The organism is Aerococcus christensenii (genome assembly GCF_001543105.1).
Lineage (GTDB): Bacteria > Bacillota > Bacilli > Lactobacillales > Aerococcaceae > Aerococcus > Aerococcus christensenii.
Window position 1 is genome coordinate 114,839 of sequence record NZ_CP014159.1, and the last position, 57,671, is coordinate 172,509.

A 57,671-nucleotide genomic window follows, 5' to 3' on the forward strand; every position below is an offset into this window, starting at 1 on the left:
AAACTAATACCCCACCCCAAAACGGAGAATACTCTCCTTTTGGAGTGGAGATTTCTTTTGAGAGAAGGAAAGACGTCGCTCTTCGGATAAAGAAACAAAAAAACCGCCTCCCCCTCGACAAGTTCGAGGAAGATGCGGTCAATGTTCCCTCAGCGATTAAGCTTTAGGATGTTTTTTCATGACTTCTTCAAATTGATCAATGTAAGATTGAACGAAAGCTTGGGTACCTTCATTGTTGAAGTGGCCTTCTTCGTCCAATAACTCTGGAGAATGTCCTAAGAAGACTTCTGGTTGTTGAACAGTTGGCATCACAAAGTAAGAAAGAGCTAAGCGCAAGTTCTTGTTTGAGGAGTAACCTCCCATAGCACCAACAGAATGACTAATCACAGCAACAGGTGTGTTGGTCAAAGCCACATCCCCTTTTGGTTTGGAAGCAACGTCAACCGCATTCTTCAAGCAAGCTGGAATGGTCCGGTTATTTTCTGGTGTAACAAAGAGAATCCCAGCAGCATCTTTAATGGTTTGACGGAAAGTCGTATAAACTTCTGGAAGTGGCTTGTCCGTCATAGCGGCATCATCATAATCTGCATCATACAATGGAAGGTCACGAATTTCAACGATTTCTGGTTCAAATTCATCAGAGAACATGTCTAAGGTATTCTTAGCAATTTTTAAAGCATAAGATCCTTTACGTAAACTCCCTACAATAACAGCTACTTTTTTACTCATAACTCCATCCCTTTTCTATCTAAGATACATTTACTCTATCCTATTTACTTCAAGAAATCAATAATTTTGTTCGAAAGTCAAACCAAGATTCGCGGATGGTGGCGCTTTTAAAGAATTTAAAATTAAAAAAACAGTCATTTTCGAACAATTATTGTTTTTACTCTCTCATTTTTTTATGTTTCTCTCTCAGCTTTTGGAGTAAACTAAAAGAAAACAAATGAAAGGTGAAAACAATGTCCCTTATTCTTATTCGACACGGCCAAAGTGTCTCTAATCAAAAGAATTTATTCACAGGTTGGTACGACGCCCCGCTAACTTCTCTTGGAAAAGAGCAAGCCATTGAGGCCGGAAAAATCTTAAAAGAGCATCACGTTCACTTAGATACCGTGCATACCTCCCTCCTCATACGAACTATCCAAACGACTTATCTCATCCTCGAAACGATAGATAAACTTTATCTACCTATTCACAAGACTTGGCGGTTAAATGGACGTCACTACGGCGCATTGGAAGGTATGAACAAGGATCAGGCTCGAAAAATTTATGGCGAAGACCAAGTTAAGCAATGGCGGAGGTCCTATCGCGCCGTCCCTCCTCTGGCGGACACTCACTCTCTCTGCCAGCGCTACCCTTTCCTTCCTCCAGAGGTGATTCCTAGAGGAGAGAGTCTGGAACAAACCCGCCGTCGAATGGAACCTTATATTGAAGAGGTTATCCAACCAGAACTGCTCCAAGGTCGGGATGTCCTCGTGGTGGCGCACGGGAATGTCTTGCGTGCCTTCACGATGATTTTGGAGAACTTATCAGAAGAAGAACTCTTCAAGGTAGAAATTCAAAACGCTCAACCGATTGTCTATGATTTTCATTCAGACCTCTCTGTTGCTAAGAAAATCATTTGGACAAGAAGTAGCTATTAAAATGCCATTAGCATCTTGCCAGTGAAGAATTTCTCAAGTACAATAAATGAGGTGAAACACTGATCGCAGCGTTTCTCACGCAAAAATGAAAGAGGAGGCACATAATGAAATTAGTATTCATTCGTCACGGAGAAAGTGAACTCAACTTAGCCAATGTTTTTACAGGATGGCTAGATCCTAAGCTAAGCGAAAAAGGGCACAAGGAAGCTGCTCAAGCAGGGAAAGACCTTAAAGAAGCAGGGATTGAATTTGACTACGTTCATACTTCCGTTTTGACACGTGCAAATCAAACCTGTAACATCGTTCTTGAAAATATGGACCGTCTCTATCTTCCAGTTGAAAAAAACTGGCGGCTCAATGAACGTCACTACGGCGCTTTACAAGGCTTAAATAAAGCCGAAACCGCTAAGAAATATGGTGACGAACAAGTTCATATTTGGCGTCGTTCTTATGACGTTCGTCCCCCACAAGCAACGGGTGAACAAGCTTTTGACCAACGCTATGACCATTTAGACACCCGTCATATGTTAGCGGGCGAATGCTTAAAAGATACCCTTGCTCGTACCTTACCTTACTGGGAAGACCATATTGCTCCACAACTTAAAGATGGGAAAAACGTCTTAGTCGTTGCGCATGGGAACTCTCTTCGCTCCCTTGTAAAACATATCGAAAACATCTCTGATGAAGATATCATGGGCGTTGAAATTGCAACCGGCGAACCGATTGTCTACGACATTGACGAAAACTTAAATATCGTTAACAAAACTATCTTACACAAGAAATAAAACAGCCTTTTAAGGAAAACGACACGCTAAGTTTAGCGTGTCGTTTTTTTGTTTGCTAAATTTAATGTTCAAATTGACTGGTGTAGAGGCGATAATAGAAACCTTTTTGGGCCAGTAAGTCCTTATGTCGTCCTTGTTCAACGACTCTTCCATGATCCATCACTAAGATCACCGATGCCTGTTCAATCGTCGATAAGCGATGGGCTACAACAAAGGTCGTTCGCCCTTTCATCAAACGGTCGAAGGAAGCTTGCACCATTTTTTCGGTGAGGGTATCAATTGAAGAGGTTGCTTCATCCAGAATTAACATTTTCGGATTAGCCAAAATAATACGCGCGATACAGATCAATTGCTTTTGTCCGGTCGATAAATTACTGCCTTCTTCTTCCAGCAGCGTATCATAACCTTCAGGTAATTTTTCGATGAGGCGATGAACACTGGCCTTCTTAGCTGCTTCGATGATCTCTTCTCGGCTAGCGGAAGGATTCCCGTAAGCAATATTATCTGCTACACTCCCTCTAAAGATCCAAGAATCTTGGAGAACCATCCCAAAGAGCTGCCTCAAGTCTTCTCGATGCATAGTCTGGGTGTCAATCCCGTCGATAGTAATCTTTCCCTTCTGTGGGTCATAGAAACGCATCAAGAGGTTGATCAGAGTGGTCTTGCCTGCTCCTGTTGGCCCGACAATGGCAACGGTTTGCCCAGAGCTGACCTCTAAGGACAAGTCCTCGATCAAAGGATGGTCCTTTTGATAGGAGAAATAAAGGTGCTGGAGGGTAATGTTCCCTTCCACGTGAGGGAGTGTGTGGCTGCCGTTCGAAGGTTGGCGATCCTTTTGTTCTAGGAATTCAAACACCCGTTGAGCGGAGGCTAAAGCCGTCTGCATCTCATTGATCACCGCAGAAATCTCATTAAAAGGTTGCGTATACTGACTGGCATAAGTCAAGAAAGAAACAAAAAGTCCCACACTTAATTGTCCAGAGAGTACGGTGAAAGCCCCGTATAAGCCGACTAAAGCGTAGACCAAGCTATTGATTAAACGAGAGGTTGGATTAATTAAAGCTCCTGAGAATTGAGAAATAACGCCACTTTTATGAAGGCGCTGGTTAATCTCGTCAAAGGCGTCCTGCGAGGCTCCCTGGTAAGAGAAAGACTTAATCAGATACTGGTTATTCGCCATTTCATCAATATAAGCCCCCAACTCTCCACGAATACGTACCTGTTCTTGGAAATACCGATAGGTTCGATTGGCAATAATAGAAGAGACCAGCAAGGATACTGGGGTTAAAATAATAACTAATAAGCCCACCTTCCAGTTGAGAGACACCATCACCAGAACAATCCCTATAATCGTCGCTATTCCTGAAAATAAGGAGGTCAAGCTTTGCAAGAGGCCTGATGCTAAGAGATCGATATCATTAATAATCCGGCTGACAATATCTCCAGAAGGATGACTATCTAAGTAAGCCAAGGGCAACTTGTGAATCTTAATAAAGGCTTCTTTACGTAATTTGTGGGTGATCTGGTAGGATAATCTTGCCGCTAAACTATTCTGAAAGTAAATCACGACGCCTGCACTCAGTGCAAACAGAAAAATAAAAGCGACTTCCTGCTTGAGACAAGTCCAATCCACTTGTCCTTCTCCTACTAAGCTATTCACCGCATGCCCGATATGAATCGGGATAATGAGCTGACAAATCACCGCTATCAAAGAGAAAAGAAGGAGTAAGGCTAATCCTCCAAAATAAGGGCGACTGTAACGCAAGAGCTTATGCGTGGGTTTATTTGTCATCTTTTGTCGCCTCCTCTGGATATTGGGAATAATAAATGGCCCGATAAGTTTCACACTGATCTAAAAGTTCTTGATGGTTCGCAAATCCTACCATTTCGCCATGATCTAAGACGAGAATTTTGTCGGCATAGCGAATCGAAGAGATCCGCTGAGAAATGACTAACAGCGTCTTAGGAAGTGATTTGAGATTTTCTCGAATTCTTCTCTCTGTCGCAAAATCCAAAGCGCTCAAAGAATCATCTAAAATCAATAAACGGGAAGGGTTCAGTAAGGCCCGGGCTATCGTTAATCGCTGCCTTTGTCCGCCTGAGAAATTCATCCCTCCCTGATCAACGAAACTGTCTAAGCCGGCTTCTTTTTCCCGAACAAAGTCAGCCGCTTGTGCGCATTCGAGTGCTTGCCATAAGTCTTCGTCACTGGCTTTGGGATTGGCCATCAAAAGATTCGAACGAATCGTTCCTGTTAAGAGAACGGCCTTTTGAGGGACAAGGGCAATTTGTTGACGGATCTTATCGAGAGGAAGTGAGGCATAAGGCTGGCCATCTAAAGTTATTTCTCCTTCAGTGACAGGATAAAAGCCCATCAAGAGATTAACCAAAATGGTCTTGCCTGCTCCCGTTCCGCCAATCACCCCAATCCACTGTCCTGACTCCATCGTTAGATCAATAGCTTTTAAAATAGGATGCTTGCCGTAAACAAAGGTCACTTGTTTAAAGTCAACGTGTGCTCCAGAAGTAGGCATGGATTCATCGAATGAAAGACCAGCCACCTCCTCCTTATCTGGGAGGTCTAAGAAAGCATCCAACCTTTTGGCAGAAGCAAAGCCCCGACTCATAATAACCAATAATTTGACCAAAACACTCAAGGCTAAGAAGATGCTATTCATATAAGCGATAAGGGCAATCACTTCTCCTTGCCTAAAGAAGCCATTATCCACTAGAGTTGCTCCAAAATAAATAATCAAGCCAATGCAGATATTAACCACCATCAGACTCATCGGCGTTGCTAGCGCTTGAACTTGCCCGACTTTAATTTGTTGCTTAAAGAGATGATCATTGGCTTTTTTGAAGCGATCAATTTCTCTCTTGTGGTTCACAAACGCGCGAATAACCCTTATTCCGGTGAGATTTTCCCGAACTTGTCCAGATAGGCGGTCGAGTTGGTCTTGAATACGTGCAAACCGGCGATTAGAATTGATAGTAATTCCTGAGAAAACAAAAGCTAAGGCTATCCCACCTAAAATAAAGATAGGTGACAAGGTAGGACTCATCCAGTAAGCCATCCCCATAGCTCCTAAAACAATCACAGGAGAGCGAGAAGCTAACCGTAAGCTCTTGGCGACAGCTTCTTGAACATTATGACTATCATTCGTTACACGAGTCACAATGGCTTGAGGGCCCTGATGATCTATCTGCTCCAAGTCTAATTGGCAAATTTTTTGATACAAGGCATGCCGTATCGTGGTGCCGACAGTCTGCATCGTTAAGGAAGCGTACCATTGACACACTAAAGCACACAGATAGCCCATAATGGGGAAAAGAATCAAGAGCAGGCCATGAGTAAGTACATAATGTGCATCTCCCGCATGAATGCCTTGATTAATAATATCTGCCATCACATAAGGAACCATCAGTTCCAAAACAGCTTCTCCTACTTTTGCAAAAAAAGCGAGGATTTCTTTGCGCCAATTTTTCAAAATAATCGGCCAAACATGCATCTTCCTCACTCCTAACTTTTTAAGATAAATCTATCTTACTCTAATTATTAAAAATTTCAATTTTGAAACGGAATTTTTGGGAAATCTCAGACATGCTTTTGAAAAACTCAGACGTCCTGTCAAAAAATAACGCCGTTCCTGGAAACCTCTTCTCCAACAGAATGGCGTTTAATCCTTAACTCCTATTCATTCACTAATGTTGTGTCATTTTAGCGTAGATTCTTGTTTTGTAAAGAGCCCTCATCACTAATAAAAGTAAAGCGACATCAATTGGAAACTTGATAGCTGTCCGAATGTAGCGTGCCACTATGAACAGAGGGGACTGATACATAATATTTAACCAGATAGGCGTTAAGATAAAGGAAACTAAGACAGTCGTCACCACTTTGGCAAGGATGATTCGTTTCACATTATATCCCTTCTGGAAAAGAAAGACCCCATAAATAATACCTGCTAAAAAAGCGTTCAATGTAAACCCTGGGAAGAAAAAGCCAGACGGTTTTAAAACAAAACCTAAGATATCCGTAAATATGGCGCCTAACCCTGCATAGATGGGGCCAAATACAGCGCCCATAACGGCCGACGTTAAGAACGCAAAGGAAATCTTTAAGGTTGGCGTCAGCACCAAACTAAATTGGTTCATCACCAAATGGAGTGCGATTAACAACCCCATTCCCGTTACTGTTTGACTGATCGATATCCCTTGGGGTAACCATTTCTTCAAATTCAACATAACAAAAAACCCTCCTTATATCTGGAGAGCACCATCTAAATGGTCACATTACACTCGTAACCTACTGAGCGAATGCGAATGAGCATCGCGAGGGTTTCAGTCCCTCTTCGTCCAGCAGCAACATTCCGTCCACTGACACTTAACGCACTCATCCTACTCTCAAAAAGAATTATACACGAATTTCCCTGAGAGTAAAGCGTAACTCTTTATTTTCTTTCTGTTTATGCTAAAATAATCACGCTCACTTTTCAGTTCTTAGGCTTTAGAAGTTTCTTTTTAATCCAATTTCTTTTAGAAAGCAGGCGTTTCTTTTGATAAAAACATTAAAAAACAGAATTTTTCTCTATCTTGTCGCTCTTCTTTTAGGAGCGGGAGCTGGACTGATCGATACGATCTTTGCCCTTGGTTTGGCAGAAGTTAGTGACCTCAGATATCTTGGACACTCGCGTATCTTACTCGGACTTCCTGTGATCGGTCTTCTTATTATTTTCGGCTATCGTACCTTTTCTCCTAAGGCACAGGCGGGCATGCATGCTGTCTTTACAAGTTTCTTTCAAAAAGATTCCTCGATTCCTCTGGCCCTCATTCCCCTTCTTACCCTTTCCACTTGGCTCACCCATCTTTTTGGAGGATCTGCTGGTAGAGAAGGCGTAGCAGTTCAATTAGGAGCAACTCTCGGTGATTGGTTGAGTCGGAAGTTTCCCTTCTTTTCTAAGCAAGACTTACTCATTATGGGGGTAGCTGCTGGTTTTTCGGGGCTTTTCCAATGTCCCTTAGCTGCCACCTTTTTTGCCTTGGAATTATTTGTAGCTGGGCATTTATATCTTCGCGCCCTGTGTCCGACCCTCATCGCTTCGTTTAGCGCTTATTGGCTAAGGACAAGTCTCACTCATCCAAAAACCACCTATTCCTTATTAGTGCCGTCTTTATTTTCTATGTCTATTTCTCACTTCTTAGCCTTGATTCTTTTGGGAATTCTTTGTGCTCTGGTGGGGCTAGGCTTTTCCCGCTGCCTCTCTTTTCTTAAAAAGACATGTGCCAGGATCTGTTCCAATCCTTATTGGCGGATAGGCTTAGGGGGGATTGTGTTGATGGTTCTCCTTATCTTAGCCCATCATGGGCGATATGCAGGCTTAGGGACCAACCTGATTGACCTCTCCCTCCATAATGGGACGATCTTTAGTTACGACTGGCTACTCAAACTTATTCTGACCTGTTTGACCCTTTCTATTGGTTTTCAAGGAGGAGAAGTCACTCCGCTCCTGTCTATCGGAGCAAGTTTTGGAGCTTTCATGGGGCCACTTCTTGGCCTTCCTGTTCCAATGGCCGCAGCGCTTGGTTATGTTGCCGTCTTTTCCTCAGCAAGTAATACCTTACTAGGGCCTATTTTTATGGCAATAGAACTGTTTGATCCTCAACTCTCCCTTTACGCCCTCTTAGTGGTTACGATCGCTTATGCCTTCAACCATAATGAAAGTATCTACACTGATCAAAAAGTTGCCCCTCTTCTTTCCTTCAAAAAATTCTTAAAAAATCCCTTCAAGCTCTGAAGGTTTCCGAGTTTTTAATTTCAGTCCTTCCTGCTTGGAGGGATTTTTTATTTTGAGGGGAAGACCTATTTCGCACCTTCTTCTCTGGCGACTTGTAGGTAGGTCTTTATATTCTCAATCGGCGTGTTGTAAGGCACCCCACACCCTGACCGTAAAATAAAGCCCTTAGGAGAATCTTTCCCTTTAGCGTAACAGGCTTTTACTTTTTCAGCAACTAAATCTGGACTTCCTTGACAAAGAACAGCCACTGGATCGACATTGCCCATAATAACCATCTGATCCCCCAATTCTTGTTTAGCAATTTCCAAATCCACATTTTGATCTACCGATAAGGCTGAAGCCCCCGTCTGTCCAATGAGAGGGAGGACCTTAGTGATATGGCCACAAATGTGCAAAGAAACATCCGAAGTATAGTGGTTAATATGGCGAATAAGTTCTTGTTCATAAGGCAAGGCAAACGTTTGGTAAGGGACTTGACAGCCTGACCGTAGAATAAAACCCGCTGGCGCATCGTAAGCCTCTTGGTAGACCTCTTGAACAGAATGTCTCATATCCTCTTCACTTCCTTGAAGAAAGACAGTAACTGGATCAATGTTACCGATAAGCGTAATCCTATCCTCCCTTCTTAAAACGGGAAGCCTTAGCAAATAAACGTTCAAATCTTTTGAGAACGGAAAGTTCGGTATAATCCACCCCTTTAGCGATCTGGACCATCTCTTTTCTAGCCTGACTTGAAATTAAATTCAAATAAGCGCCAGAATGGGAGGCGTTACCTACATAACGGATTTTTCCTTGAAATTCATGGGGAAATAATCCTGTAAGAAGCAGAGATTCTTCCGAAATATGACTACCAAATTGCCCTGCTACAACCACCTCATCCAGGTCTGCCGCTTCATATCCTGTCTTTTCCAACAGGACTTGAATGCCCGCAAAAATAGTCGCATTAGCTAATTGAACATGCTGGATATCCTTTTGGGTAATGATAATGTCATTGATCAAACGCACATAACGCTTGCCTTCTTTTTCAAAGATATAATGCTTTCTTTGATCGGTTGCCTCCAGACTAGTCGGATCGACTAACCTTCCTCTCTGGTTGATCCATTCTTGATCCACGAATTCACGAATAGCAGCCAAAATCCCTGAGCCACAAATTCCTAAGGGCTCTCCTCCTCCAATGACCGACAGATCTAAACCTTCTTCACCTATGTGGATCTCTTCAATCGCTCCTTGGGAAGCTTTCATTCCTGAATGAATCATCATCCCTTCAAGGGCAGGCCCTGCTGGCGCCGAACAAGCATATAAATGTCCTCGATCGCCTAAAACAATTTCTCCATTCGTTCCTATATCGATAAACAAACTTTTTCCTGGAAACTTATAGATTTGTCTAGCATATATCCCCCCTAAAATATCTGACCCAATGTAAGAGGAAACTGTAGGAAGAGCGGCCAGTTGTGCAAAGGGAGAAAGGCCATTCAATCCAACAACTGAGCAAGGAATACTTTTCCCTTTTTGAAGGGTTAAAACATAAGGAGAACGTCCAATCGTTCGAGGATCTACCCCGAGAAGTAAGTGGGTCATGGTGGGATTTCCTGCCACAGAAACTTCACAGATAAATTCAGAAGGGACCTGAGTCTTCTGGAAGACTTCCTGGATCATTTGACAGATGACCTTAATCACAACTGCTTGTTCCTCTAATAAACCCTGCTTTCCATGCTTCACTACGTAAGCAATCCGGGCGATGACTTCTTGACCAAAAGGAATCTGCGGATTCAACTCCTTAGCAGATTCTAGCAAGCGGCCTGTCTGTAAATCCACCAAGCTTAATACCATAGTTGTTGTTCCGATATCGACAGCGACTCCATATTGATGGGCTCTAGTATCTCCGTTTTCAATTCCTATGAGACGTTTTCCTTGATAAACACCTGTCCACTCTTCAGCATCTGACGAAAAAGCCCGTAAAGCTTCAAAAGGAATCTCTTCTCCCACCGCCTCTTCCAAAGCATACTCATAAGAAAACGGTTCTTGGAGACTCGGACGCTCAAAAGAAAGTAACTTCTTCGTAATGACTGGTGCAAGCGGAAGATCGGGTAATTCCCAGAAATTAAAATTGGATGATTTCTCTCAATCATTCTTCTTTTCTCCCTATCCTTCTTTGGACAACAAGCTTTCTGCAATCTTAACGGCTTCATTGGAATCTTTGACATAGGCATCGGCTCCAATTTCTTCTGCAAAAGAAGCTGAAATTGCGCCTCCTCCAACCATCACTTTAAACTGTTCTCTTAAACCTTGTTCTTTAAGAAGTTCAATCAAAGTTTTCATTTCGGGCATCGTCGTCATTAGGGCGGATAAGCCAATAATATCCGCTTGAACTTCAACGGCCTTATCAATGATCTCTTGAGCGGGAATATCTCGACCTAAGTCGTACACTTCAAATCCTCCCACTTCGAGCATAGTCGCTACTAAATTTTTACCAATATCGTGAGTATCCCCTTCTACCGTCGCTATCACGACTTTCTTCTTACTGCTAGAGGTAATCTTTTTTCCATCATCAAAGGTTTTAACAGATCCATCGCATTATTCATAGCATCGGCAGCAATCAGGACATCCGTCACATAGTATTCTTCTTCTGCAAACAAGTCCCCCTACTTCCTTCATGCCCCGAATTAAAGCCTCGACTGCTTGATCTACTGCATACCCGTTCTCTATATATTCCTGAATGGTTTCAACAATATCCTCATCTTCCATTTCAACCACTTGTTCACTTAAAATCTCAAGCAGTTCCTCTTGACTTTTCACTCGACGGCCTCCTTCAACTTTTCCTTTCTATATATAACAACATCCAGCCTTTCCTAAACATTTTTAACTAAAAATCGAATAAATAAAAGCAATATTGTATTTTAAAAAGACTTAGTCCTTTCTCATCATTTTCTGTTAGAACACCTTGAAGAGAGGTTGACTCCACTTTTAGGTCACTGTATTCCCCATTTCATCAAAAAAGCTGCTAGCTTCTCAGGAGACATCCCTATCACTAACAGCTCTTAATGCTTAATTTTTATTCTTTCTAGCTTGCCGTTCTTTTTTGGCTACTTCAATATCATACACATAATCTGGATCTATCCAATCATCCACCGCTTGTAAAGCCTCTGCAATTTGCCCTTCTACCTGACTCACTTGTTCTGAAGTTAGCTTTCGCCCTTCTGGTAAGGAGATAGGCTGGCCTACTCGAAACTTAACGCGATGACTCTTCTTTCTTGAAAAGAGGTCTTTAATATGAATAGGTCCTTGGTAAGCCACGGGTAGTAAGTCTACTTTCCCCATCTTGGCTAATACCGCTGCTCCTTCTTTAATTTCTGTCGAATAACGTGACCCTGTTGGAAAAATACCGACATTACTTGTACCTTTTTTCAATTCATTAACAGCTTCCTTCAAGGCTTTAGGGCTAGGATGTTCACGATCAATCGCAATCACACCCACTTTTTCAAAAAGCCAAGCCACCACTTTCGAATGAAAAAGTTCTTTCTTAGCTAAGAAACGAACAGGATGGGGCAAGGTATGAATAGCAATAATCACCGGATCTAAAAGCGACCGGTGAGGAGCTACAATCAGGTACTGGGTATTGGGATCATAATCCTCATGATAAGAGACTTCCGGCTTACCATTCACACACCGAATCAAAGCTTTGATGCCGTAAGCGAGTACATAATACAAACGCATGCTTTCTTCATTTCCCTTCTCTAAAAGAAAAGCTGGTCTTTAGCCAGCTCGCTTCTTTTATTTTTTTTGATTAGCTTTCATAGTGCCCAAAATTTGACGAACTCTTTTTTCAGAGGGCTTTTGTCCCATTTGTAACATCATAGAACGAATCATCTCTGCTGAAATAGGTGGGTTATCTGCAAAATAATTCATCATATATTTACGAGCGATAAAGAATCCTAGAATTACTCCTGCTAAGGATGCAAGAATAACGACAATAATCCATGCAAATGTTGTCATATTAACAACTCCTTCTCTTCTGACATCCTTACCATTTTACTAAAAATTCGAACAAATGAAAAGCCTTAATTTGGCAAGACCTTCAAGGCTCCTTCTCCCAAAGTGTGTACGATTAACTGCCTAAAGGCGGCTGGAAGAGGGACAGAGAACACCAAGTCTTCGTGACTGATCGGATGTTTAAAGGCTAAACGATAAGCATGCAAACATTGTCCATCCTGTTGAAAGAAGTGCTGGCGATAAGACTTCGCATAGAGAGGATCATCCACTAAGGGATGGTGAATAGCAGCAAGATGGGCGCGAATTTGATGCGTCCGTCCAGTCTCTAAGTCTAATTCTAAAAGTGTATAGTCTGAAGAATGAGAGAGACGTTTGTAGTGAGTCACGGCAGACTTTCCCTCCAGATCTGCAATGTAACGCATACGATCAACTGGGTGACGCTTGAGCGGATAAGTAATCGTCCCTTGGTCACTCGTCACTTCGCCATAAGCCAAGGCTAAATAAGACCTTTTGGCCTGATGACTCTGAATCTGATCGCTCAAGCCTTCAAAAGCCGCTTCTGTTTTGGCCATTACGAGAAGGCCAGACGTATCCTTATCAATCCGATGCACAATGCCCGGACGAAAACTTTCCCCTTCATGTGCCAAACGTTCGCCCTTAGCTTGAACATGAGCCAACAAGCCGTTGACTAAAGTCCCTGTTTCATGATCTTTAGAGGGATGAACCACCAGTCCGGAAGGTTTATTCACGACTAAAAGGTCCTTATCCTCATAAACAATCTCCAAGGTCATGGCTTCTGCAAGTGGCAAATGAACGTTCTTTTCTTCAGGGGGGAAGAAAGTCACCTTGTCCCCTTCTTCCAAAGGATAGCTGGCTTTTCTCACCTTATCATTCACTGTCACGCGTCCTTCTTTGATCCATTTTCCCCATTGACTCCGACTATATTGATTAGCCTTCTCTACCAAAAAATGATCAAGACGCTTACTGGAAGACGCGCTATAATCCCATTCTTTTTGCATTATTTTCCCTCTCTTTCCAAGAAAAGAGCATCTATAATCAACAGAATAGCGCCGATGGTTAGACAAGCATCTGCAAAATTAAAAACAGGAAAATCTATAAATTCTAAACGAAACATATCTACAACATAGCCCAACCGGATACGGTCCACAAAATTTCCCAAGGCACCTGCGAGGATGCACGCCAAACCGATCACTTGTCCTCTTCTACTGAGCTTTTCTCGGTGGTAATAAGTTATAATCGCCCCTACCACTAGCAAGGTCATCGGAATAAAGAACCACATATGACCAGCTAACATGCCCCAAGCTGCTCCCCGATTTTGAAGATAATAAAGGGAAAGGACGGATCGAATGAATGGAAGGCCTTGATGGAGGGCGAGATGGTGAACCACCCAATATTTAATAACTTGGTCAAAGATGAATAAAACGATACTTAATAAATAAAACAACATGGTGTTTCCTCTCTTTCTGCCAGAACAGATTATAGACTTTATTTGTTAACAAAGGATCCCTTCTTAGCCAACTGATCAGCGATATCATTATAATGATCATTAGAGTGCGCTTTGACTTTGATATAAGTGATGGCTAATTCTTTGCCTTTCTCTCGCATATAGTCTCTATAAGCTTGAGTGAAAGCATTCTTAGCCTGCCATTCACCAGATACCCATTTGCCTATTCCTTGATAATCATAATGAATCTCTAAGGCCTTAGCTTTTACTTCGAGAGCATAGGTGACTGCCCGCATAGCAGCCATCATTTCACCGGAAACATTTCGCATCTCAAGAAGTTCTTGTCTCTCTCCCCCTCCATAAAAGGTTTTCGATTCTCCCTGATAGAGAACAATACCCCCAAATCCATACCGCTTGTCAGAAAGATTATAAGAGCCATCCACATAAGCGACAGCTACTTCTTCCTTTCCACAAGCAGACTCTGAAGCCTGATCTTTTTCTCCATTCACAAAAGCTTGTGCCTGAGCCTTATCTGTAAAAGACTTAAAACTTGCATTAGAATAGCCCTTGATCTGTTCTTGGCAAGAATCCCAAGAAGTATAGACCCCTGGTTGACGCCCTTTTTTTACTGCATAATACTTCAATCCGCTATCTCCTTTCTGGACAAAAAAAGTGAGACCTAGGCCTCACTTCTCTTTCATTAAGCGGGTGACGAGAATCGAACTCGCGACGATAGCTTGGGAAGCTACTGTTTTACCACTAAACTACACCCGCATGCGTGTTCTTAACAACAGAAGTTATTATAACACGCGGGTAAACTTTTTGACAAGCTTTTTTTCTAAATTTCAAAACTGAATCCACTATCCAAGGCAATGAGAACTTTATGGTCAACTGGCTTCTCCAGAATAGCGGATAAGGCCCATTCATAGATCCGCATCTGAACTTCATAGCGTTGCCTTAAGACTTTACCTTGTGCTTCTTTGGAGAGTCTCGACACATGGTCCGTCTTGTAATCGAAGAGCCAGATTTTATCCTCTCGATCGATCAAGAAGCCATCTACAATCCCATGAATCAAAATCTTATCTCTGGTATCCTCTTGGCGTCCTGTGAGCATCTGATAAGGAACTTGATAGGAAAAAGCACGTTCTCGGTAGACTTGCTTAGCCTGCAACAGTTTCTGCCCCATCCTTGTGGTGAAAAAATCAACCACTTTTTGACAATCTTCAGTTCTTACCAATTGGGGACGAATCAATTGGTCTCCCTCTAAACTTTTTACTACAGCTTGAACAGCGTTTAAATCAATAGCAGCCTTCAAGTCTAAAGATTGCATCACGAGGTGGATGGCTGTTCCGTGTTCAGCTGCTGTGGGTTGAGAAACTTTCTCTAAGAAATCAGGTTCTGGAAATTGATCCACTTGATAGCGTAAACCAAACACAGCTTGTTCTCTATCTCCCCCATACTTCCACTGTAAAAAGCGCTCATCTTCGGGTTCTGATAAGAGATGTTTCAATTCAGAAACCGACTGATAACTGGAAGTCTGAACCGCCGATTGGTGAGCATATTGAAAACTGGCTTTCGAAAATTCTAAGGAAAGTGGCTCCCGCTTCGTTGAAAGATCTGAATAAACCACGTTCTTTTGGAAAGACCGTCCAGTCCTCATTAAATCTTCTTCCGCAATCACTTGAAGGGTAAAGGAGGTCTTCACCGCATCATAAACAGACTCACTCCCCACAGCATAAGGCAGGCCCTTCTTGAAATGAGGATGTCGGGCAAGAGTAGGTAGAATCCAATCTTGAACGCTATTTCGATTACTCTGAATTTGTCGAACCTTATCAGGTAATTTCTTATTTCGAGAGATCCCCTTCGTTTGATCTTGCCATTTCGTACACTCTTCTTCCAAGTGATCACTTGCTCCCACCAAAATAAGTTTTTGTTCGGCGCGGGTTAAAGCCACGTACAACTTCCGTTCCTCCTCTGAAGTCAGCGCTTCTTTTTCATAGTGCTCTGCTAGTAAGCGAATAGGCGTCGTGTACTTACAGCCATGCTTGAAGTCTTGAACCTTAACCCCTAAACCTACTTGATCACTTAAAAGAACAGCTTGCGTAAGATCTGCCAGATTAAATCCCTTAGCCATATTAAAGTAAAACACAATCGGGAACTCTAGCCCTTTAGAGCCATGAACGGTTAAAAGTTGCACCGCATTCTCTTCTAAACTCTTGTTTTGTGGCGTTTCCAAATCTTTTTGGTGGGATTGAATTTTTTCGATATACCGCACAAAAGCAAAAAGTCCTTTTACTTGGTGACTTTCAAATTGCGCCGCATGTCGGTACAAGCCATGCAAGTTACTTTCTCTTTGAAGACCATTCGTCATGCCACTTACCATTTCCAGATAACCCGTTTCTTCATAAATTTTCCAAATCAAATTCGAGAGAGAATGATCCTTGGCATAGTCCCGCCATTCTGAAACTTGCTGCATCAATTGGACCACCGACTGGTAAAAGGTTGGTCTCTCTTCATTCGGGGTGTCTGTTAAAAAGGTCTTAACGGCTTCATAATAAGAAGATTCTTTATTGGCTAACCGAATCCTTGCCATCTGAGCTTCATCCAACCCTACAATAGGGGAACGTAAAACGGCAGCCAATGGAATATCTTGGTAAGGGTTATCGATAATTTTGAGAACAGCTAGCATGGTCATAATCTCTGTTCTTTGGAAATAATTCTGACGTTTATCTTGCAAAAGAGGAATCCGATAAGCCGCACAGGCATTCTCCATAGCGAGATAAAATTGCCGATCATTCCCTAAAATAGCAATATCCCCATAAGTCACCGGACGTAAATGCTCTTCTGTTTCCACCTTACGATCATAAATTTGGAAGTGGTCGTGATTCACCAATTGATCAATTCTCTTGGCCACAAGCTCAGCTTCCAATTCCATGCGAGAGGCCTTAGGAGATCCCTCTTCTAGGCCCTCTTGTTTTTCTTGAGAGACTAACAAAACCTCCGTTTGATAGTCTTCATCTTCCTTATACCAAGAAGCCCCCACTTGTAACTGGGCTTCCTCATAGTAAGCCACGCCATCCAAGGACTCATCCATTAACTGAGAGAAAATAAAATTCACAAAAGAAAGCACTTCTGAGCGTGACCGGAAGTTCTGGGCCAGTTGAATCTTACATCCCTCCATCTCTTCCCCCTCTTCCTGAGAAGAACTATAGGTTTGATACTTTGTCATAAACAAATCCGGTTGAGCAAAACGGAAACGATAGATGCTCTGCTTCACATCTCCAACCATAAACCGATTGTTCGACTGATGCGCCACTCCTTGCCTAGAAACAGCTTCTAAAATGGCTTCCTGAAGTCCGTTCACATCTTGATATTCGTCCACCATCACTTCTTTAAAGCGTTCCTGATAGTAGCGAATAGCTTCATTATCTCCCTGATTAGCCGTCAGAATATCATAGGCAGATAATTCAATAGCTTGAAAATCCATCACTTTCCGCTCACGCATTTTCTCTTCCATTGCTTCCATAAAAGCAATCGTCAAGCGAACCAAAGCATTTGCCAGTTGATAACTTTCCTCCAACATCTCTCCTAAAGTTGTCTCTTCAAAAGCATAAAAGGGGAAAATTTTATCCCAAGCCAACCTCTTCTTCATCTGAGTAAATTGCTTCGCCCAGTCTTTTTTGACAGTCATAGCTTCTGATTTTGGAGTCAATTTCACTTTAGGAAAAGTCATCTTCGGAAAATCAGCCAAGGAGCGGTAAACCCCCGAATAGGTGCCTTTTTCCATTTGCTGAAGAAGATTCTTCATTTCTTTTTCGTAACCAAGAAGTCCTTCATAAAGTTCCTGCCAAGCTTCTTCATCCTTTCCGGGCATTTCAGAAGGGAAATTTTCCAGATAAAGGCTGTAAGGGACCATCACTTCTTCTTTGAAAATCTTCGTGACCAGAGGTTTGACTTGCTCTTGATACAGAGGGCTTTCGGTATAGTTTTCGCCTCTTGGATACCAGCTAAGGCTCTTTTCTAACCAGGCTTTAGGATGGGCGTGGGAGCGAGATTTTTGGTAAAAAGTATAAATCAACTGATCCACTTGCTCTACCTGTTGGCTTCTCCCTTGCGAAAAATTCTCATAAAGCTGATCAAAATCAGAATAATACGCCTCCCATTCAGCAGTTCCTTCAGTAAGAATCGCTTCCTTCAGATCTGACCATACTTCTTCATAAAAGAGTGCCCACTCTGTTTCATCCGTGACCAAACGATAAGTCGGATCCAAATGAATAAGATAATAATATCGATTCACCACTTGCCGACAAAAGGCATCTATGGTTTGAATATTGGCTTGGTGAAGTCTTAACACTTCCTCTTGAAGGTGATGGCGCCTACTCTCCTCTGGTTCTCGATTGATCTCTTCCTTGAGTCCTTTTTCAATTCTTTCTTTCATTTCCTTAGCAGCTAATTCTGTAAAAGTCACTACCAGAAGATCCAACAAAGATCTGCCCTCTTTCACCTGAGTCATCAGACGTTCTACCAGAACTCGGGTTTTCCCTGACCCAGCAGAGGCAGATAGGAGCAGGTTATTCCCCTGATAATGAATTGCTTGAAATTGTTCAGGCGTAAATTGATCATTACTCGTTTGTAGTAAGTTCATTCGGTTTCCTTTCTACTGAGGTATCCCCTTCTTCTTCCTCAGAGGTCTGCTTTCTTAATTGATCAAAGAAGGTCGTCTTATCCATTTTGACTTTGTCGACGTAATGCTTACCCGGTTCGGTCAAATCAAATTGAGCGACACTCTTATAGAGAGTGGTTGATGGTAAGTAGGGTTCCTTTTCCATCGGGTTTAGGGGAATATCTCCTGCTAAAATGTGATCCACCGTTCTTTGCAGACAAGCTTCCACATAGGCTAATAGGGTGTCAAACTCCTTCAAAGTCAAAATCGAAGAACGTTTAGTAAATTCCCCTCCCGTCGTCAATTGATAAGGATAAATGTCAGGACCCTTGTGCGGATCTTTGAGTACTTGATTTAAAAGCTCCTGACTGCCTAATAAATAGCCCTTGTAACGATATTCTGCCAGCATGTCTGTATTTTCTCCGACTTTTCTAGCGTATAAGTGATCATAATCCGCCTGACTGGTGATCTCTTTCAAAGGGGACTTAATTTCTTGATAAAAAGCCCCTAAAGGAATTCCCTTATTTTTGGGAAGGGATTGCAATTGAACCAATAAATAAGTAAACAATTGCAAGTCAATTCCTTGGTAAATTCCACCAAAGTCGACCTCTCGTTTACCTGACTTATAGTCAGTGACTTGGATAAGATGTTTTTCCTGCCCCTTTTCTTCATACAACATGGTCTCTAATCGGTCAATCACGCCTCGCAAATAGACAGGAATAGGATAATTGGCCATCCAAGGGTAGGTTTTGGTGAAGGTCTTTTCATTCGCTGCATTTTCTAAGCCCAGCAACTGATCCCGTTGCAACAAGACTTGAATCATTCGGGAGAGTGTTTCATTTAATTGCTTTCTCTGATAGTTATGACTAGGTTTGACTCGTAAGACCGCATAAAGATCTTCTTTGGCAACCGATTCTGTCACTTTATCAAAAACCGTTTGAAAGTCTCCCCCTTTTTTGATCGCTTCAAAATAATTTTGTAAGACGCGGTGATAGTAATCCCCTGTTAATCGCTCATCAATGGTAAAGAGCTGTCTTTCCCGAAGACGCAAGCCATACTTTAAGAAATAAGAAAAAGGATCCTTGTTATACAACTCTAAACTCGATACAGAGACAGAGAGTTTTGGACCATACAAGGCTTGAGCAAGAGAAGGGGGAAAGTTTTTTACTTCTTTTTTGACGCCTAAAGTCTTTAAAATCTTAGCGGTAAGTGCTTCTTCCCGACTTACCGATAAAAAGCTTTCCTTTAGGTTAGCCAATTTTGCTTTCTCTTTGCCATCTATCCGTCCTTGAAGTTTAACAAAGGCTTGCCGTTGAGACCGCCAGTTGCCTAAAATATAAGCGGCTCTTTTCCCTAAAAGATCCCCATGATCCTCCAAGTCTAATTCAAAACGTTGCCTTAAATAAGCAAGATAAGGAGAGATTTGAGCTTCTTTGGTTTGCGTAGGCGTATAAGAATAGGTCAAATAGAGGTGGTCTGTGGCAGAGAGAAAAAGTTTATAGGCGATAAATTTTTCATTGTGATTAAGGGCCTGATTACTCATCGCCAAGCCCTCGTCTTCTGCCATAACTTGGGTCAATAACTCCCGCTCATCTTCATTGAGAAGAGAGGGTTTTTGATAAGTCTTCGGCAAGGTGTTATCCGTTAATCCGATAGCAAAAGTCACCCGCTTGGAAGCAGACCGTTGACTATCTATCCCTCGAATGGTCACACTGTCTAAAGTAGGCGGCACTATATGAAAGTTTGCCTTTTCAAAAGCAACCTGCAAAAGGCTAAAGAACTCTTCCACAACAAATTTTTTTTCAGTGAACAAGTCATGATACTGCTCCAAAGTTTTCACAAAACATTGCCAGGCCTGTTCATGTTGGCGTCCCAACTCTAAAGAGGAATGAGCCGCTTGGTCTTTCGCCCAAGTCATCAAAGTCTGAGGCACCCTATTTTTCTTCAAGAATTGATACAAATACCGCACCGCTTGATCTACTGTTTGATCGGTCGCCCAGTTCTCAAATAAAGGCATCAAAGCCGCAGACAAAAAAGCTTTAACTCGGTTAGCGGTCTCTTGCGTTTCTTGGTCAAAGGTATTAGCGACTACACGTCCACTATCATCCACATGCAGATAATTCCAAATGATTCCTGGTTTCCACCATTTTCTACCTTCAAAGCCATTTTTCAAAACTACATTTTCTGTGCGATCAACCATTTCCCTAAAAGTTTTCAATTCTTCCAAAGAAAAATTTCCCTCTTCTAAAGGCAAAAGAAGCTCCGTCCGTAAAAGGTCGAACACATCTTCATACTTCCAATTGCCTTTATAAATTTGAAACAACGCTTGGAAAAATCTTGCCAAGGGATGGTTGGCCATCGTTTCGCTGTCATCCACAAAATAAGGAATTTCATTGGCTCTTAAGTAAGGCAAGACGTGTTGGCGAACACCCGCCATATCTCGTGTTAAAATTTGGATTTCTCGATAACGAAGCTTGCCTTGACTCACCTCATGATAAATTTGGTTGGCAACTTGTTCACCTTCTCCATACACACTCGAACAGGCCCATAAGGAAACGACCGCTTGTACAGCTGACTTCTCCTTATCTGCCAACTCAGAAGAAGAGGTCGTTAGAGTCGACCAGTCCTGACACAGGGTCTGATCTAGAACTCTAAAGCCTTCTTGGACGTCCTCACTCCAACCTGCTGAACGGTCCACAGCTACTTTAACGTGGGAGGCCTTGGCTTTGGCAATCAAAGTCCGATAAGTTTCTTGCGTCACAACAAACAAATCTTGCCCACTTCGTCCGTCTTGCCCCTTCTTTTGACCTTCCAAAGTTAAAAGAACCTCAACCTGGTCCGTAATCTGCATCAACAGATCGAGCGCGGCCCATTCATTAGCATGGAAACGATAAAAGCCTTCTATGACAATCCGAACGTTGGTCAAATCTTTCTGCATTAATTCTTCTTTTAACAAGCGGTAAAGGGTATCTTCTTTTAAGTAACGTCCAGTCATCCATTCTTCATAAGCTTGATAGATGCGCTGAATTTCTTTCAATTTAGAGAGTTGAGATTGAACAAGCGGTTGATGAGAGAGTTTGGAATGTTCCAATTTCTCAATCATCTTTCCAAGACTTTGACTGGTTACATTGCCCACTTCAAATTCTTTAAACAAATGCGCCAATTCTTTTTGAAAACCGAGCAGCCGACTTTCCTTTCGAAAAATCACTAACTCCTCTTCCAATTGAGTCAGAACTTTTTTTAAAATCATGGTCAGGCCCACTTCATCTACTCCGTCCGCTAACTGAAAGCGCCTCTGCCCTAATAAATACCAAGCCAACCGCTTAAAAGAGAAAACCTGCAGTCGCATCATGCCATTATCCTGCCTCTTTTTGGTTCCTTCTGACTTCAGGAGAGTCATAGCCTCTAAGATCTGACTCTCCATTTCAAATTTCATATGTTCAGGCACAATATAGTAGACTTCATGGCACTCATCACTTCTTAGATAATCGGCAATCTCCCGATAAGTTTTTTCTTTATTAGCTCTTGTATCTCGCAAGGTCGTTATCTGTAACACAATCTCCCCTCCTTCCTTTCTTTAGGCAAAGTGAAAAGGATCCGTATCAACTTGACTTTCTACAATCTCTATATTCTTTTGATGAGAATCAAACCACTCTCTCAAATAAGCTGTCATTTTTGGAATACAGATGTTTTCCATGGCATGCCCCGGGTCTATCACCGATAGACCGTGAGCGAGTATATCGTGGCCGGTATGATAATCGACATCCCCTGTTAGATAAACTTCCGCTCCATCAGCTAAGGCTTTTGGATAATAAGAGGAGCCTCCTCCCCCTAAAACAGCCACCCGTTGAATTTTCTTCTGGGGATCTGGACTAATATAGCGGACCCCATCTTTGCCTGATAAAGCTTTAATCTTCTCTACATAATCCTTCACTCGAAGCGGTTCCTTTAATCGACCGATCCGCCCCATGGCAATGGGACGTTTACCATTAGCTAAAGGAATAACGTCCACCACTGGCTCCTCATAAGGATGGTTGGCCTTGATCCACTCCACAACTTGAGCGTATTCTCTTTCATAAGCGATAAAGGAGAGAGCTACTTCTTCCACTCGACTCACTGTATTGCGCTGTCCAATAGCGGGATGGGCCTCGTCATTCGGAATAAAACTTCCTTCTCCTTGTACAGCAAATTGACAGTGACTGTAATTGCCAATCTGACCAATCGGATAAGGGGCCAAGGCCTCCTCTAATTGGGTCACGTTCTCCCAAGGAACGTAGGTAATGAGACGATAAGCCTGCTCATAAGCATGTGGTCCAAAAGAATGCACATCTTCCAAACCATAAGCCTCCGCTAACCAATCATTCATTCCTCCTTCTGCCGCGTCCAAGTTCGTATGTGCACTATACACCGCAAGGCCGTGTCGAATAATTTGGGCATACATGGCTTGTTGGGGATCTTCTTCCGTCAAAACCTTTGGCGAATGAAAAATCACAGGGTGATGAGAAAAAATCATGTCTGCTCCAACTTCTTTGGCTTCTTCCACTACTTCAGGACGAACATCCAAAGTAACTAAGACCTTATGAACAGGTTGATCTCTCTTACCAAAATGTAAACCTATCGGATCTCCCTCTATGGCATAGCTTTCTGGGGCTAATGCCGTTACAGCTTCTATGACTTCTTGAACAGAGCTATTCTTTTTCATCCGCGTCCTCCTCTAATTCTTGTTGAATAAGAGAGAACTTCTTCTTAAATGTCTCCCTTAATTCCTGCTGATCACTGTGTTCCATTTGCTCAATAATCCCTTTTAAGTTGGCTTGTTTTCTTTGCCACTTGCTGTTAAAAACCTCAGGATCGTCTTTCTTCGTATAAATTCCCATTAAGAGTTGCACATCCGTCAGCTCTTGAGGGGTGTCGGTAGGGAGTGCCACTATAATCTCATACATTTTCCCAGCATCTTCGAGGATTTTCTCATCCGTAATCCGATAGCCATGACCAATCAGCCATTTTCTGACCAAGATTTCATCAATATTAGGTTGTAATATCAGACACGGCCGATTCTGCAAACGTTGTGTACAGTAAGCCTCTTGTAAGATCTTAGCGATTAATTCTCCTCCCATTCCAGCAATCGTCACCGCTTCCACCTGATCTTCAAGGCGCAAAGTCGCTAAGCCATCCCCCAATCGACAATCAATGCTTTCACTTAAACCTGCCCTTTCCACTTCAGAACACATATGCTCAAAAGGACCTTGACTGACTTCACTCGCTATGGCTTGATGAATCCTCCCCTTTTGGCACAAAAAAATAGGTAAATAAGCGTGATCAGACCCTATATCTGCCAGTTTCACACCTTCTGGTACACATTCTGCTATCTTCTTCAAACGTTTTGATAAATTCTTTTGCACAGTAAACTCTCTTTCTTTTTTATTCCACTTCATTTGCTCGTAAATAGCGACACAATTCTTTTTCTAACCCGCTGAACTCAAATGAATCCCTTCTAAAGTTAATTCCGGTCGAACATAGCCCCTCTCATTATAAAAAGACTGCCAATCAAAGATAGGCACTTGATACTGCTTGCCTAAGCTTCTCAAGGATCGATTCAAGCCTTCAATCAAGTGATTATCTACAGAGGGTTCTTCTTCTAAATTTTTCATGACCAAGGCTAATAAGATCTGAGAAGGCGCATAATAACTTGTCAAGGAGGATAAAGTTTTATCCATCCAATAGGTCGGATTGGCTTGCCCTAATCCTTGGGCGAGTTCATTCATTCCAAACATCAGAATAATCTTATCATAGCTTTTCTTTAAACGTCCCTCAGCCGTGGCCCCACATTGCGCCACATTATCAATTTCATAAGGGCCTAAGTGAGTCAAGGGATAATTCGCCAACACCGAATGACCATAGAATAACACCTTCATGCGTCCTCTTCTCCTCCTCTTCAGTATCAAAAAGACATTTTCAAATTATCACCATTTCTGCCTCTCTCAAATTATACAAAAAGATAAAGCCTTGAGAAACCCAGATCTCTTTTTTTCTGAAGCGAAAGATAAGAATTTGCGCTATAATAAATATTAAGATTCCCTCTTAAGAAAGGAAGATAGCTATGGGTTTTCGTTTTAAAAGTGATCAACAAGAAACCATTGAAGATCTCTTTGACCGTATCATTCAACCTGTCCAACCTCGTAAAGAAGCACAAACTGAACCTCAAATTGGAGAACACCCCCTCTATCTGATAAGTGACGACTTTATTCAATCCCACAGTGCCTTCGCAGATTTTCAAGCTTTTAAATTAGCTGCTCCTATTCCTCTCACACTCACGCCTCCGAATGAAGGGGATCTTTTTCTTTTGAACCTCTTCATCAAAGAACACACAGATTTTTCTTCTTGGCAAGAGCTGTTAGACGCTTATCACCATTCTTTACCTACTCATTAAAAAAAGGACTGTCCCTATCTATCCAAGGGACAGTCCTTTTTCATGACTACTTATTTGGGAAAATATTTTTCTTCGATTTGACTAAACCAAGCTGAAAAGCAATAGCCAGCATAGAACATCACACGGGCAATAATCAAGGAAAGAAATGCCTGACACTACGAGACCTTCAGATGTAAAAGCAGGAGCTACCACCGTTGGGAAAATAGCCAAGGAAGACCCAAGGACTGTTCCAAAAATAAAATGATACATTCCTGCATAATAGCAGCGGAAGAGATAATTCGCCAGCTTCGCTAAAACTAACACACATAAAATGGCCCCAATCACTAATGGAATGACGGTTGCCATATTCAAGTGACTAATATCTGAAGACATCTTCTCATAAAGTCCAAAATAGATTAAGAAATTATTTGGGCACATTTCTGGCACAATAACGCCTAAACCAATCAAAGCCCCTGATCCTAACCATACCATAAAATTAGGCTGCACTTGGGTCAGATTTTTCCCTCCAAAAATCATCAAACCGGCTAACAATACTGCCGTAATACCTAAAATACAAAAATCTTTAGAAGACCTCCATGTTCCCCTGCTTGTTTGTATAAAGAAAGAAAAGTTCCAGCCACAAATCCAATAAATAAACAGGTGAAGAAAGCTTCATAAGCACCAAAAGCCTTAGCCACAAAGAAAGAAAAAAGAAGAATTCCTAAGACAAAACCAATTCCCATTGGAATAAAATACCGCACATTTTGCCAAAAACGATCGGTTAAATTTCCCAAAAAGCGAAGCATTTTGTCATAAATTCCAAAAATAACTGCTAACACGCCACCTGATAATCCTGGCAAAATGCCTCCAATCCCCACAAACATTCCTTTAACTAAGCGGAGAAACCAATCTTTAGAAAATTCGGGTCCCATTTCTAAATCATCACATTGTTCTTCGTTCATCTCAAACCACCATGTTCAAACGATTTTCCTATTATACATTATTCCTAACTTTCATCCTACTTGAATTGAAAAGCTTAAAAGATATTTAGAAGTTTTTTGGACATCCGCTTAACGAAATCCTCCGCCACTTCCGCCTCCGAAAGCACCGCTTCCGCCACCAAAACTGGAAAAGCCGCCGCCTCCACCAGACATAGCGGAAATAAAGGTAGGTTGAGTGGCGATATAGTAATCTTGCCACATGATGTAACTCATTACATAGTAATCTTCAAAAGAAATTTCGGACGTTTGATACACAGAAAGCTCTCTGAATTTTGGATACACCTTCGCAAATTCTGCCTCGACTTCTTTGGCAATTCCTAAGAAAGCCGCTCCAATTAATAACTGATCCCAAATCGCTACTTCTGCCGCTCCTCGTTCATTTAAGAGAGAAAAATCTGTCAAATAATTGGCAAATTTCACCCAAAGATCCCTGGCCTGCATACCTTCTTCGGTCAATGGATCTGGAACATTTCGATTGGCTAAATCTAAATCACTTGGACATTCATTCACATACAGATGTTTATTCATCCAACCTGCTTCTTTGCATTGCTTCAGAGAATAGCTCTTTATCTTAGACATCACGCTTCGCCCCTCATCGTCCTCTTCACAGTAAGCCTTAAAAGCCTTATCCGTCAATCGGCCTTCCTGATCTGAAGCTTGGGAGAAAACCTGCCACAAAGGATAGCGAACATCTTCTGGATCCATCTCAAAATTCAAATTTACTTGAAAAATGAATTGCTTTTTAAGGGTTCCTTCCTTGGCTACTAAAGTTAACGCCCCTTGATGGACCAAACTAAGAATCATCGCCGTAAAACAATTAGCCTCTAATTTCTTTACAGACATAGCTTCTAAGAGACAATAGGCAGAAAATATATCCTTTGTCGGAAGTTGACGCTCATATTGCCCTTTATATTTTTTCTGAAGTTGAGAGAATTTCGGATACCATTTTTGGATAGCCTGCTTCACTTTTATCGACTGCCAAATCTTCCTGACGGCAACTACAAGAAGACAGATTCCACCTACTAATATTCCATATTTAAGTCTTTTCGGTAATTTCTTTCGAGGAAGTTTCCGAATATCCGAAGCGGCTTTAGTAGCATCGTAGTCTTCATAGTTATACTGACTTCCCCGAAAAGCTTCTTTGACATAATCATCAAAAGTTTTATCAGACATCCAGGTCGTTTTAAAGGTTCCTTCTGGCAAGCCGAGAAGAATAATACCTGAATTCTCTTTAGTCAAAGCTTTAGAACTCTTAGCGACTACCTGCCCTTCTACAAAATGAACCTCTCCTTGAAAGCCAAATGCCCATACCCGATTATTTTTTGCATCTAAGGGTCCCTTCGTCGAACGTATTCGAATTTGAATGCTTCTAGGCGGAGCAGACATTTGATCCGGAATAAATCGCCAATAAATCATCTGCTTGGTCTTGGTCTGCATCACAAAGTTGCTCACCCGATAAATCAAGCGATAGCGATGTCGCCCATATTGAGAAATCCCCCAGTTGAGTTCCTTATTTTCATTCCGTCCATAGCGATAGGCCTTCTCTTGAAAGTTTCCTTTAACTTTCCAATTTTTGGTTTCTTGAAAGGCCTGCCCGTCCATTTCCACTTGATAAGAAAGTAAAGACTGCTCTTTTTCTAATCGCAGTGGTTTATATAACTCCGTTCCCTTTTGAGCAGTCACCTCCCAATCTTCTGTAATGGTAGCTGTCCCATCTTCTTCTAGAACAGCTGACACATCAATCGAATGAATTTTCTGTTGACGATCAGCCTTTCCCTCTTCAAAAGGATTACAGAATAAAACAAGGATCCCCACCAAACAAAGAAAGATTCTTCTGAACCCTAGGTATTGTTTCAAGCGGGCCTTCTTTACCATTGGGGCATGTCCTTTTTAGATGAAGTTGCCTCAAAGTATTCCTCAGGATGGAAGCCTGTCATCCCTGCAATCAACGAATTCGGGAACACTTTAATAGAACGATTATACTTCGTCACCGTATCATTAAAAATCATCCGCGCTTGTCGAACATTATTCTCATAAGTATTCACACTCTCCATTGTTTTTTGGTAAAGATTATCTGCTTTGAGTTCAGGATAACGTTCCACTAAGAGCTGAACATTAGAAAGTGCTTTTTCAAAAAGCGCATCGTCTTGACTGACTTCTTTTACTTTAGCCTGACGAGTGAGTCCTTGCCGACTTTGAACCACTTCAACCAAAGTCTCTCTTTCGTGAGCTTGATAATTTTTAGTAGCTTGTATTAAGGAAGTGAGCGCATCCCACCGTGATTCTACTTGAGCTGCAATTTGTCCCATGGCATTTTGAACCATCTCTTTACTTTGAACAAATCGATTATAAGTACGAATACCAAAAGCTATCCCTGCAACAATAATGATTAAAATAATTCCTAAAATTTTCATTTTTTCGTCCTTTCTGATAAATCCTTCTGTTCATTCAAAGTTTCCACACTTAAAACTATTATTTGATGAGGACTAGCTTTAAAACGAACATTATATTCTCCATAAGTTAATCCATAAATTCTTTCCTGTTTTCTCTGATAGGCTGGTCGAGGGTCTTTAGCTAGAATTTCTTTCAAGGCTTCTAAATATTCTCCGTCTAATCCATCCCTCATCTCTTCAGGAATCGTCACCTGAACTTCTTCAAAAACATGGGTATCCACAAATCCAGATTTTGCCTCTAAAAATATATCGGCTTCTCCATCATAAGGCTTAATGTCATAAAGAGACGTTCCATCCACCATATCAATACCTGATACCCAGAGAACAGGAGATTGATCACCTTCCCATTCAATCTGATCTAATCTGACCGCAGATAAACCCAAACGGTTCGGACGAAAGGGAGACCGTGACGCAAAAACCCCTATTTTTTCATTACCTCCCAATCTAGGAGGACGGACAACCGGCTTAAAAACTGTTTCTTTCTTAATCTGAGAAAACTCCCAGATTAGCCATATATAATCAAACTTTTCCAACCCTCTGACTGCCTCTTTTCGGCGATAAGTCGGCTCAAAAATAATTTTCCCCTTAGAAAGTCTAGCCGCTTGTCCTTGGCGAGGAATCCCAAACTTTTCTTTAAAGGGAGTATAAATATGAGCGATCGGGTGAATTTCCATACTTTCCTCCTTCTTCACAGACTGCCTACCTCTCATTGAGGAAAGCAACTATGAAATGTTTTCATTTATTATAGCATAGCAAAGCTTTATTGACTAAAAAGCCACCTTCACCTCAAAGGGCGAAAGTGACTTTTTTCATTCTTTATTTTAATTTTATTGCTATTTGATAGCTTCCCATTGCCAATTTTCAACTTCCGGCATATCTGTTCCGTACTCATGAATGTAAGCGTGGTGTTCTTCTAACTTATCAGCCATTTCTTGGATAAAGTCTTGTGCTTCCTCTCCATAAACGACTTCTGCAACGTGTTGAGCCAAGTGGAAGCGATCTAATTCACTAAATACCCGCATATCAAATGGGGTCGTAATCGCCCCTTCTTCTCTATAACCATGTGGATAAAGTTGATGATTATGACGATCAAAGAAGATATCCTTCAAGAGACCTTCATAACCATGGAAGGCAAAGAATACAGGTTTATCGGTGGTAAAGATTTGATCAAATTCATCTTGGCTTAAACCACGAGGGTCTACTTCAGGGACTCTTAAGCGATAGAGATCCACAACATTAACAAAACGAATCTTCAAATCTTTAAAGGCTTTGGCTAAGTAAGAAATCGCGGCAATGGCTTCAAAGTTAGGTTCTGTTCCGGCAGCTGCAATAACAAGATCTGGTTCTTCTCCTGCTTCAACAGTAGAAGCCCAATCAACCACCTTATAGCCCTTGTTAACTAATTCTTCGGCTTCTTCTACAGAATAGAATTGTGGGCGAGGATGTTTAGAAGTTACGATATAGTTTACCAAATTTTCTGATTTCAAACATTTATCCATCACTGCTAAGAGAGAGTTAGTATCTGCAGGAAGATAAGCACGTACAAATTTCCCTGTTTTTTCAGATAAGTGAGTTAACAAACCTGGATCTTGGTGAGTATATCCATTGTGGTCTTGTTGGAAAACAGTGGAGCAAGAAATCAAGTTTAAGGATTGATATTTCTTATGCCAGCCATAGTGTGAAGCTTCCTTCAACCATTTGAAATGTTGGGTAATCATGGAATCTACAGTCCGTAAGAAAGCTTCATAAGAGGCAAAATAGCCATGACGTCCTGTTAAAACATAAGCTTCTAAGAAGCCTTCCATTTGGTGTTCAGATAATTGAGAATCAATCACTCGACCAGCAGGAGACATCCATTCATCATATTCTTCAGAGATAGGTTCCAACCATTGGCGTTTGGTGGCTTCAAAGATTTTGTTTAAGCGATTAGATTTGGATTCATCTGGACCAAATACTCGGAAATTATCTGGATTCTTTTTAATAACGTCACGAGTGTAGCCACCCATTTCAATCATATCTTGGGCTTTTTTCACACCAGGTGTTTCAAATTTAACCGCATAATCTTTCCAATTTGGTAAATCTAAAGGTTTAGGATCAAGACCCCCATTGGTTATTGGATTAGAAGACATTCTTTGATCGCCTTTTGGTGATAACTCAGCAATTTCAGCTTTTAAGCGTCCTTCTTCATCAAAGAGTTCTTCTGGATGGTAAGATTTCATCCAGTTGACTAAGACGTCCACATGTTCCATGTGTCCAGCATTTACTGGAATAGGCACTTGATGAGCACGGAAGCTTCCTTCAATGGCTTCTTCATCCCATTCTTTTGGCCCTGTCCAACCTTTTGGTGTACGGAAGAGAATCATTGGCCAGCTAGGCATAGTGGCTTGATCAGCCGTTTTCTTACGCGCTTCTATTTGAATGGCTTTAATTTTTTCAATAGCAGTATCCAAAACTTCTTTCATCATGAGATGAACTTTTTGTGGATCAGTGCCTTCAACCACCATTGGTTCCCATCCTAAGCCATGGAAGTATTCTTTTAAGGATTCGTTGGATTTCCTTTCTAAGATGGTTGGGTTTGATATCTTTCCACCATTTAAGTAAAGAACTGGTAAAACAGCTCCATCATTGACAGGATTAATAAAGGTATTAGATAACCAGGAAGTTGCTAGAGGACCAGTTTCAGACTCGCCATCCCCAATGACAGGAACGGCAATAACATCTGGGTTGTCCAAAATAGCTCCTGTCGCATGAGATAGAGAGTACCCTAATTCTCCCCCTTCATGAATGGAACCTGGAATTTGAGCGGTTGCGTGGGAACCGGATCCTCCTGGGAAGGAGAAGTATTTAAAGAATTTCTTCATACCTTCCTTATTTTGTGGACAATCTGGATATTTTTCAGTCCAAGATCCTTGTAAGTAAGCGTTGGTTTGCATGACTTGTCCACCATGCCCCGGTCCAGAAATATAGACCATATTTAAATCATATTTATTAATGGCCCGCAATAAGTGAGCATATACAAAATTTTGCCCGGCAATGGTTCCCCAATGGCCAATAGGCGTGATCTTGATGTCTTCTGGAGTGACATCTCTTTCTAAAAGAGGATTATCTCTTAAATACATTTGTCCTACAGACATATAGGTAGCTGCACGCCACCAAGCGTCTACTTTTTCTAAATATTCTTTTGAATCAAAATCCGTCATTTTTGTTTTCCTCCTTGTAAGCGAACACACATGAAATGCTTCTTTTTCACCTCATATGATAGCACGTTCACAATCTTTTGCAATAGAAAACAGCTATAAATCAATGCTTATAGTTCTTCTTGTGATTTTCATATGTTTAATGTAAATTTGTTCACACAAGGAATTAACTCTTTTCGGCTGTCTTTGAACGAACAAAATACAAACGAACAAATGATCATTTTCCGAATTTCTTTTATTTTCTCTTTATTTTTATCAATAATCACAAACTTTTCGACAAAAAAATCTCTTCCAAGTTTACCCCTTAGAAGAGACATTTCTAATTTTTTAACTTAAAATTTGCCATAAACGAAGAAACAAGACAATCAGATACAAGCCAAATCCTAAAATAAACATCCACCGCGAGATTTGATGGAGATAGTGACTAACCTTCTCTTTATGATCTATGGGCCAATTTTGATAAAGACCTACTAGTCCTACTAAACCTAACAAAATAAAATACACCGGTAATAAGGAAAAATAAAAGGTCAATTCAGTAATCATATGAATGCTTATCATAAAAATAGGATGTAAACAGTCAATAGCGGCTATCTTAATCAGGCTTTCTTCCGCAAACAATTTTCGAAAATATACGACTAATAATAATGCAAACATCGGCATCAAATAGATAATAAATTGTGACCAATGAAAAGGCATAAATCGGGTCCCCCTTAATCAATTCTTGTCTATTTTATCATATTCCTTTCCTTTCGTCTTTCTTTCCATAAACTTTTCTTCTTGATTCTTCGCCTTTTTACTGAAGGATTCCATTTTTTTAGATTTTGGAATATATTTAATTCATCTTTTTGTATAAAAGCCTTTTCAAAACATCAATCTTGTGGTTTAATGAATGATGTGCTGAATAAGCACTAATTATTTTTTCCCAACCATGTTCCTACCATTATTCTTATTGGGGAACAAACCGACTTGCTACTACACAACAAGTCGGTTTTTTGTTGAAAAAGAGGCTAATCTTACTTTTTGTTTATTTTTAGCTCTTAAAATACTATAATAGAAATGGAAGTAATTCTCTGTAATAAGAAAGAGAGGTGCCTTATGGGCCATCCAATCGAACAATTACTCTCCAATTCTCAACAACGACAACTCGTTATCTTACGTTATCTACTCAAACATCCTAACCGCCCTTTAAATCTACAAGATATCAAATCTTGTGCTGACTGCTCTACTCCTTCCTTAATTACCTACCTTACAGAACTCAAACATAAATTTTCTGAGCTTTTCAATCTTCAACTCACAACTAATATCGTTATTTTTAAAAATCCAAGTAATCTTTCTATGGATAGGTTCTATTATCTCTTCAAAAAAGAAAGTTTAAACCTTCTCCTATTAGAATATATTTTTCATCATGAAGACTGCCCCAGAAAAACGATTTGCGATCAACTTTTTATTAGTCGATCTACCTTTTATCGGGCGGTTCATTCTATTAACCTTTTCTTTGAAGAGTATTTTCCAACGCTTTCCTTAGAAAGTAGTCCTTGTCAGATTAAGGGGTTTGAAAAGATTATTCGTCAATTTTATTACACCTATTTTTCTTTCGGGCATGCAATCTTTAAATGGCCTTTGAAGAATTTGAGGCATCAACTTCCTACCGTTTACTCCGGTATTTGTCTCAAGTTATTCCCTTTCTCAGTTTATACAACAACCATCCCAATATTCAATTAAATCTCCTCAGTAGACTCGAAGACCCTTCTCTCCAAAAAGAAAAGGACTTTCTAGAAAATATCCTTCAAATTAATTTTGATTTGTCTACTATTGAACAGCTTTTATCGGGAATTATCGCAGAAAAACACTGCTGGAGTTCTCAAGCTATGCGCAACCCAACTCCATCTTTCACCTCAGCATGAACAAGCTTTTCAGCAATTTACAGACACCTTTATGCAGCTACTCTACCGCCACCAACTGGATACTCTGACCGATAAGCAATGGCAATTTCTTTTGCTAGTGATGTATAACGTCTGTGTTGAAAAAGACTTGTACCTTAATCTAGCTGCAAACTGTCCTTTTCTTCCTAAAGATTGGGAACAATTAGCTATGACTAAACGCTGGAACAGTTTTATTCCTGATTTTGTAGAAGAATTCAAAGAAGCTTGTCAAACCCTACAAATGGCTTTAAATGCCGAATGCGATCATCAAATCGTCTGTCAAATGGTTTATTACTTTTGCTTTTTATATCCTCTTATTTTCAAAGAAATGTATACCAAAATCGCTCGCCAAAAATTAGCTATTTTTTCACCAAGAATTTATGAAGCACACAAGCTAACTATGGAATTAAATGTTCTCTTTAATCCTTTTGCAGATATTCAAGTGATAGAAACACTCAATGAATTGACCACTCTCACCCAAAAACAAGCGGACATCTTAATTACCACTTACCCCGTTTTTGAAATTAATGGCATCATCATTCGTCAAATTGATCATCTTCTTACTTCTGAAGATATTATTTGGCTTTACAAAACTTTCCGAAATTTAAAATTTCATTTACCTCTTTCCTAAATCAAGAAAGGGCAAATAAAAGCAAGACAGAATAAATGAAATGCCCCCAAAAAGTTAGATTTTGGGAGCACTCCAAAAGATTATTCTGCCTTGCTTTTTGTTTTATTCATTGTCTACCAGATGACCACACGAGCTTCCGGCGCTAAATACATGCCATCACCTTCTTGGGTACCATAAGTTTCGTGGAAAGCCGCCAAATTCTTGACTTGCTGATTGGCCCGCCAATAATTAGGGGCATGAACATCAATCGCTAATAAAAGGGCTTGATACTGAGGACGTGCCTTCATACACCAAATCTTAGCCCAGTTATTAAAGAAGGCTTCCGGATCATAACTTTCTTCATGAGTCATTGCCTGATAAGCTGTCTGTAAACCACCTGCATCCGCAATATTTTCAGATACCGTTAACGTTCCATTCACTTGACCGTCTTCTCCTAGCGGCAATCCTTCAAATTGATCAATCATCGCTTGGCTCTTTTCTTTAAAGACTTCAAAGTCTTCGGGCTTCCACCAGTTATTAAGGTTCCCCTTTTCATCAAATTGTGCCCCGTTATTATCGAAAGCATGGGAAATTTCATGAGCAATTACGCCCCCAATACCACCGTAATTTTGGCTCCGCGTCTGCTTTAAGCTATAGAAAGGTGCCTGTAAAATTCCAGCTGGGAAACAAATTTTATTGCCAAAAGGATCGTAATAAGCATTCACCGTGTGCCCACTCATCTGCCATAAATTATGATCAACCTCTTGATTCCATTTCTTCAAATTATCCATCAAGCATAGCCGAGAAAAGCTCTGAACGTTGAGATACAGTGATTCACTCTCTTTCACTTTTAATTGTGAATAAACTTCTGGATAATCATCCGGATACCCCACCATCACTTGAATAGCATCTAGTTTGACACAAGCTTTTGCAATGGTTTCTTTAGATAACCAGGTATTTTTGGACAAGCGTTCTTTATATACGCCGATCATCTCTTGTACCATCTGAGCAATATCTTCACGCGCTTTCTCCCCAAAATACTTCTTACCGTAATAGCAACCAAATACTTGAGAGAAAGTATTTAAAGCGACATAGAAGGCATGTTTTTCTCGATCCATGGTTTGAGGATTCCCAGAAAGTGCTAAAGAATAAAGACTTCCTGTTTGCCGCAAATCTTCCGATAACAAAGAACAGGCATTCAAGGCCGTGGAAACGATTAGCCAAGCTTTAAAGGCTTCAAAATGTTCTTCATTGAAGAAAATCGCTAAGTTCTCAAAGTAACCAGGCTCTGTAACAATCACTTGCGGAACTTCTTGGCCGATCAAATCTTCGATCAACTTCTGAAGGTCAAATTGATCGTGATAAGCTTTGACATCTTGCATTTTTCTTGGATTGTAAGCCTTGGTATAATCCGCTAACTCTTCATTACTCTTAACATAAGGGACCATGGCTGCATCAAAGTCCACCGCCTTTTGGACAAGCGTATGAGCCTCTTCTTCTTCGATGTCTAATTTAACAAGGACTTGCTGAGCCATCTCTTTCCAAATAGCTAAGAGTTGAGGGCCTTGTTCATTCTCTGCTTCATAGTAAGTCTTATCTGGCAAAATAAGTCCTGGACGCGAAAGATATAAAGCGTATTTTTCAGTATTCTTCATATCTGCCCCATTTTCAAAGCTAAAGGCAAACGGATTCCCGTTAAGTAACCATTCCTTAGCAAATTCTTGTAAATCTAAGAATTTTTCTAAGGCTTGAATCTGAGCTAAATCTGACTGAACAGGCTGTCCGCCTTCTTGATCTAATCGCTCAAAGTCCATGGCCAAACGATATAACTTGATCATTTCTTCCTCTTCAGGTTTCGTCAAAGAAATGTTTCCTTGAGCCATCTCTGCCATATCTTTCATCGCTAATTTTTCGATACCTTCATTCAGGTCCATAAAACCTCCCGTAGAAGGTTTATCATCTGGAATAACGGCTGTTTTTAACCATTCCCCATTAACCGCTTGGTATAAATCTTGCTTAGCCTCTTGTAAATTAATCGTCATAAACTAGTCCTCCATCCCTTTATTTCTTACAGTCTATCAAAAAAGTAAAAAAAATACTACTTCTCCTTATCTTCTCCACTCATCTTAACCATTCTTCTTTTCAAACTTTCCCCTATTATTAAGATAGAAAATCAAACCGTTCATTCTACCTTTTTGTGGAAAATTCTTAATAAACTATTGAAAAATACAATGCCATCGACTAACATATAACTTAATACTCCACAACATACAAAAGGGGGAATCTCTATGTCTCAAAAAATTATTGGCATTACCTGCAGCAACAGCCCAGATCCTCATGAAACCTGGGATTTTTGTAAAATCTATGTGCCAAGTAGTTATATTGAAGGGATCAACCAAACAGAAGCTTTACCTTTTTTGATTCCTAGCCAAGAAGACCTTACCTTAGCGGAATCTTACGTTCAAAAAGTCGACGCTTTACTTTTTACAGGAGGACAAGATGTTCATCCTATGTTCTATGGACAAGATCCCCTTCCTGAATTACAAGGCTTTTCACAAATAAGGGATCGTTGGGAACAAACTCTCTTACAAGTAGCAATAGCTCAACATAAGCCTATTTTAGCAATCTGCCGAGGATTTCAAGCGATTAATGTGTTCTTAGGAGGAACGCTTTACCAAGACTTATCCTATTTTGAACATTCCAACCGTCCAAAAGTCCAGCACGTCCAAGATAACTATCAAATTATTTACCCTCACCACAGTCTCACCATCCAAAAACCTTCCGTTCTATACGATCTACTTGGCCAAGAGACTAGTCGCGTAAACTCCTGCCACCATCAAGGCATTAAAGACCTAGCTCCTGGCTTAAAAGCTATTGCCTGGTCAAGCGATGGCTTAATCGAAGCCTTCCAATCTTCAAAAGAATATCCGCCGATTCTAGGGGTACAATGGCATCCAGAAATGATGATTCAACATAATGATGAGATGCTTCCTCTTTTCCAATGGCTAGCGGATGTTTAGCTTTAAACTCTATCTATAAAAGAAAAAACGCACGCTCCTTTTACTTCAGGAGCGTGCATTTCTTTTGATTTATTTATTTCTTCTCATCCGGGATAACTTCCAGTAGCCAATTTTTATCTTCTGAAGAGCTGTTAAAATCTTCTGGATTGCCAATACCACCGTCATTCCGTCGGGTGATCTGACCAGATATTGGAGCTAAAATATCAGTCACTGCCTTGGCGGCTTCAAAGGAAACAAAGGGTTCTTCTTCCGTCAAACGATCGTCCACTAAGAAATTAGCAAAACTAATATCACCGAGTTCTTCTTGTCCTTGAGGAGATAATCCGATTCTTATCTTTCCATCCTTACTTTCTTTGATCCATAATTCATCTTGCTCAGCCATTTCGCTAATGCCCTCTTTCTATCCAAAATTTTAAATTTTCTTCACTGGCTCCTGCTGTACTCATCGTTCCATCTGTAATAAAAGGACGCTTCACCAATCTTCCTTCTTGATGGAGGAGGTCTAGGACTTCTTCCTCACTCATTTGGTCTAATTTATCTTTCAAATGTTCTTTGCGATAGATCTGCCCGGAAGTATTGACAATTTTTTTAATTTTATCCACACGCCCCAAAGCTTGTCTTAAAGCCTCAACACTCGGACTGATCGTTCGAATGTCTACAAATTCATAGGGAATGCCTGCTTCTTTTAAAGCTTTTTCTCCCTTACTGGACGTACTACACCGTTTAATGCCATACAAAGTGATCAATGGTTGCACCTCCACTCATCTTTCGAATCATTCGATTCAACCATTGCGATTGAATCTCTTGTTCACTTCGTTTCTGATTATATTGAATCGACAAAATAAATCCCATACAAAGCATGGTCGTCATCAAAGCTGATCCTCCTTGCGATAAGAAAGGAAGTGGAATCCCTGTTAGAGGAAGTAGCCCCGTAGACATACCAATATTTTCCACAATATGGAAAACTAACATCGAAACAATACCTGCTGTTCCAGCGATATAGAAAGAATCATACGATTCATAAGCTACCGCAATCATTTGAAACATCAAAATAAAATAGAAAAAGACAAGAAGAGACGCTCCTAAAAAGCCAAAATTTTCACCAACCGTAGTGAAAATCATATCGGACTCTCTGACAGGAACATACACTTCAAAATTTCCAAAACCCTTTCCAAACATACCACCAGATCCAATAGCTTTAATACTTTGACTCAATTGATAGGAATCGCGCCTAGTATTTTCAAAAGGAGCTAACCAAGAATCAATTCGGGCAAACTGATAATCTTGAAAGCCTAAATGGTACAGAAGATCACGATTATAGACCACCAAAAATAATAAAATGAGAAAGATCAAAGATAAAGTCAAAGCCACCGGCACAATAATCCGCCAATTAATGCCAGAGACAAATACCATGCCCACAAAAATCATCATAAACACTAAAGTAGTCCCAAAGTCATTTTGAATGAGAATTAATCCCGCAGGTACAATCGTCCAGCCTATCATTCGCCCAATAAATTTAAGGTCCCAGCGAATCTGTTCTTTAACCGGAAGATGCTCGTAATCCATCCTTTGAGAGCGTTGGGTATACTCAGAAATTAAACGGCCAATCATCAAAATATAGAAAAATTTCATGAGTTCAGAAGGCTGAAAGGATAAAGGCCCGATGGTAAACCAAGATTTGGCTCCGAACATGACATACTGTTGCCGATCATACAAGAACAGCACCAAAACCAATAAAACAATCCCTATTCCATATAAGACAGGGGCAAAGTGATAAATCGTTTTCCTATCGAGCTGCATCACCACAGACATACCTACAAAACCAACTATATACCAAATAAACTGCATAATAGTTGGGAAGATCCTTCCTCCACCAAATTGTAAATAGGTTGTTGAAAAAATAGTAACCAGACTCATTCCCATCAAACAAATAATCATCGCTAAAATGGTTCGATTAATCATGCGGGGCTGTTCCACTTGCTTCAGTCGTTGTTTTCGTGAACGCTCCATACTTATCCCTTCTTCCTTTTGCATCTTTTCCTATTATACCGAATTTCTAATTAAAATTTAAGGTGTCACCCTCTATTTATAGTAACTCCTCAAATTAAAAATCTATGCTAACCTCAACGCCATGCGTAAAAAATTAACATAGATCATTCTTCAGCTCAACAATATTTCTTAATGTAAGGTTTCCCACTGATCAGTCACCAAATTGAGAGAGGTTAACTGACGGGTCTTGTGATTGTAACGATAAATAGCCACCAAACTCGTTGATTCAGAATTCCCAGGAGATTGACGCCGAACCTCTACTTGATAAGTCGATTCGTCAACCGTAGCTGGTACAAAGATATAATCTTTTGATTTGTAAAGATTATCCGTTGCTTGATGAATTAACGGAGCCATTTCATCAATAATTTTTTTAGAACTATTTTTGGAACTTACTTTAACTTCAGCCGTTTTTTTAACTTCAGAATTCTCTTCGTCTGTCTTATCTTTCGACTTAGACTCAGAGGTTTTCTCTGAAGAAACTTGCGTCGTAGGATTTTCAGATTTTTCCTTCTTATAAGAAACATCTTCTGAGTGACAAGCCCCAAGTCCTAATAAGCTAATAGATAACAAACTTAACAGAAACCATTGCCTATTTTTTTTCATTAGAATTCCTCACATCCTAACTGTGTTAAACTTTTTATCACTCTTTAATTTTAGCATATTCCTTCTGTTAAAATTCGCTTATTACAAAATTTTAAATTTTCATAAGAAATACTGCTTGAAAAATAAAGCAATCACTCTCCCAATTCCCTAATTCTCGTTAGAAATGGATAGGTCTTGACCAATCTCCTGTTTCAAAGAAAGATAAGCTCATTTCCATTAAGTTTTTAATTGCCGAATAAGAAAATAGTTTCATTTCAAAACAGGCTTTCTAATTTATTTTATTTTTGCATAGCGAAAGATATTATCCGAATACAAACCCACACGTGTTAATAAAGTGTGCGTGAGTGCAGCAATTCCCAGAGGTATGCCCACATACACCCCACTTAAAATTCCTAACTTCACTAAGAATGGCCCCTCCATAAAAGAATACGATGTCATAGGACCAGACAAGCCGACGATACCAAATCCTGCTGATTGAGTACTCCCTTGAATATGAAACAAATAAGCAAATATCCCCACTACAGAAGCATTCAAAACAATGGGAAGTGTCATAATCAAATGGTCTAAATAGTTGGCCATAAAGAGTTTAGGCCCTGCAAATAACAAAGAAAAACTAATTCCTTTCGTGTTAACCCGACAAGATGCATAAAACAAAGTAAATAAAGACGCAACAATACCCAAACCTGCAGCCCCTGCTGCTAGATCAGTTAGGGAGATAGCGTAAGCAATAGCCACCGTAGAGAGTGGCGTCATAATGATTAAGGCAAAAGCTACCGCTATAACAATAGCCATTATCAGCGGCTGAACAGTTGTTAATTGCTTCACGCCTTGGCCTAAAAATCCAGTCAAAGCACTCACCTTGGGCAAACATAACCGCCCAATTCCTCCAGGAAGAATCCCTCCCAATAACGGAAGCAAAACAATATTCAAATCTTTATAGCGATTATTGTAGAGTTTGATGGCACAGACACTCACAGCAACCGTCAACATCGTATTGAGCAAATCTCCTGTTCCTTGAAGGATCCAACTTCCTCCTGAAAATTTTAAAATTCCACTTCCTATAAAACTAGATCCCACTAAAACAGCAGTTTCTATAGCACTTAATTGAAATTCAAGCGCTGTAAAATACCCCACCAAAAAAGGAACAGCAAATTGAAAAGCAACAACTACTCGTGCGAAAAAGCCTAATAACCCCGTTTCTCCTACATAAGGCGCAGTCACTGTTCCTAAAATAGCAGACGGAATAACTCCGACTACAGTTCCCATAGAAGCTCCTTGGAAAAATTTCATCATATTCCTCTTCCAGTGTTTACTCTTCATAACTCTTCCTCCTATTCTAAATAGTTAGGATTAAGTGTACGGGATGTTCTCTTTTTTGTAAAAGTTTTAAACCCTATCATCTTTGATCTTCATTTTAGATCAAAAAAAGCCTAAAGCTTTCTTCTCAACAATCCATTTTCAAAGACTGTCAAGCAATCCGCTTTAAGCTTTTCCATTTAGGATCAATAACCAATTATTAATCCCATTTTTCTTCTGTGCCTTCTGCCCATAGGAAATGATAAGTTCCTTCTTGGTCAGTACGCTTGTAAGTGTGTGCGCCAAAGTAGTCTCTTTGGGCTTGAATAATGTTAGCAGGTAAAGTTTCACTTCGATAAGAATCATAATAAGTCAAAGCACTCGTAAATCCACCCACTGGAATGCCCGCTTGAATAGCTGCACATGTCACATCTCGGGTAGATTGTTGATAAGAAGTCGCAATTTCATTGAAGTAATCATCGAAGAGAATGTTCTCTAAGTCTGGCTGACGATCATAAGCGGCCATAATCTTCTCTAAGAATTGAGCCCGAATAATGCAGCCTCCACGGAAGATAGCGGCAATTTCCTTATAATTTAACTGCCAACCGTATTTCTTACTTGCTTGGCGATATTGAACGAAGCCTTGAGCATAAGACATGAGTTTGGAGAAGTACAAAGCTTGGCGAATTTTTTCGATAAATGCAGCTTTTTCTTCCCCTGTATAAGTCTTATTTGGACCAGACAAACGGCTCGCAGCCCGTACCCGTTCCTCTTTCAAAGCAGAGATATAACGGGCAAATACAGAAGCCGTAATGGTTTGAAGAGGTACCCCTAAATCCAAAGCTTCTTGAGAAGTCCATTTCCCTGTTCCTTTATTCCCAGCAGCATCTAAAATCACATCAATCATAGGTTTCCCAGTTTGAGGGTCCACTTTAGTGAGGATTTCTGATGTAATCTCCATGAGATAGGAATCTAACTCACCTTGATTCCATTCCTTAAAGTAAGAGGCAATCTCTGGCGTCGTCAAGCCGAGATAATGGCGCATCAAAGCATAGGATTCAGCGATTAATTCCATATCGCCATATTCAATCCCGTTGTGAACCATTTTGACAAAGTGCCCTGCCCCATCTGTTCCAATGTGGGTCACGCAAGGTTTGCCATCACTTGGCGCTTTAGCAGCAATTGCTTCTAGGATATCTTTCATGGCTTCGTAAGCTTCTTCTTGGCCCCCTGGCATTAAAGCTGGTCCATGCAAAGCCCCTTCTTCTCCACCAGAAACACCCATTCCAATAAAATGAATGCCCGATTGTGCTAATTTTTCCGAACGACGGATGGTATCTTTAAAGTAAGTATTTCCTCCGTCAATCAAGATATCCCCCTTGTCAAGTAAAGGTAAAATCCGATCAATAAAAGAATCTGTAGCTTGTCCAGCCTTCACCATTAGCAAGATCCGACGTGGCTTTTCCAAAGATTCTACAAATTCTTCTAAGCTATAGGTAGGAAGCAATTGTTTATCTTGATGTTCTTTATAGACCGCTTCCATTTTTGAAGTCGTTCGATTAAAGATAGCCACCCGATAGCCTCTGCTCTCAATATTTAAAGCGAGGTTTTTCCCCATAACGGCCATTCCGATGACTCCGATTTGTGCTTTTCCCATGAATAGAATTCCTCCTCTTTTTTACATGATGTTCATTGATGAAACAGTCGTGTTCACTCATTCAATGCACTTTCTATCATATCAAAAAAATGAACTAAAAAAAAGACTCGCTCGCTCACTCTCTTAGAGTCTTGACAGTTTTGCGTCTGACTTTTCCTTAGGGCTTTCTCCTTTTTACATGGATTTCCTATAAAAAGAAATAGGTTTTGTGCTATAATAGCCCTTGTAAAACTATGTGAAGGAGTACAAAGATGTCAGATTGGAAAGAACAACGCGATAAAGCTTACAAAAAAGCTGAACGTAAAAAGAAACGGAGCAAGGTATACGGTAAAATATTTACCATTATCATGTTACTTGCTATGGTCAGCGGAGTAATCGTATCCTTCATTATCGCAATGACAGGATATTTCAAATAAAAACTATCGCTTACAGTAAAACAAAAGCGCACGTTTCCGTGCGCTTTTTACTTACCTTTTTTAAAGTAAGTCTTGATAAGTTTTTTCTTCTTTTTGAGGGAGAACGTGATCTATTTTCTCATAGCAAATATTTTCAACTGCACGTTCTACTAATCCTTCCACATCCATCCGCTCTTCATAAGCCAGACAGCGTTCAATCTTCGGACGGGTACTTGGGGAAGGTGGAGCAAAAACCGTACAACAATCTTCATAAGGTTCAATGGAGAGCTCGAAGGTATCGATTTGTTCCGCTAAAGCGATGATTTCCAACTTGTCCATCGTTACCACAGGACGAAGCACGGGCGTGGAGGTGACTGCATTAATAGCAAACATACTCTCTGGCGTTTGAGAAGCCACCTGCCCTAAAGATTCTCCGTTGATAATACAGTGGGCATGAAATTTTTCACGTAAGCGATCAGCCACTCTTAACATCATCCGCCGTGTAATCGTCATAAGATATTCACTCGGTACCTTTTCCTTAATTTCTTCTTGAATTTCAGTAAAAGGCACTTCAACAAAAGTGATCCAGCTTCCAAATTTCGTCAACTTCCCTGCCAAAGCCTTCGCCTTGTCCAAAGCTTGAGGACTGGTGTAAGGAGGAGAAGCAAAATGAATGGCCACCGGTCGAACGCCACGTTTCATCGCTAAGTAACCCGCTACCGGAGAATCAATTCCTCCAGATAACATCAAAATTCCTCTTGAGGAAGAACCAACAGGTAAGCCCCCAATGCCCTTGATCCAGTCCAAAGAGAGAACAAAGTCATCAAACCGTACTTTTACACGCACTGTTAAATCCGGATTTTTAACTTGAACCTTTAAATTTGGAAATTCTTCCAGTAAATAAGCCCCTAACTCCCGGTTAATATCATTGGTGTCCATCTCATAATGATGGTCGGATCTCGACGTCGCAACTTTAAAGGTTTGAATAGGATCCTTAACCATCCTTTCGGCAACGACTTCTTTAGCCACTTGCTTGAGTTGTTCAAAGTCTCTCTCCAACTCATAAGCTGGGCTATAGCTTTGAATACCAAACACATGCTGGAGTCTTTTTAAGACTTCTTCTTCATCTTTCTTGTCAACTTTGACGAACATAAAGTCAAAATACTCACTCACTTTAATATCCGACAAATCAGCAAGAACTTGTCGGATATTTTCCGCCAGCAAATGAATAAATTTTTTCTTATTTTTCCCTTTAACAGAGAGTTCGCCGTAGCGAATCATAATTTTTGTTTCCATAGGACCTCCTACTGAATGCGTTTAAATTTGTCCATTAATTGACGATACACTTCAATAAATTGCTTGGCTTCTTCCACCGTATTATTTTTACCAAAACTCAACCGAATCGCAAACCTTGCCCAAGTCCCGTCAATTCCCATTGCCTGAAGGGTCGAAGAGGAATGTCCCGTCTGTCTACTGGAACAAGCACTCGTGGTCGATACATAAATTTCTTTTTCTTCTAAGGCATGGACCATCACTTCTCCACGCACGCCCTTCAAGCCAAAACATAAGACATGATCAGAAGTCCCTTGGCTCGGTGAAAAAATCTTCACCCGATCTGGAAACTGTTGGAGAAACTCTCTCAAGACTTTTTGAATAGCTTGATGGCGTTGTTCCTCTTCTTTTGCCCCTTCTAAAGTCAACCTCAAGGCTTTAGCCATGGCAACGATCGCCGGAAGGTTCTCCGTCCCGCTCCGTCGACCGCTCTCTTGGCCGCCCCCTTCTAATAGATTTTGAATAGCACGGCCGCGCTTCTTATACATGATTCCAATTCCTCTCGGTCCATTAAACTTATGCGCAGATACCGAGAAAAGATCCACCCGTGGATGAATGAGAGGATAGTCATACTTTCCAATACTTTGAACGCCATCTACATGAAAATGAATGGTTGGATAGTCTTCCAATAAGTCTCCAATCGCTGAAATGGGTTGCTTAGTCCCAATCTCATTATTCACTGCCATGATAGACACCAAAATCGTATCCTCACGAATAGCCGCCTTCAGGTCTTCTACTGAGACTCTTCCTTCCTTATCAACAGGAAGATAAGTGACTTCAAAGCCTTCTTCTTCCAAATGCGACATGGTATGACGAACCGAAGGATGTTCTACAGAACTCGTAATAATATGCTTCCCACGTCCTTGCTTTTCATAAGCTGTCCCCTTGATCGCCCAATTATTCGATTCTGTTCCACCACTCGTTATAAAAATTTCTCCAGACTGGCACTGAAATAAATCTGCAATCTGTTGTCTTGCGTGATCTAATAAGTCATGAGCCTGATTTCCTAAGGCATGAAGGCTGGAAGGATTCCCATAATACTTCTCAGCGGTCACCATCATAGACTGCAAGGCGCTTGGATCTATCTTCGTGGTCGCTGAATTATCAAAATAAATCATTAGCTAACTTCTCTCCCTTTTAAATACCAAGAGGCCGGAGAAATCCCCAGCCTCTGTTTTGTTTACTTTTCTCGCTTACTCTCTAAATCAACCGGTTTTGTTTATCTTTTTGATACTGATTAACTACATTTTTAGAAGCCATTGGATCAATTTTATCAATAGCTTGACTCATCACTTGATAAGCCCCTGTGTAATCATAAGAATCGTAGAACAAATGATCTGCCCATTTGATGGCTTGATTAATCTCCGGATAGTCTGCTCTAAAACGATTGGCATATTGGATACTTTGTTCCGTCAAGAGGGCATGATCAATGAGCGTTTCAGTTTCTTGATCAAGGTCTTCCATTTGATCTGAAAGTTGCTGAATCATCTTATCAATCTCTACCATATCTAACTTGACCCGATTCATCTTACGTTCAAAATCATCCACAAGATCTTCCGTGGCGAAGAACTTATCCAGATATTCATCACTTAAGCCAGGCAAATGATAGTGACCTACCCGACGTTTCATGTTGCGAATATCCAAATGGAAAGCGTAAAGCGTCGAACGAGCTTCTTTTTCCTTTTGTTTTAATTCTACTAAAGTCGAAACAATATGGGACTGAGCCTTTTCAATAGAAGCGAGGTCCTCATAAGTGGTCTTGTAGACCTTTTCCATATCCGAATAAGCAATAGCATGCGCACCTAAACGTTGATTAACACTCTCTAACTTATCAGACAGGCGATCGAGGCGATCCGCAAAATCTTGCATTCTGCCTAATTCATTCTCATGTAACATGTAACTTTGAGAGACACGGTCAATTTCTAATGACCCATAGCGATTGCTTTGTTTAATCTGACTCAAGCGTTGTTGAAGACTCCCTTGATTCTTTTCAATGTAGTCCTTCGCGTCTAATTCCACTTGCATAAATTCATAGGTGCGGTCAATCTGCACTTCTGTTGCCGTTAACAACTGCTTAGCTTCCGTTAAATCCGCTTCACGAACAGCTTCCCTTGCCCGATCAATATTTTTTTCGACTTGTTTAATCTCATCTGGAATATGGACGTCTACTGGAAATTGAAAGGCCATTTCTTCCAACTGAGCATAACCCGAACGAATATCTTCAAGCTGCTCCATGTAGACATTCTCTATCTTTTCATATAGATTGGGGATTTCCTTCATCATAGCTTGTAAAGTCATAATGTCTTCATTGGTTTGATCCAAAATCTCATGAGCGCCCATGAAATCCCCATCATTCATCATGGCATTATACTTAGTAAAATCCAATTCAATATAAGAAAGATTCTTTTTCAAGACTTCCTGAGAATCTTCATAAGCGTAACCATGAGCTAATAACTGCTTACGGATCTCCGCATAAGCTTGATAAGTCTTTTGATAGTATTCTTCATTCTCATGTTCACTATCCAAGATTTCTTGTAAGACTTGATTGATCGCAGTAACTTCTTTGAAAGTCTCCTCAATCAGCGTTTCTGTCTTCTCTGCAGTCTGTCTTGCCTTTATAAGTGAAAATTTATCCGTGTCTGCTTGCGCTTGAACTAAGGCAGCCTCGATTTCTGGTAATTTGTACTGTTTTATTGTCTGCCATTTGGCTTGTTCAGCTTCAAACACCCGCTGTGTATTCCCACTTACATTTTTATTACGAATCGTATATAACTTATCCGCAACAGGAATGGCCATTATGTCTTGCTTCTTCTCATCCAGTTCGCTATTGATTTTCGTTTGCTTACGCCCTAGATAGTACAACAAACCGTAAGAAATCAAAATAATAACAATAATAATGATGAGAGCAATTATAAATCCCACTAGCACTCCTCCTTCTACCAGAAAATCATGGTTTCTATTTAGATTACGTTTAATTATACCACAATATAACGTAAGAAAAAACCATCTCAAGCCAATTATTGCTTGACTTGAAAGCTTTTTCAACCGATAAATAGGAAAATTTCCTCATCAAGAAATTTTCACTACTTTCATTTTATCTTGCTTATTTGAAACAAAGCTCAGATTATTTCCCTTGCTAAAAAATAAGCCCTCTAACATAAAACCATTGCGTTCTAAAAAATATTTCTATTTTTCCTCACTTATTCTATAATGTGGCTTCTAAACTTACACCTCTCAAAATAAGAGTTTGTCAACTGATTAAAAAATGAATTTCTCTCAATTTGTATGATAAAATAAAGCAGGATCTTCAATCATTGAGAGAAGCTTTAAATCTTCTAGAAAGGAGGAACTAATGGCAATTAAACCTAAGGATGCCATCATTGCGACACCTGCTATTATTTTATTTTATTTTGCTCTACATCTCATGGGGATCACCTGCCCGATCAAAGCTCTCACCGGGGTTTCCTGCCCTGGATGTGGAATGACCAGAGCCTGGTTAGCTATGATGAGAGGCGACCTTCACAGTGCCTTCCACTACCATCCTCTTTTTCTTCTGCCGGCGTTCGCTCTTCTTGTTTTCATTTATCGAAAACATATCCCTCAACGACTGCTCAAGGGAGGATGTGTCCTTTTTATTTTTTTATTTTTATTGGTTTATGTCCTCCGAATGATCGATCCTACTGATTCAATCGTTGTTTTCGAGCCTCAGCGCTCTCTTATTTATCAACTATTTCTCAAATTAAGCACAATTTTATAAAGAGGTGAATATCTGTATGTATTGTACACATTGCGGATCGTCACTCCATCAGGGAGATAACTTCTGTACTCACTGTGGGACGCCCGCTTCCAAAGAAAAAACAGTAACCCAACCTAAACATTCCGTTGAAAAAGCAGTGGCTCCCCCAACTCATCCATCACAAACTTCAACAGAAAATGTAAACACGGAACAAGCCCAAACCCCTCCGCAAACATCCCCACAAGGAAATACTGAAGAAGAACCAAAGGCAGAAAATTCAAAAACTACGACGAGCTCCCACTCGGCTTCAAGTACTAAAGAGCACCACATCCCCGTCTCCCTAGCAGAGAATACACCAATCAAAACCGTAGCTTTTGCCGCTATGGTAATCATCATTATCTTCGCTATTAAGCAATTTCCTAACCTATTCTTTGCTTTTAAAAATTTATTATTCATGGGGGGATTCTAATGTTTTATCTTATTCAAGCAATCATTCTCGCCTTATTGACTATTATTACTTTTGTCATGACTTTATTATTGGGAGTCGTTCTCTTTTGTATCTATCGGAGATGGAATCAAGGGAAAAATAAAGAACTCTTCAATGGCTTGCTTATTACCACGCTAGGAATTCTCTTAGTCGCTGTTTTAAAAAAGCTAATTCTCCATATCTTCCGTTTTTCATATTTTCCTTACGAAGTTTATCTCTTGAGATACTTATCGCTTCCAATTCTCGCTATTTTGATCACGGTTATTCTGTTTGGGCTCGCTCAAACCGCACACGATGACCTTTATGAATCCAATTATTTTAACCGGCTAAGTCAAAAAGAAGTTCTTCAAGCTGAATTTCAATCGACGATCAATGTTTACATGAAAGAAATCCAAAATCTCACCCATAACTATTTTAAACCCCACAATGAGAAGCAATACACTCGTACTCGCCCAAGTTATAACAAACCTTCCGGAGTAGCTTTCGCTCCAGGAAGCACACCTGCTTATCTCAATGATCATCGGTCCTTCTTTGTCTACCTATTACTTTCTATTCTGACCCTTGGTGTATATAACTTTTTCTATGTCTATGAAATGGCTCGTTCCGCCAACATCGCTTGTGCAGGCGACGGTGAACATACCACAGGTTTACTCTCATTTATCCTTCTCAACCTTATCACCTGTGGATTCTACAACTTCTACTGGCAATACGCCTTAGCCAACCGCCTCTCTTCCAATAGTCCTCGCTACGGCTATCCTATTCAGGAAAATGGAACCACTATTCTTTTATGGTTGCTCTTTGGTTCCTGGATATGTGGGATTGGTTTACTTATCGCTATTTACTTACAAATCAAAAACATGAATATAATTTGTGCAGGTTATAACCAAGCTGTAGCTAACCACTACCAACAACAATAGTCGAATGGAATAACTTACTCCCCAAAAGGGCGCTGCTATAGCGTCCTTTTTGTTTAATTACTTTGTACAAATTCCAGTGAATCATTTATACAAAAAAGCCAACCTAAAATAGGCTGACTTTCTCATAAAGTATGAAAATCTTATCTCTTCTTTTTCTTCAATGAAAAGACACATAATCCACTTATTAACAGAAGCGGTCCTAAGCTCATTGGAACTTCTCCCATTAAGGTATGTGGTAAGCTCTTTGCTTTGAATGAAGTTGTTCCCTCTGTTGATGGCCTTGCGTCTTGCTGTAATTGCGGTGTTGGCTGTGGCTGTGACTGGGGTTCTAACTCCGGTTGCAGTTGTGTCTCTGGCTCTGGCTGTGGCTGTGGTTGTGGCATTGGCTGCGGTTCTAGTCCCGGCTGTGGCATCGGGACTGGCTGTGGTTGTGGTTGAGGCTGTAGATCTGGATGGTGTCCTTCAGGAAGTGCAGGTTGAGTCCAAGGTTCGCCGTGCTTGTGCTGTGGCTGTGGCTTCGGCTTCGGTTTCGCTGTCACGGTAACGGTGGCTGTTTTCGTCACCTTGGCCCCCTGTTTGTCCGTCAAAGTGAATGTAATCTTGTAGGTCCCGACCGTTGTTGAATCAAAGCCACCATCCTTGATCTGAACCTTAGCCTTGAGATCGCCATCCTCCGCATCGCTCGCTGTTGTGACCAGGCTCGTGAGATCCAGGCTTTCGCCCTCCGTGATCGTTTTATCCGTGACCTTCAACACTGGCGATGCGTTGAGTACGGACTGCTGCAGATCGTAAATCGCATAGACGGTCATGTTCCCCTGCACTGCCGTCGACCCGTCAAAGGTTGTCCCCTTACCGTCCGCCTGCGTGTTCCATTCCTTGAACAGGTAGCCGTCTTTGGATGCGTTAGCTGGCATTTTTTGATCAGCTAGGCTGTCGCTATTGATGGACTTACCGATTTCGACCTGAACCGTAGCGTAAGGCTGACCGTCATTCATGAAGGTGACCGCAAGATTTGGTCCTTTCAAATAGCGGAAAGCAGTATCTGGATAACTGGCTACATCCTTTTGACCATCAGAGGCATCACTCATCTTATAAGGCTCCTTAGCCCCTTTGTTCGTATATGATGGGTAGGTTACCTTCGACTCATCATTAAAAATGGCTTTACCTGCTGACGCATAATAGCGGCCCACACCAATGGCTTCATTCTGCTTCCCTAAATCAGGTTCAAGGATAAGCGGAGAAACCAGAACGATCGCAGTTCCTTTCTTAGCATAGAAAGCACCACCTTTGATCGTCGGCAGTTGTCCTTTCTTTGTCTTGCTGCTGCAAGCAATGGCATTAGTCTCGCCATCGAATATACCGCCTGAAATGGTATCAACGACGCCAGCGTTCATCAAACCATGCTTTTTCCCCTTGAAACTGCCTCCCGTAATCTCTTCGATGTGACCTTTGAAGTGAGTCCCCCACGTTTTTTCCTTCATTTGTGAATAATCAACATTTTGCAGGCCATCAAAATTCTGTCCTGTATAGGTTCCACCGGAGATTTTTTTGATCGTCCCAGCATTCCAGATACCAACATTCCGCCCTGTTGCTACAACATTACCCGAAATTTCGCCTACCTCGGAGTTTTGCGTGAAATACAGTCCAGCATTGCCCGTTTCACCGTCAATACTTGAAAAATTACCGCCCGTAATCGACTGGATCTTAGCCATCTGTTTGGGATCACTGCCAACGGATAAAATCCCATTAGTTCCCGTAAAGGTACCACCAGTAATTTTATCTACCACAACTGGTGAACTCCCGTTCCTACCATATAAAACCAGTCCAGAGCAGAAAGGTATTGCCCCACTATACATGGTTGAATGTGCTTTCGGATATAAACTGGTAAAGGTCCCTGCTGAGATTTCCCCGATGCTGGCTCCGCTTTCCAACTGTACAGCCCCAAAGTGATAGGAGGTAAAAGTGCCTCCAGAAATACTATCTACTCTCGCTTTATTCTCAATTTTAAAACATGGAGAAGATACTCCGGTCCAATCTGACTGTTCAAAAGTTCCACCCGTTATTTTGGTGATTTTTGTATTCTCATCACTAACATTAAAAACAACACGCGTTCCTTTATAGGTGCCTCCAGAAATTTCAGAGACCTGAGCTTTGTCTTGGATTGTGACGATAGTATCATTATTAAAAGCGGCTGTAGCGCCCGTGGCAGGATTTTCGACAACACCACCCTTAAATTCTGCTGAACTTTCTTTACCGGAAATACCAACAATGCTGTTATTTACTTTTGGAAACTTGTTGCTATCACATGATAAGTTAGAATTAATTCTTGCCCCATCTTGTAACACAAGCTTGCCCTTCGTGACATAAACATGCACTTCGTCAAGCAATAACTCGCTGGTGGTGCCATCTCCCAACGTTAATGTTTTTCCACTATCCACCTGCAGAGATAAAGCTTCTGCACTCTTACTTGCTGTACCGGTTCGGTGTACCTTGTCAGTGGATAACATGGCACCTTGAGAACCTGCTTTTAAGGTAATGCTTTTATTGATCGGCACATCGTTATGTAATTCAACCTTGCCATGGACTTCAAGAACCGCACCGTCCTTAGCCTCCTTGAGAGCATCTTCAAGTGTCGCATAGTTTTTCTCGGATCCTTGTATCGTGATATGACCCGACTCTTGAGTGGCAGGAGTGGGGGGTATCACTTCTCGCAACTGTGCAGTAACTTGAAGTGAAGCAGCTTTTTTCTTTTTATCTCCTGATCTATTTTGTCCCTTCTCATTTTTTACGGGAGTTAGAACAAACTTTAACGGAGTTCCTTTTTTAGGAGACTGAGGCGTTTGAAGAGGCGAAGAGCTAGTAGCAAGATCAGCCACAATCAGACGCTCCCCAGTGAGTTTCTGATCTACATTCTTTGGCAAACTTTGTGCTTGGACAATTTGTGGTACTGCAAGCGGTGTAGCAATAAGTGTCAACAAAATAACTTTATTTATATTTTCCATTTTACAGCTCCTCTTTCTCTAAGCGCTGAATTGCTAAACAAAAAAGCAGAGTAAAAAGCCTAAACATTAGGCCAATTGCTCTGCCACATATAAAAAGGACACGGCAAAAAAGACAATCTTAGTCCTATCTGTCTGTCTGTCTGTCTGTCTGTCTGTCTGTCTGTCTGTCTGTCATTATGCTTAAAGCTCCCACAATTTGTCAACCTTTTTTATAAAAATACTTTATTCTATTTTACCATAATGGTTGCATGGATGCTAGCGCTTTCAGGCTTTTGCTTTTAATTTGAACAATCAGCTAATTAGCCGTCCTTTCTATTTTTCCATCATCGAATCGTTTCTCCCCCATACTCGTTTCCAATTTTCATTCGTCAAAATGCCCAACAAAAAAAGCCCCGGTAAACCGAGGCTTTCTAACACTTGGACTAAACTTGGTTGTAGTATTCAACAACTAAGGAGTCGTCGATTTCTTGGTTCAATTCATCACGTTCTGGTAAACGAGATAAGGAACCTTCTAACTTGTCAGCGTCAAATTCAACATAAGGAACGTGTCCGTAAAGACCTTCAACAGATTCTTTGATCACTTGTAAGTCTTTAGATTTTTCACGAACGCTGATCACTTGACCGACTTTAACCGTGTAAGAAGGAATATCAACGCGTTTACCATCAACAGTAATATGACCATGCGCAACTAATTGACGAGCTTGACGACGTGTAGATGCTAAACCTAAACGGTAAACCATGTTATCTAAACGTTGTTCAAGTAAAGTCATGAAGTTTGTACCAATGGTACCTTCTTGAACCTTCAAAGCACGTTTGTAAAGGTTACGGAATTGTTTTTCAGTCATTCCATAGATGTAACGTAATTTTTGTTTTTCTTGTAATTGTAAACCATATTCAGAAAGGCTCTTACGGCGTTGATTTGGACCGTGTTGACCTGGTGCATATGGACGACGAGCTAATTCTTTACCAGTACCTGATAAAGATAAGCCTAAGCGACGAGATTTTTTCCAGCTTGGACCGGTATAACGTGACATAATTGGTTTCCTCCATTAATTGATTATTGGAGTAAAATAATTAAGAAATTGATCACATTCGTGTAGTTCCGTCAACGCTTTCCCTTATGCAGCCGCAGGTACTTACTTCACCTGAAGTGGACGAACTATTGACGAGCTTGTTTCAATTTTGCTGCATTATTTTACACAAGTTACAGAATACTAAATAATCCTCTTTTTGTCAAGGAATAAAAGCTTTCCTATGAAAATTCTACGAGAAAAAGTGTAAAAAACTACTTGCTCTTTTCCTTGACTTGTTCAACGAAGGCAAGCGTTGTTTGAGCGCTTTTGACACCTACTTCTTGAATAAAGGTCTCAAAAGAAACCGCCGCTTGGTGGTCTGCGCGGTCAGAGATGGCGCGAACAATGAGGAAAGGAATATGAAATTGATAAGCCACTTGGCCAATAGCAGTGCTTTCCATTTCTGTACACAAGGCTCGGTCAAAGTGTTTTTGAATCCAAGATTGACGTTCTTCTCCACTAATAAAGGAATCTCCAGAGACAACCTGCCCTTGATAAACCCCTTGATAGGCTTTCTTTTCTTGGAGAACTGATTTGAAAGCTGCGAGATAATAGGCATCGCAGAGGTAGGAAAGTGGCATACTGTCCATTTGTCCTAAAGCGTTGCCTACTGCTCGGGTATCTACATCGTGATAAAGAGTCTCTGTTCCTAAGACCACATCTCCTACATTCAAGTCCGGATGCAAGGCACCTGCTGACCCAGAATTGATTACCAAATCAGGCCCTAATTCACAGACTAAAGTCGTCGCCATGGCCGCATTAACCTTGCCGATTCCAGATTGAGCAATGATCAAATCATGGCCTGCATAAGTTCCCGTCCACAAGGTTACTTGAGCGACTTGGCGCTTTTCTAAGTGAGGAATAGTCTCCACGTAGTAGTTCACTTCGCGACTGAGAGCCGCTATAATTGCAATTTTCATTTTCATATCCTTTCTTTGGGGCTTCTGTCTTACACAAAAAAGGCAATGTAGGTCACAATAATAATTCCTACCGTCAAAGAGATAATGCCGATATTTAAGAAACTATCCATTTTTTCAGAAGAGTTTTTTTCATGAAAACGTCTATTTTCAGAATCAACCTCTTCCAGGCTTTCCCTCTCCCTTACTTCCTTGTTCTTCTTTTGGAAAAGTCCTTTCTGTTTCCAGTTCTCCCAAAAGGAAGAGGCCTTTCCTTCGCTTGTTCTTTCGCGATAGCTCTTTCTTGTAATTAGAGGATCTTTTCTCACGCTTACCCTTCCTTCATGTACTCTATTTCTAACTCTCGAATCGCATAGGCCGTCTTCATATCCGTAATTTCTCCCTTTTCAAGGGCTTCTCTGGCTTCAGCGAGACTAAGCCAGACTTGTTCAATATGTTCATCCGCATCTTGGGGGCGTGGATGAGCCACCTTATGCAAATTCTTTGCCCGATAAACCGTTAAACATTCTGTTGACCAGCCTGGAGAAGGATAAAGATTAGCGACTTCTTTCCATTCTTCTGCTTGATAAGTCGTTTCTTCTTCCAATTCTCTTTGTGCAGAAAAGAGGAAGTCTTCCCCTTCTTCCACCATACCGGCAGGAATTTCTAATAAGGCTTCTTCAGCCGGTTTCCGAAATTGTCGCACCAACAAGAGCTTATCCTCTTTGGTTGCAATGATGGCTACAGCTGGGGAATGCCGCACAATTTCCCGATAAGATACCGTTTCATTTTGAAGTTCAACTTTCAAACGTTCCAAATGAATAATGCTTCCCTCATAAATATCTTCTTTGCTTAGTGTTTTTTCTCCGAATTTCACACGAATACTCCTCTCTTTTTTGATCTGACATATTAATTTCAACATTCTCAATATACCACAAAACCAGTTGAAACTTTACACTTCTGTGCCTTTTTAAATAAATATTTACTCTAGACAAAAAGCCTCCACCGAATTTCTTCAGTGGGGCTTTAGAATCAAATGCTATAAAGTTTCAAAAGACCTTCTCTTAAAAGACCTTGTAGAAAGGATGGCTTTCTTCAGATACCGATTGTTCCACAACCAGAGCATCCCTATCATAAGTCGTTCCTCCCATAGCCGACTTCTTCCCTTTAGGAAGGATCTGGAGAGCGGCTCCGCCATGTGCCTTGCCTTTGCCGATGATGCCATAGCTATAACCCTTGCTTCCTTCTTCAGCATAACGAGCCACTTGTTCGTTTGGTGACACCAGTCCTGCTTTATTGAAAATATAGGTTTCTCCGCGGTCATTCTGCCAAGCACCGGCTATACTTGAAAAGTCGCCATGATCAATGGCTGTCAGATCAATACCAGAAGCAGCATGTACCTCAGGTTGGTTCACTTTCAATTGCCATTCAATATGATAGGACTCAGGATTTGCATCATGTACCAAATAAAAGCCTTGATACTTAGAAGTATCCATATGTTTATTCCCATAAGCGATAGCTTCTTCCTTAGAAGCAAAGGTCTTACACATCAAAGCAGTCGGCTGTTTCTCCCGAAGCTTCCCAACTTCCTCAAAGCTAAGAACCGCCACATCTTGTGAAGAGGCCTCATCTTGTGAGCTTGGGGTTTCTACCTGAGGAGTCGTTTCTTCTTTAGCTGGGGTTTGAGTGCCCTTTGAAGGTGCCTCTTCTTTTGGAGCTTGACTCGTCGTTTGGAGGGGTGAAGAGCTTGTAGCAGGATCAGCGACAATCAAATGATCCCCTGGATAAAGCATAAAATCATCACCCAGTTTGTTCCAAGCCATGAGGTCTAGAACAGAAACTCCATAGCGGCGACTAATCTTCCAGAGAGAATCTCCGGCTTGAACCGTATAAAGAGACGCAGAGGAAGTCGGAGAAGTTTTTTGAACTTTCACAGCGGGTTGGACTTTTCCTCCGTCCTTTAATTCCCAATCAATGATGAAATCTTGACTACCCTTTTGACGAACATAGAATTGACGATACTTCCGCCAGTTAAAGATACTCTTTCCATAATCAAGAGCTTTTTGAACGGAATCAAAATGATGGACATCCCGAACAAAAGCTTTCTGAGTATTGACTTTCACTGGACGAGCGGGGGTTGGAGTCGTTACTGGACCCGTCACTTGAAGCTTGTCGCCAATCTGAAGCATGGTTTGCCCATTCACGCCGTTCCACCGCATCAAATCTGCCACGGACACACCACACTTTTGGCTAATCCGCCACAAGGAGTCGCCCGCTTGAACGGTATAGGTACCTTGCATTTGAATAGGCTGAGCGGATGGTGTAGCGACTGCTGCTTTCTTCGGCGTTCTCAATTCCCATTTCAAGACAAACTGCCGAGGTCCTACATAAGAGACGCGGTATTGCTTGTATTGCGACCAATTCGCATGCGCTTGTCCATAAGACATCGCCTCATTCACACTTGAAAATATGCGATTTTCTTGTTGCCACTCTCCTGTAACGGCATCCACAGGTTCGCTATCTACCGCTTGTAAAGTAATTGCAGATAACAAACTCACAGAAGCTAGAGAGAGCCATTTATTAAAACTCTTTTTATTAGTTCTCATCTCTTATTTACTCCTTTCTATAAAGTTTATGATAGTTCTTATAAAGGACTAATTGCAATATAACGTCTATTTCCTGAACCACCGATATAACTAATCCATTGATAACCCTCTGATTTTAAGACTTTATCATAATAAACACTCATTCCATTATCATAATAAGCCAGTTCTGGACTAGATAAACTTGGTTCTCCTCTCACTTCCTTTCTTGAGGTGAAACAATAAGTCCCCTTGGATGGCAATTCTTCTGCAGAAGAACCCGAGTGAGGATTTGAAGGATTATCCTCGGATTGATTCAACTTGTCAATCGCAATATATCTTCTGTTTCCTGAACCGCCTATATAACTAATCCATTGATAACCCTCTGCTTTTAAAGTCTTATCATAATAAACGCTCATCCCATTATCGTAATAAGCCAGTTCTGGACTAGATAAGCTTGATTCTCCTCTTACTTCTTTTCTTGAGGTGAAATAATAAGTTCCTTTTTCTGGAAGTTCTGTGCTGTCATTCGAATGTTCTGAATTTCCTGAGTTTCCTTTTTTGAGTTGTTTGATCGCTTAAGCTATTCTCTTTTCTGTCTGTTTGATCACTAGGACCGTTAGCCTCTTTTTGAACTTTTAATTCTCCAATTTTCTGAATAGAGTCTACACTAGGTTTTGCTACTTCTTGCGC

Annotated in this window: 54 protein-coding genes, 1 tRNA gene and 1 riboswitch; of the genes, 11 read left to right on the forward strand and 44 right to left on the reverse strand. The window is 40.8% G+C overall.

Features of this window, described 5'->3' with window-relative positions:
* Positions 1-156 precede the first annotated feature (156 nt).
* Positions 157-729, reverse strand: a complete 573-nt coding sequence (locus tag AWM71_RS00540; protein ID WP_060776182.1) for an NADPH-dependent FMN reductase — start codon at positions 727-729, stop codon at positions 157-159.
* Between the two features lie 233 nt (positions 730-962).
* On the opposite strand from AWM71_RS00540, the gene AWM71_RS00545 reads away from it, so the two are divergent.
* Both AWM71_RS00545 and gpmA read left to right on the forward strand, forming a co-directional pair.
* Positions 963-1,646, forward strand: coding sequence for a 2,3-bisphosphoglycerate-dependent phosphoglycerate mutase (locus AWM71_RS00545; RefSeq protein WP_060776183.1), 684 nt, complete (start codon positions 963-965; stop codon positions 1,644-1,646).
* 101 nt (positions 1,647-1,747) lie between these two features.
* Positions 1,748-2,431 (forward strand): 2,3-diphosphoglycerate-dependent phosphoglycerate mutase, encoded by a 684-nt coding sequence (gpmA, locus tag AWM71_RS00550; protein ID WP_060776184.1) that lies wholly within the window; start codon positions 1,748-1,750, stop codon positions 2,429-2,431.
* 61 nt (positions 2,432-2,492) lie between these two features.
* Here the strand turns inward: gpmA and AWM71_RS00555 are convergent, their stop codons facing one another.
* The 3 genes from AWM71_RS00555 to AWM71_RS00565 form a co-directional block, all read right to left on the reverse strand.
* Positions 2,493-4,223: an ABC transporter ATP-binding protein gene (locus tag AWM71_RS00555; protein ID WP_060776185.1), complete on the reverse strand. Its 1,731-nt coding sequence runs from the start codon at positions 4,221-4,223 to the stop codon at positions 2,493-2,495.
* Positions 4,213-5,940, reverse strand: a complete 1,728-nt coding sequence (locus tag AWM71_RS00560) for an ABC transporter ATP-binding protein (RefSeq protein WP_060776186.1) — start codon at positions 5,938-5,940, stop codon at positions 4,213-4,215. The genes AWM71_RS00555 and AWM71_RS00560 overlap by 11 nt, the downstream gene beginning before the upstream one ends.
* 193 nt (positions 5,941-6,133) lie before the next feature.
* Positions 6,134-6,673, reverse strand: coding sequence for a folate family ECF transporter S component (locus tag AWM71_RS00565; protein ID WP_060776187.1), 540 nt, complete (start codon positions 6,671-6,673; stop codon positions 6,134-6,136).
* A 64-nt stretch (positions 6,674-6,737) separates the two neighbouring features.
* A riboswitch (THF riboswitch) is annotated at positions 6,738-6,836 on the reverse strand.
* A gap of 148 nt (positions 6,837-6,984) precedes the next feature.
* On the opposite strand from AWM71_RS00565, the gene AWM71_RS00570 reads away from it, so the two are divergent.
* A complete protein-coding gene (locus AWM71_RS00570) occupies positions 6,985-8,223 on the forward strand; it encodes a chloride channel protein (protein WP_236701130.1) in 1,239 nt (412 codons plus the stop codon).
* Positions 8,224-8,288: 65 nt separating this feature from the next.
* Here the strand turns inward: AWM71_RS00570 and AWM71_RS00575 are convergent, their stop codons facing one another.
* The 16 genes from AWM71_RS00575 to AWM71_RS00640 form a co-directional block, all read right to left on the reverse strand.
* Positions 8,289-8,882 carry a uroporphyrinogen decarboxylase family protein gene (locus AWM71_RS00575; RefSeq protein ID WP_335338716.1) on the reverse strand — a complete coding sequence of 198 codons (594 nt, stop codon included), beginning with the start codon at positions 8,880-8,882 and terminating at the stop codon, positions 8,289-8,291.
* On the reverse strand, positions 8,836-10,221 hold the full coding sequence (locus tag AWM71_RS00580; protein WP_144428607.1) for an ASKHA domain-containing protein: 1,386 nt from the start codon (positions 10,219-10,221) through the stop codon (positions 8,836-8,838). Before AWM71_RS00580 ends, AWM71_RS00575 begins: the two co-directional genes overlap by 47 nt.
* Positions 10,222-10,365: 144 nt before the next feature.
* Positions 10,366-10,731 carry a cobalamin B12-binding domain-containing protein gene (locus tag AWM71_RS08395; protein WP_236701131.1) on the reverse strand — a complete coding sequence of 122 codons (366 nt, stop codon included), beginning with the start codon at positions 10,729-10,731 and terminating at the stop codon, positions 10,366-10,368.
* Positions 10,728-10,835: a hypothetical protein gene (locus AWM71_RS08635; RefSeq protein WP_236701132.1), complete on the reverse strand. Its 108-nt coding sequence runs from the start codon at positions 10,833-10,835 to the stop codon at positions 10,728-10,730. The genes AWM71_RS08395 and AWM71_RS08635 overlap by 4 nt, the downstream gene beginning before the upstream one ends.
* Complete coding sequence (locus AWM71_RS08405; protein WP_236701133.1) at positions 10,798-11,019, reverse strand: B12-binding domain-containing protein; 222 nt, start codon at positions 11,017-11,019, stop codon at positions 10,798-10,800. The genes AWM71_RS08635 and AWM71_RS08405 overlap by 38 nt, the downstream gene beginning before the upstream one ends.
* Before the next feature lie 249 nt (positions 11,020-11,268).
* Positions 11,269-11,937: a lysophospholipid acyltransferase family protein gene (locus AWM71_RS00590; protein WP_060776191.1), complete on the reverse strand. Its 669-nt coding sequence runs from the start codon at positions 11,935-11,937 to the stop codon at positions 11,269-11,271.
* 57 nt (positions 11,938-11,994) lie between these two features.
* The gene (locus tag AWM71_RS00595) at positions 11,995-12,216 is read right to left on the reverse strand and encodes a YneF family protein (protein ID WP_060776192.1); all 222 of its coding nucleotides are present in this window, start codon (positions 12,214-12,216) and stop codon (positions 11,995-11,997) included.
* A gap of 65 nt (positions 12,217-12,281) precedes the next feature.
* On the reverse strand, positions 12,282-13,232 hold the full coding sequence (locus AWM71_RS00600) for an RluA family pseudouridine synthase (protein ID WP_060776193.1): 951 nt from the start codon (positions 13,230-13,232) through the stop codon (positions 12,282-12,284).
* Positions 13,232-13,681, reverse strand: coding sequence for a signal peptidase II (gene lspA, locus AWM71_RS00605; RefSeq protein WP_060776194.1), 450 nt, complete (start codon positions 13,679-13,681; stop codon positions 13,232-13,234). Before lspA ends, AWM71_RS00600 begins: the two co-directional genes overlap by 1 nt.
* 38 nt (positions 13,682-13,719) lie before the next feature.
* Entirely contained in the window at positions 13,720-14,322 is a 603-nt protein-coding gene (locus tag AWM71_RS00610) for a ribonuclease H1 domain-containing protein (protein ID WP_060776195.1), read from the reverse strand.
* A 59-nt stretch (positions 14,323-14,381) separates the two neighbouring features.
* Positions 14,382-14,452, reverse strand: a tRNA-Gly gene (locus tag AWM71_RS00615).
* 64 nt (positions 14,453-14,516) lie between these two features.
* On the reverse strand, positions 14,517-18,323 hold the full coding sequence (gene addA, locus AWM71_RS00620; protein WP_060776196.1) for a helicase-exonuclease AddAB subunit AddA: 3,807 nt from the start codon (positions 18,321-18,323) through the stop codon (positions 14,517-14,519).
* Positions 18,301-21,897 (reverse strand): PD-(D/E)XK nuclease family protein, encoded by a 3,597-nt coding sequence (locus tag AWM71_RS00625; protein ID WP_060776197.1) that lies wholly within the window; start codon positions 21,895-21,897, stop codon positions 18,301-18,303. Before AWM71_RS00625 ends, addA begins: the two co-directional genes overlap by 23 nt.
* A 21-nt stretch (positions 21,898-21,918) precedes the next feature.
* Positions 21,919-23,043 (reverse strand): Nif3-like dinuclear metal center hexameric protein, encoded by a 1,125-nt coding sequence (locus AWM71_RS00630; protein WP_060776198.1) that lies wholly within the window; start codon positions 23,041-23,043, stop codon positions 21,919-21,921.
* Entirely contained in the window at positions 23,030-23,743 is a 714-nt protein-coding gene (locus AWM71_RS00635) for a tRNA (adenine(22)-N(1))-methyltransferase (RefSeq protein WP_060776199.1), read from the reverse strand. Before AWM71_RS00635 ends, AWM71_RS00630 begins: the two co-directional genes overlap by 14 nt.
* A 63-nt stretch (positions 23,744-23,806) precedes the next feature.
* Positions 23,807-24,256, reverse strand: coding sequence for an SGNH/GDSL hydrolase family protein (locus tag AWM71_RS00640; protein WP_060776200.1), 450 nt, complete (start codon positions 24,254-24,256; stop codon positions 23,807-23,809).
* A 185-nt stretch (positions 24,257-24,441) separates the two neighbouring features.
* Here AWM71_RS00640 and AWM71_RS00645 point away from each other — a divergent pair, with 185 nt between their 5' ends.
* Positions 24,442-24,771, forward strand: a complete 330-nt coding sequence (locus tag AWM71_RS00645; RefSeq protein ID WP_060776201.1) for a hypothetical protein — start codon at positions 24,442-24,444, stop codon at positions 24,769-24,771.
* An 81-nt stretch (positions 24,772-24,852) separates the two neighbouring features.
* Here the strand turns inward: AWM71_RS00645 and AWM71_RS08535 are convergent, their stop codons facing one another.
* The 7 genes from AWM71_RS08535 to AWM71_RS00675 all read right to left on the reverse strand — a co-directional run bounded on the left by AWM71_RS08535 (position 24,853) and on the right by AWM71_RS00675 (position 32,097).
* The gene (locus AWM71_RS08535) at positions 24,853-25,257 is read right to left on the reverse strand and encodes an undecaprenyl phosphate translocase family protein (protein ID WP_250636675.1); all 405 of its coding nucleotides are present in this window, start codon (positions 25,255-25,257) and stop codon (positions 24,853-24,855) included.
* A gap of 59 nt (positions 25,258-25,316) precedes the next feature.
* Positions 25,317-25,712: an undecaprenyl phosphate translocase family protein gene (locus tag AWM71_RS08540; protein WP_250636676.1), complete on the reverse strand. Its 396-nt coding sequence runs from the start codon at positions 25,710-25,712 to the stop codon at positions 25,317-25,319.
* Between the two features lie 108 nt (positions 25,713-25,820).
* Positions 25,821-27,626, reverse strand: a complete 1,806-nt coding sequence (locus AWM71_RS00655; RefSeq protein ID WP_060776202.1) for a DUF2207 family protein — start codon at positions 27,624-27,626, stop codon at positions 25,821-25,823.
* The gene (locus AWM71_RS00660; protein WP_060776203.1) at positions 27,620-28,165 is read right to left on the reverse strand and encodes a LemA family protein; all 546 of its coding nucleotides are present in this window, start codon (positions 28,163-28,165) and stop codon (positions 27,620-27,622) included. The genes AWM71_RS00655 and AWM71_RS00660 overlap by 7 nt, the downstream gene beginning before the upstream one ends.
* Complete coding sequence (gene tsaA, locus AWM71_RS00665; protein ID WP_060776204.1) at positions 28,162-28,878, reverse strand: tRNA (N6-threonylcarbamoyladenosine(37)-N6)-methyltransferase TrmO; 717 nt, start codon at positions 28,876-28,878, stop codon at positions 28,162-28,164. Before tsaA ends, AWM71_RS00660 begins: the two co-directional genes overlap by 4 nt.
* A 159-nt stretch (positions 28,879-29,037) precedes the next feature.
* Entirely contained in the window at positions 29,038-31,404 is a 2,367-nt protein-coding gene (locus tag AWM71_RS00670; RefSeq protein ID WP_060776205.1) for a phosphoketolase family protein, read from the reverse strand.
* A gap of 324 nt (positions 31,405-31,728) precedes the next feature.
* Positions 31,729-32,097 carry a DUF3397 family protein gene (locus AWM71_RS00675; RefSeq protein WP_060776206.1) on the reverse strand — a complete coding sequence of 123 codons (369 nt, stop codon included), beginning with the start codon at positions 32,095-32,097 and terminating at the stop codon, positions 31,729-31,731.
* Between the two features lie 399 nt (positions 32,098-32,496).
* Here AWM71_RS00675 and AWM71_RS00680 point away from each other — a divergent pair, with 399 nt between their 5' ends.
* Both AWM71_RS00680 and AWM71_RS00685 read left to right on the forward strand, forming a co-directional pair.
* Positions 32,497-33,123 carry a helix-turn-helix domain-containing protein gene (locus AWM71_RS00680; protein WP_060776207.1) on the forward strand — a complete coding sequence of 209 codons (627 nt, stop codon included), beginning with the start codon at positions 32,497-32,499 and terminating at the stop codon, positions 33,121-33,123.
* A gap of 90 nt (positions 33,124-33,213) precedes the next feature.
* A complete protein-coding gene (locus AWM71_RS00685; protein WP_060776208.1) occupies positions 33,214-33,954 on the forward strand; it encodes a hypothetical protein in 741 nt (246 codons plus the stop codon).
* A gap of 113 nt (positions 33,955-34,067) precedes the next feature.
* On the opposite strand, the gene AWM71_RS00690 is transcribed toward AWM71_RS00685, so the two are convergent.
* Positions 34,068-35,975 (reverse strand): M13 family metallopeptidase, encoded by a 1,908-nt coding sequence (locus tag AWM71_RS00690; protein WP_060776209.1) that lies wholly within the window; start codon positions 35,973-35,975, stop codon positions 34,068-34,070.
* A 246-nt stretch (positions 35,976-36,221) separates the two neighbouring features.
* Between AWM71_RS00690 and AWM71_RS00695 the strand changes: the two genes are divergently transcribed.
* Positions 36,222-36,953 (forward strand): gamma-glutamyl-gamma-aminobutyrate hydrolase family protein, encoded by a 732-nt coding sequence (locus AWM71_RS00695; protein ID WP_060776210.1) that lies wholly within the window; start codon positions 36,222-36,224, stop codon positions 36,951-36,953.
* 73 nt (positions 36,954-37,026) lie between these two features.
* On the opposite strand, the gene AWM71_RS00700 is transcribed toward AWM71_RS00695, so the two are convergent.
* The 6 genes from AWM71_RS00700 to gndA form a co-directional block, all read right to left on the reverse strand.
* Entirely contained in the window at positions 37,027-37,335 is a 309-nt protein-coding gene (locus AWM71_RS00700; RefSeq protein WP_060776211.1) for a glycine cleavage system H family protein, read from the reverse strand.
* 4 nt (positions 37,336-37,339) lie between these two features.
* Positions 37,340-37,708, reverse strand: coding sequence for an ArsC/Spx/MgsR family protein (locus tag AWM71_RS00705; RefSeq protein WP_158320024.1), 369 nt, complete (start codon positions 37,706-37,708; stop codon positions 37,340-37,342).
* A complete protein-coding gene (locus AWM71_RS00710) occupies positions 37,677-38,963 on the reverse strand; it encodes an FtsW/RodA/SpoVE family cell cycle protein (protein ID WP_082632775.1) in 1,287 nt (428 codons plus the stop codon). The genes AWM71_RS00705 and AWM71_RS00710 overlap by 32 nt, the downstream gene beginning before the upstream one ends.
* A 168-nt stretch (positions 38,964-39,131) precedes the next feature.
* Entirely contained in the window at positions 39,132-39,605 is a 474-nt protein-coding gene (locus AWM71_RS00715) for a hypothetical protein (RefSeq protein ID WP_060776213.1), read from the reverse strand.
* Between the two features lie 273 nt (positions 39,606-39,878).
* Positions 39,879-40,925 carry a PTS sugar transporter subunit IIC gene (locus AWM71_RS00720; protein WP_060776214.1) on the reverse strand — a complete coding sequence of 349 codons (1,047 nt, stop codon included), beginning with the start codon at positions 40,923-40,925 and terminating at the stop codon, positions 39,879-39,881.
* A 196-nt stretch (positions 40,926-41,121) separates the two neighbouring features.
* On the reverse strand, positions 41,122-42,558 hold the full coding sequence (gene gndA, locus AWM71_RS00725) for an NADP-dependent phosphogluconate dehydrogenase (RefSeq protein WP_060776215.1): 1,437 nt from the start codon (positions 42,556-42,558) through the stop codon (positions 41,122-41,124).
* A gap of 251 nt (positions 42,559-42,809) precedes the next feature.
* Between gndA and AWM71_RS00730 the strand changes: the two genes are divergently transcribed.
* Positions 42,810-42,974, forward strand: a complete 165-nt coding sequence (locus tag AWM71_RS00730) for a hypothetical protein (RefSeq protein WP_060776216.1) — start codon at positions 42,810-42,812, stop codon at positions 42,972-42,974.
* A 60-nt stretch (positions 42,975-43,034) separates the two neighbouring features.
* On the opposite strand, the gene thiI is transcribed toward AWM71_RS00730, so the two are convergent.
* The 3 genes from thiI to AWM71_RS00745 form a co-directional block, all read right to left on the reverse strand.
* Positions 43,035-44,249: a tRNA uracil 4-sulfurtransferase ThiI gene (gene thiI / locus AWM71_RS00735; protein ID WP_060776217.1), complete on the reverse strand. Its 1,215-nt coding sequence runs from the start codon at positions 44,247-44,249 to the stop codon at positions 43,035-43,037.
* An 8-nt stretch (positions 44,250-44,257) separates the two neighbouring features.
* Positions 44,258-45,403, reverse strand: coding sequence for a cysteine desulfurase family protein (locus tag AWM71_RS00740; RefSeq protein ID WP_060776218.1), 1,146 nt, complete (start codon positions 45,401-45,403; stop codon positions 44,258-44,260).
* Between the two features lie 82 nt (positions 45,404-45,485).
* Complete coding sequence (locus AWM71_RS00745) at positions 45,486-47,207, reverse strand: septation ring formation regulator EzrA (RefSeq protein WP_060776219.1); 1,722 nt, start codon at positions 47,205-47,207, stop codon at positions 45,486-45,488.
* A 430-nt stretch (positions 47,208-47,637) separates the two neighbouring features.
* Here AWM71_RS00745 and AWM71_RS00750 point away from each other — a divergent pair, with 430 nt between their 5' ends.
* Genes AWM71_RS00750 through AWM71_RS00760 form a run of 3 tightly spaced genes read left to right on the forward strand, consistent with a single transcriptional unit; the run spans position 47,638 to position 49,425 of the window.
* Positions 47,638-48,042, forward strand: a complete 405-nt coding sequence (locus AWM71_RS00750) for a DUF2752 domain-containing protein (RefSeq protein WP_060776220.1) — start codon at positions 47,638-47,640, stop codon at positions 48,040-48,042.
* 16 nt (positions 48,043-48,058) lie between these two features.
* Complete coding sequence (locus tag AWM71_RS00755; RefSeq protein WP_060776221.1) at positions 48,059-48,490, forward strand: zinc-ribbon domain-containing protein; 432 nt, start codon at positions 48,059-48,061, stop codon at positions 48,488-48,490.
* The gene (locus AWM71_RS00760; protein WP_060776222.1) at positions 48,490-49,425 is read left to right on the forward strand and encodes a DUF4234 domain-containing protein; all 936 of its coding nucleotides are present in this window, start codon (positions 48,490-48,492) and stop codon (positions 49,423-49,425) included. Before AWM71_RS00755 ends, AWM71_RS00760 begins: the two co-directional genes overlap by 1 nt.
* A 140-nt stretch (positions 49,426-49,565) precedes the next feature.
* On the opposite strand, the gene AWM71_RS08220 is transcribed toward AWM71_RS00760, so the two are convergent.
* The 7 genes from AWM71_RS08220 to AWM71_RS00795 all read right to left on the reverse strand — a co-directional run bounded on the left by AWM71_RS08220 (position 49,566) and on the right by AWM71_RS00795 (position 57,553).
* Complete coding sequence (locus tag AWM71_RS08220) at positions 49,566-52,427, reverse strand: InlB B-repeat-containing protein (RefSeq protein WP_060776223.1); 2,862 nt, start codon at positions 52,425-52,427, stop codon at positions 49,566-49,568.
* Between the two features lie 422 nt (positions 52,428-52,849).
* Positions 52,850-53,461 carry a 30S ribosomal protein S4 gene (rpsD, locus tag AWM71_RS00770; RefSeq protein ID WP_060776224.1) on the reverse strand — a complete coding sequence of 204 codons (612 nt, stop codon included), beginning with the start codon at positions 53,459-53,461 and terminating at the stop codon, positions 52,850-52,852.
* Positions 53,462-53,712: 251 nt separating this feature from the next.
* Entirely contained in the window at positions 53,713-54,420 is a 708-nt protein-coding gene (locus AWM71_RS00775; protein WP_060776225.1) for a 5'-methylthioadenosine/adenosylhomocysteine nucleosidase, read from the reverse strand.
* Between the two features lie 29 nt (positions 54,421-54,449).
* Positions 54,450-54,725: a hypothetical protein gene (locus AWM71_RS00780; RefSeq protein ID WP_060776226.1), complete on the reverse strand. Its 276-nt coding sequence runs from the start codon at positions 54,723-54,725 to the stop codon at positions 54,450-54,452.
* A gap of 2 nt (positions 54,726-54,727) precedes the next feature.
* Entirely contained in the window at positions 54,728-55,273 is a 546-nt protein-coding gene (locus tag AWM71_RS00785) for an NUDIX hydrolase (protein ID WP_060776227.1), read from the reverse strand.
* A 187-nt stretch (positions 55,274-55,460) separates the two neighbouring features.
* Entirely contained in the window at positions 55,461-57,002 is a 1,542-nt protein-coding gene (locus tag AWM71_RS00790; RefSeq protein ID WP_060776228.1) for a LysM peptidoglycan-binding domain-containing protein, read from the reverse strand.
* A 38-nt stretch (positions 57,003-57,040) separates the two neighbouring features.
* Entirely contained in the window at positions 57,041-57,553 is a 513-nt protein-coding gene (locus tag AWM71_RS00795; protein WP_236701156.1) for an SH3 domain-containing protein, read from the reverse strand.
* Positions 57,554-57,671: the final 118 nt, after the last annotated feature.

Coding starts and splice junctions, on each gene's coding strand:
- AWM71_RS00540 (WP_060776182.1), bottom strand. CDS start 729: ATGAGTAAAAAAGTAGCTGTTATTGTAGGGAGTTTACGTAAAGGATCT.
- AWM71_RS00545 (WP_060776183.1), top strand. CDS start 963: ATGTCCCTTATTCTTATTCGACACGGCCAAAGTGTCTCTAATCAAAAG.
- AWM71_RS00555 (WP_060776185.1), bottom strand. CDS start 4,223: ATGACAAATAAACCCACGCATAAGCTCTTGCGTTACAGTCGCCCTTAT.
- AWM71_RS00560 (WP_060776186.1), bottom strand. CDS start 5,940: ATGCATGTTTGGCCGATTATTTTGAAAAATTGGCGCAAAGAAATCCTC.
- AWM71_RS00565 (WP_060776187.1), bottom strand. CDS start 6,673: ATGTTGAATTTGAAGAAATGGTTACCCCAAGGGATATCGATCAGTCAA.
- AWM71_RS00590 (WP_060776191.1), bottom strand. CDS start 11,937: ATGCGTTTGTATTATGTACTCGCTTACGGCATCAAAGCTTTGATTCGG.
- AWM71_RS00595 (WP_060776192.1), bottom strand. CDS start 12,216: ATGACAACATTTGCATGGATTATTGTCGTTATTCTTGCATCCTTAGCA.
- AWM71_RS00600 (WP_060776193.1), bottom strand. CDS start 13,232: ATGCAAAAAGAATGGGATTATAGCGCGTCTTCCAGTAAGCGTCTTGAT.
- lspA (WP_060776194.1), bottom strand. CDS start 13,681: ATGTTGTTTTATTTATTAAGTATCGTTTTATTCATCTTTGACCAAGTT.
- addA (WP_060776196.1), bottom strand. CDS start 18,323: ATGAACTTACTACAAACGAGTAATGATCAATTTACGCCTGAACAATTT.
- AWM71_RS00630 (WP_060776198.1), bottom strand. CDS start 23,043: ATGAAAAAGAATAGCTCTGTTCAAGAAGTCATAGAAGCTGTAACGGCA.
- AWM71_RS00640 (WP_060776200.1), bottom strand. CDS start 24,256: ATGAAGGTGTTATTCTATGGTCATTCGGTGTTGGCGAATTATCCCTTG.
- AWM71_RS00645 (WP_060776201.1), top strand. CDS start 24,442: ATGGGTTTTCGTTTTAAAAGTGATCAACAAGAAACCATTGAAGATCTC.
- AWM71_RS08540 (WP_250636676.1), bottom strand. CDS start 25,712: ATGAACGAAGAACAATGTGATGATTTAGAAATGGGACCCGAATTTTCT.
- AWM71_RS00655 (WP_060776202.1), bottom strand. CDS start 27,626: ATGGTAAAGAAGGCCCGCTTGAAACAATACCTAGGGTTCAGAAGAATC.
- AWM71_RS00660 (WP_060776203.1), bottom strand. CDS start 28,165: ATGAAAATTTTAGGAATTATTTTAATCATTATTGTTGCAGGGATAGCT.
- tsaA (WP_060776204.1), bottom strand. CDS start 28,878: ATGGAAATTCACCCGATCGCTCATATTTATACTCCCTTTAAAGAAAAG.
- AWM71_RS00670 (WP_060776205.1), bottom strand. CDS start 31,404: ATGACGGATTTTGATTCAAAAGAATATTTAGAAAAAGTAGACGCTTGG.
- AWM71_RS00675 (WP_060776206.1), bottom strand. CDS start 32,097: ATGCCTTTTCATTGGTCACAATTTATTATCTATTTGATGCCGATGTTT.
- AWM71_RS00680 (WP_060776207.1), top strand. CDS start 32,497: ATGGGCCATCCAATCGAACAATTACTCTCCAATTCTCAACAACGACAA.
- AWM71_RS00690 (WP_060776209.1), bottom strand. CDS start 35,975: ATGACGATTAATTTACAAGAGGCTAAGCAAGATTTATACCAAGCGGTT.
- AWM71_RS00695 (WP_060776210.1), top strand. CDS start 36,222: ATGTCTCAAAAAATTATTGGCATTACCTGCAGCAACAGCCCAGATCCT.
- AWM71_RS00700 (WP_060776211.1), bottom strand. CDS start 37,335: ATGGCTGAGCAAGATGAATTATGGATCAAAGAAAGTAAGGATGGAAAG.
- AWM71_RS00710 (WP_082632775.1), bottom strand. CDS start 38,963: ATGGAGCGTTCACGAAAACAACGACTGAAGCAAGTGGAACAGCCCCGC.
- AWM71_RS00715 (WP_060776213.1), bottom strand. CDS start 39,605: ATGAAAAAAAATAGGCAATGGTTTCTGTTAAGTTTGTTATCTATTAGC.
- AWM71_RS00720 (WP_060776214.1), bottom strand. CDS start 40,925: ATGAAGAGTAAACACTGGAAGAGGAATATGATGAAATTTTTCCAAGGA.
- gndA (WP_060776215.1), bottom strand. CDS start 42,558: ATGGGAAAAGCACAAATCGGAGTCATCGGAATGGCCGTTATGGGGAAA.
- AWM71_RS00730 (WP_060776216.1), top strand. CDS start 42,810: ATGTCAGATTGGAAAGAACAACGCGATAAAGCTTACAAAAAAGCTGAA.
- thiI (WP_060776217.1), bottom strand. CDS start 44,249: ATGGAAACAAAAATTATGATTCGCTACGGCGAACTCTCTGTTAAAGGG.
- AWM71_RS00740 (WP_060776218.1), bottom strand. CDS start 45,403: ATGATTTATTTTGATAATTCAGCGACCACGAAGATAGATCCAAGCGCC.
- AWM71_RS00750 (WP_060776220.1), top strand. CDS start 47,638: ATGGCAATTAAACCTAAGGATGCCATCATTGCGACACCTGCTATTATT.
- AWM71_RS00755 (WP_060776221.1), top strand. CDS start 48,059: ATGTATTGTACACATTGCGGATCGTCACTCCATCAGGGAGATAACTTC.
- AWM71_RS00760 (WP_060776222.1), top strand. CDS start 48,490: ATGTTTTATCTTATTCAAGCAATCATTCTCGCCTTATTGACTATTATT.
- AWM71_RS08220 (WP_060776223.1), bottom strand. CDS start 52,427: ATGGAAAATATAAATAAAGTTATTTTGTTGACACTTATTGCTACACCG.
- rpsD (WP_060776224.1), bottom strand. CDS start 53,461: ATGTCACGTTATACCGGTCCAAGCTGGAAAAAATCTCGTCGCTTAGGC.
- AWM71_RS00775 (WP_060776225.1), bottom strand. CDS start 54,420: ATGAAAATTGCAATTATAGCGGCTCTCAGTCGCGAAGTGAACTACTAC.
- AWM71_RS00790 (WP_060776228.1), bottom strand. CDS start 57,002: ATGAGAACTAATAAAAAGAGTTTTAATAAATGGCTCTCTCTAGCTTCT.